Here is a 55,753-nt window from a genome sequence, read left to right on the forward strand (position 1 = left end):
AACGACACGCCTTATGGCCTGGCCGCTGCGGTGTGGACTCAGGACATCTCCAAGGCACACCTGACCGCCAAGGCGCTGCGCGCCGGTAGCGTGTGGGTCAACCAGTACGACGGCGGCGACATGACTGCACCGTTCGGTGGCTTCAAGCAGTCGGGCAACGGTCGTGACAAGTCGCTGCACGCGTTCGACAAGTACACCGAACTGAAGGCGACGTGGATCAAACTGTAAACCGTTGAAGGGAGCCTAATTCCGTCGGGCTCCCCAGCCATGCAGAAATCCCTTGTGGGAGCGAGCCTGCTCGCGAAGCGGTTTATCAGTCAGCCCAAGTGCTGAATGTGAAACGGCTTTCGCGAGCAGGCTCGCTCCCACAGTGTTTTGGGTGAATACAAAAAGAATATCCACAGGAGCGTGGAACATGCGGTGGGCGACGTATTTCGCCGTGTTGGCGTCTGTCTTGAGTGTCGGCCTGGCCCTGGGGGTCAGCATGCCGTTGGTGTCGTTGCGTCTGGAGGGCTGGGGCTACGGCGCCTTCGCCATTGGCGTAATGGCAGCGATGCCGGCCATTGGCGTGTTGCTGGGCGCGAAAATCTCCAGTCACCTGGCGGCGCGTTTCGGCACGGCGAACCTGATGCGTCTGTGCCTGTGGGCCGGAGCGCTGTCCATTGGCCTGTTGGCGCTATTGCCGAGCTATCCGGTCTGGCTGGTGCTGCGCCTGATGATCGGCGTGATCCTGACCATAGTGTTCATCCTCGGCGAGAGCTGGATCAATCAGCTGGTGGTCGAGCATTGGCGCGGTCGACTGGTGGCGCTGTATGGCAGCAGTTATGCGCTGAGCCAGCTATCTGGCCCTTTGCTGCTGGGCGCGCTCGGCACCGAAGACGATTACGGATTTTGGGTCGGTGTCGCGCTGCTGATGGTCTCCCCTTTGCTGTTGCTGCGCCGTAGCGGTGCGCCGAGCAGTGAAGCGAGCAGCGTGACCTTCCGCGACCTGTGGGGCTTTGCCCGCGAGCTGCCGGCGATTGCCTGGGCGGTGTCGTTGTTTGCCGCGTTCGAGGCGATGATCCTGACGTTGCTGCCGGTGTATTGCCTGCAACAGGGTTTTACCGCCGAAATCGCCTTGGCGATGGTCAGTACCGTGGTGGTGGGCGATGCGCTGCTGCAATTGCCGATTGGCGCGTTAGCCGATTACCTGTCGCGGCGCACCCTGTTCACCGGGTGCGCGGTGGTGTTGATGCTGTCGAGCCTGGCGATTCCGATGCTGATCGACACGTTGCTGATCTGGCCGCTGTGGGTGTTGTTTGGCGCCAGTGCCGGTGGTTTGTTCACGCTGTCGCTGATCCTCATCGGTGAGCGTTACCGTGATGACGCGCTGGTGCGAGCCAATGCGCATATCGCGCAACTGTGGGGCGTTGGCTGTCTGATCGGGCCGTTGGCGGCCGGGGCGGGCAGTCAGTGGATCAGCGGGCATGCGTTGCCCTGGTTGATGGCAGCGGGGGCGTTCGGGTTGGTGATTCTGCTGTCGCGCCAAGGCGCTTTCGGCTCGGCACAGACTGCTTAGATCAAAAGACCGGACGATCTTTTGATCTTTAAAGCATTCGCTCCAGGCCAACGCTGGTACTGAACCACGCATTGAACCGGCGCCACCAACTCCCCGGTTCCTTGCTCAGCGTGTGCATCTGACCGTTATCCTCGGTCACCCAGACGATATTCCCATCCTGCAATTTCGCTTCGTAGCTGAGTGCCGGCGCCATGCCTTGCAGCGCCAGTTCGCGCACATGCTCGGCAAGCTGCGGACTGTCCACCAGCACGCCGACTTCGGTGTTCCACAGCACCGAGCGAGGGTCGAAATTGAACGAGCCAATAAACGATTTACGCCGGTCGAAGATTATCGCCTTACTGTGCAGGCTGGAGTCCGAGCCGCGAAAGGACTTGCTGTAAAACACATGCGGGCCACTGCCGCCACCGTCCCCCGGTTGGCGGCGCAGTTCGAACAGTTTTACGCCATGCTCCAGCAGCGCCTTGCGATAAGGCGCATACCCGCCATGCACCGCCGGTACATCCGTGGCCTCCAGCGAGTTGGTCAGCAGGCTTACCGAAACCCCGGCATCAGCACGCCCGGTCAGGTACACGAGCCCCGGCTGGCCCGGTACGAAATAGGCCGAGATCATGATCAGTTCTTTGCTGACCCCCGTAAGCTCTGGTGCCAGTTGCGTGGTCAGGAGCAATTGCGGGTCTGGCTCGCCTTTGGACAGCACCTTGCTCGGCGCATCCCACAGCGCCTGGTTCCACGCCCAGATCAGCTCTTTGCGCCAGATGTCCATGCGCGGGTCTGTCTTGAACGTCATCAACTGCTGATACAGCGCGTGGTTCTGCTTTCGGGTTTCCTCCAGCGACCCTTCGAGGCGCATGCGGGTGTTTTGCAAATCCCTGGCCGTCGGTTTGCTGCTGAGGAACTCGTCGATGGGTTTGCTCAACGCGCTGTTCCAGTACTGATCGAAACTGTGCCCGAGCTGCTCGGCCACCGGCCCCACGCTGAGCATGTCGATGTCAGTGAAATTCAGATTCGGCTCGGCATCGAAGTACTCGTCGCCCAGATTGCGTCCTCCGACGATGGCCACGCTGTTGTCCGCCAGCCACAACTTATTGTGCATCCGCCGGTGTTGCAGCGACAGGTTGAACAGTCGTCCGGCAGCCCGGGTCACGCCGGTGCTGCGCCCCAGGTGCAGCGGATTGAACAGACGGATATGGATTTGCGGGTGCGCCGCCAGTGTCGCGATGATCTGGTCGAGACCGTCGCTGGTGGTGTCGTCGAGCAGAATCCGCACGCGTACGCCACGGTCGGCGGCTTTCAACAATTCTTCCACCAGCATCCGTGTGCTGACGCCGTCATGCACGATGTAGTACTGCAAATCGAGGCTGCGTTGCGCGTGGCGAATCAGTTCGGCACGGGCGGTGAACGCCTCGGTGCTGTTGGATAGCAAACGAAAACCGGATTGCCCTCCGTACGGCGCCGCCTGAGCTTGAACCGACCGGCCGAAAGCCGAGTCGGACGCTGGCAATGCCTGGCTCGGTTCGCGTGGGACGTTCAGGCTCGCGCAACTGCTGAGCAGGAGCATGAGAAGTACAGGGAAAAGTAGGACCGTTCTGGATCTCAAGGAGGATCATCTCATGGCGGGTCGAAGGTCGAAGTATGGCACGGGCGTAGGACATTCTTTGTTCAGATTAAATTCACTCTGGACTTTGAGTCGGCTCTGTCGATGCCCGCTGAAAAGGACTACGCAGTACGTCGAAAACGCTATGCCTGCCAGGTGACTGGAACCTACAGAAAAGCCTCTCTGAACCGGGAATGATGTGCGGGCATAACGGCCGCTCAGGACTGCGCAACGTCCTGAAACGACCTGTGTATGTACCCAACCATCAACCGGTAAATAACAATGAAAAAACTCTATGCAGCCAGTGCCTTGCTATTGGCACTGTCACCCTTTGCAGCTCAGGCCACCACCCTCGACCTGACGATCTCCGGCACAGTGATTCCAACGTCCTGCGTTCCGGCATTCGCCGGTGGCGGCAACGTTAATCTGGGGCGTATTTTTTCCGCCAGTCTGAGCGCGACTCAGCAGAACGATCTGCCCCCAAGGGACATCACCCTAAAGGTTGCGTGCGATGCACCGGCGGCGGTTGAAATCTCGGCGACTGACAACCGTGCCGCCACCAAAGTGTCCGGCCTGACGTTCAATGGCCGGACTTCTGACACGCTTTATTACGGTCTAGGCAGCACAAAGGGTATAGGCATTGGCGGTTTCGGTCTGTTGACCGGCCAGCCACTGGCCGATGGCACGCCACAAACCTTCCTGGTACGCAGCCCACAAAACCGCGTTTGGCGTGTACCGGCCGCCGGCCTGGTATCCAACGCACCTATCACTTATTCGTGGGGGCCAAGTGCTGCGGCGGGTCCTGCCGCTGCTCGGCTGCACACGTTCCCGATGCAGGTCGCGGCAGCGATTCGCCCGACCGCCGATCTGCCGCCGACCACCGATGAGTTCCAGCTCGATGGTTCGGTGACTTTCGACGTGGTCTACCTCTGAGTCGAAAAACTGACGAACCCATGCGGATCGCGTGATGGGCCTCGCAGGGCCTGAACAGCGTTAGCGCGTATTTTTTCGCATCAAGGTATCGGCCGAAATCGCCTGGCGCATTCGGCCGATGCCCGCTGGAGAATTTCATGTATCCCCTTTTTTCTTTCCAGGTGCCTGTCGCCTTCGTAGCCGTGTGCCTGTCATTCATGAGCACCAGTAGCCATGCCGCTGGCATGGTTCCGGAAACGCCGGTTGTGGTGGTCGATCAAGCGTCGGGGGAGGCGACCCTGAATGTCCGCAACTCCGACGACCAGCCGGCACTGCTCTACAGCACCATCGAGCACATTCCTGAGGATGCCGAGCCGCTGCTATTGCTCAATCCGCCGGTGGCTCGTGTCGAGCCGGGCAAAAGTCAGCAGGTGCGGTTCATTTTGCGGGAGGTCGGACCGTTGAAAACCGAGCGCCTGCAACGCGTGGTATTCGAAGGGATCAGCCCGCGGCAAGGGGGGAGCGGCGCGCAGGTGCATCTGACCGTGCGCCAGAACATCCCGGTGATTGTCCGGCCGGCCAACCTGGCTATCGACCGTATGCCCTGGAAGCGCCTGGTCTGGAGCGTTGCCGGCCAGCAAGTTCGCGTGAGTAACCCGAGTCCGTATGTGGTCAGGCTGTCCAAAGCGGTGAATCTGATTCCCGGTGGCGTCACGCTCGATCTGCAACGCACTTACATTCTGCCGGGCGAAGTGCTGATGCTCGACACATCGTCGACATTGGGCAGCCACGTACGGTTGTTTCCGGCGACAACGTACGGTTTTGCCGTCGACAGCTACGACGCGCCGTTGATCGTTCAAAAATGAAACGCAGCGCGCTGCTCCTGCGGGTATTTTGCGCCGTCCCCGGCTGGCTGGCACCGGTCCTCCTGATGCCTTCAGTAGCAGCTGCTCAGACATATACCGAATTCGACCCGGCGGTACTGGAAGCTCGCGGTATCGACCCTGCCACCGCCCGGTTTTTCGGCGTGGAACCCCGTTTCACGGCCGGACGTAGTCGAGTGGCGCTTGAGGTCAACGGCAGGGCTATGGGTTCGGTTGTGGCGAGATTTGATGGCGACGGGCAGCTATGTCTCGATAACCGGTTGCTGGATCAGGCGTCCATTGCCGTACCTTCCGGCTTGCCCGACAACGCCAATAATGGCAGCTGTGTTCACGTGGACCAGCATCTGCCTGGCGTGCAGGTACGGCTTGATCCCGGTTCGCAAAGAGTGATGCTGTTGGTACCGACAGGTTTGCTGCTTGAACCAAAGTCTGGCACGCGCGCCTGGCAATCGGGCGGCAGTGCCGGGTTATTCAACTACGACGCGCTAGTGGTGAGCGACTCCAGCCTTGGCCAGTCGACCCAATATCTAAACCTTGCTACCGAGTTGGGATTCAATGCCGCCGACTGGGTGGTGCGCAGTCGGCAGAACTACAACTCATCTGCGGGTGTCGAGCGTTTCGATCTTCTCTATACCCATGCTTCGCGCACATGGGAGGCGTATGCGGCGGAGGTGCAGGTCGGGCAGCTCAACATGCGTTCATCGTTGTTCGCGGGGGAGCCGTTCACGGGTGTGCAAATCTTGCCCGACTCGGCCTTGGCCGGGGCCGTGGCAGACGATCCCGGTAGCGGCTCGGTCGTGGAAGGTCATGCACCTTCGCCCGCGCGCGTCGAAGTTCGGCAGAGCGGCGTGGTGGTCTATTCCACTGTCGTACCCGGCGGGCCGTTTGCGCTGCGTAATTTGCCGCTGTTGAGCCGTCATCTGGATCTGGAAGTCACCGTTGTGGCCGAAAGTGGTGAGCGCCACGTATTTCTCGTTTCGGCCGCCTCTTTGAGAGCCCCGTCCCTGCCGGCAAAACCTGGATATGGGCTCGCGGCAGGAAAGGTCCGGCGAATGCGCAATGATGACCGCGAAGCGCCAGCCTTCGTGGCGGCCAGCAAAGACTGGTTGTTGGGCTCGACGACTGGCTTCAGCGCCGGGATCATGGGTGCTGGCGACTATCGTTCCGTAGGCTGGGAGTTAAAGCAGGCTTTGGGCATGGGGGCGGTGGTCAGCGTGCAGCAGCTGAATTCCATGACCGTGAATTCGGGCCAGGGCCGGAGGACGCAAGCGGCGCTCGGGATGCCTTTGGGCTACGGCCTGTCAGCCAGTATCAACATGAGCCGACGCAGTGCGGGTTTTCGTACCCTGGCGCAGACGGGGCAGGGTGCTGGAGAAGAGCTGGACCAGCAGGGCGAGCGACAATGGGGTGCCGGGGTCAACTACTCGAGTCGTGACTGGGGCGCCTTTTCGGGCTTTTGGTCAACGTATGCGGGGCAGGGCAGCACGCAACATTCGCGGATGGGGGCGACATGGTCGCAGACTTTTTCCAAGGCCAATCTATCGCTCAGTGTTCAGCGCGAAAGCAGTGGTTCCGCCATGGGAGGGCGAGGTGGCGGTGCCTATCTGACCGTTGGTTTCCCGCTGGGAAGCAAAGGCAGAGTGAACACATTCGCCCGGCACGACGAGCAGCGGGGATTGCGCACGGGTACCCGTTATGCCGAACAATTGAGCGACACGCTGAATTACAGCGTGGAAATGACGCGGGTGCAGAACGGGCAAACCGACTTCAATGCCCGGCTCAGTGCATTGCCGCGTTACACCAGTGTCGACCTTGGTTACTCGCGTAACAGCGTCGGCTCGACCCGTTATGACGCTGGGCTGCGCGGTGGTCTGGTGCTACACGAAGCTGGCGTGACGCTTTCGCCTTATCCGGTGCGCGAGACTTTTGCGCTGGTCAAGGCGGGTGAGAATGCCGGTATCCAGCTGAGCACACCGCAAGGTCCGGTCTGGACCGATGGCGCGGGGCGGGCAGTGGCTTCCAGTTTGTCGGCGTGGCGCACCAATCGAGTCGAAATCGACACCCGCAGCCTGCCGCGCAATGTTGATGTACTCAATGGTTATCAGGAAGTCGAAGCCGGACGTGGCGCCGTGCCGCGCCTGGACTTTCCCGTAGACACCGTGCGCCGTCTGATGCTGCAGGTGCGTACGCCTGACGGTTTGCCCGTCCCCAAAGGCGCATCGGTGCAGGATGGGCAAGGTAACTATCTCACCAGTGTGGTGGATGCCGGGCTGGTTTACCTGGCCGATGCACCAGTCCTGGTGCGGTTGCGGATCGACGCCGGCATCGGTCAAGCCTGTCAGGTCGAGGTCGACGCGCCGGCAAGCAGCGACACCGATAAGCTCTATGCAACGGTCGACGCGGTCTGCCAATCAGTCGAGGGCCAGTAGCCGGATCGCCGCTGCGCCAACTTTACGCACCGCCTCTTCAATTTGCGGCGTTGGTTTGGCGGCGTAGTTCATCCGCAGGCAATTGCGGTACTTGCCGGAGGCGGAAAAGATGCTGCCAACAGCAATCTGTACGCCTTCTTCAAGCAGCGCACGATTCAGTTTCAGGGCGTCGAAGCCTTCCGGCAGTTCGACCCACAACATGAAGCTGCCTTGCGGGCGGCTGGCGCGCGTGCCGGCGGGGAAGTAGCGGGTCACCCAGTCGATCATCATGTCGCGATTGCGCTGGTATTGCATGCGCATCCGTCGCAAATGCGGTTCGAAATGACCGGACTTGAGAAATTCGGCAATGGCGATCTGCGGCTGTGGCGCGGTCGATCCGGTGCTGATGTATTTCATGTGCAGCACCCGCTCCAGATATCGACCCGGCGCAACCCAGCCGATGCGCAGCCCCGGCGCCAACGTCTTGGAAAACGAACTGCACAACAACACGCGGCCGTCTTCGTCGAAGGATTTGATCGTGCGTGGACGCGGGTAGGTGTAGGCCAGTTCGCCATACACATCGTCCTCGATGATCGCTACGTCGAAGCGCTGTGCGAGGTTGAGCAGGGCGCGTTTGCGCGACTCCGGCATGATGTAGCCAAGCGGGTTGTTGCAGTTGGGCGTGAGCTGGATGACCTTGATCGGCCATTGTTCCAGCGCTAGTTCCAACGCTTCGAGACTGATGCCGGTGAGTGGGTCGGTGGGGATTTCCAGGGCCTTCATGCCCAGCCCCTTGAGTGTCTGCATGGCACCGTGGAAGCTTGGCGAATCCACCGCGACGATGTCGCCGGGTTCGCAGATCGCCCGGATGCTGGTGGACAGCGCTTCGTGGCAACCGGTGGTGACGACGAGATCGCTGGCGCTCAACTGGCAGCCGGAATCGAGCATCAGCCGGGCAATCTGCTCACGCAATTCGAGGGTGCCGTGGATGTTGTCGTAATACAGGCCGGGCATGTCCTGGCGGCGACTGATCCGCGCCAGTCCGCGCAGCAACGGCTTCATGGTCGGTGAGCTGATGTCGGGCATGCCGCGACCGAGTTGCACCACATCCTTGCGCGGCACCGCGCGAATCAACTCCAGCACCTGATCCCACTGCGAGATATCCACCGGTCGCTGTGCCGGCCGGCCGACGGCGGGCAGATCCGGCAGCTCGCGTCCGACCGGCACGAAGTAACCGGATTTGGGTTTCGGCGTGGCCAGGCCACCGTCTTCAAGCATGCGATAAGCCTGCTGCACCGTGCTGAGGCTGACGCCATGTTCTACGCTCAGTGCGCGCACCGACGGCAGTCGATCACCTGGTCGATAGAAGCCTTGTTCGATGCGTGTGCCGAGCAGCTCGGCGAGATTCACATAAAGCGTCATGGCACTGCCTCGATGCAGGTGATTCGAAAAACCAGTACAGATGCGGCATAAATCGACAATTCAGTAGCAGGTATAGCAAATCTGTATGGAAGTAATACAGATGTGCTGAATCTGTAATGCTTTTGCCGACCCGCGCATCATGGAATCTCTGGCTACCCAAGTAAACAGGAGCGACAAAAATGAACGGCTTGAGCGATGTGCGGCTGACGTTACACAGTCAGGAACTGGAGGCAGGGCAGGAGGACAGTGCGTGGAACAGCGCCATGCGCAACGCACCGTCCGGCCTAAGTCGCTGGGGCCTGTACTGGCATCGTCTGCACACGCGCAAGGCATTGCTGAACATGACAAACGATCAGCTCAAGGATGTCGGGTTGTCGCGCGAGCAGGCGCTGGAGGAGGGGTTGAAGCCATTCTGGCGGATCTGAATGGTGTGGTGCCCTTTCGGGCCCCATCGCTGGCAAGCCAGCTCCCACAGGTTCTTGGGTGAACACAAATATCGTGAACACCCATGGTCATTGTGGGAGCTGGCTTGCCAGCGATGACGGCTTCAGGGTCGCAGCAATGCCCTCAGACCAGCTCTTTGAGGCGATGCCACAGCATCCCCAGCGCCAACAACGGCGAGCGCAAATGCTTGCCGCCGGGGAAGGTGATATGCGGCACCTTGGCGAACAGATCAAACCCGCCGCTGTGCTGCCCGCTGATCGCTTCGGCCAGCAACTTGCCCGCGAGGTGCGTGGCATTCACGCCGTGCCCCGAGTACGCCTGGGCGTAATACACATTCGGCTGATCCGCGAGCCGACCGATCTGCGGCAAACGGTTGGCGCCGATGCCGATCATCCCGCCCCACTGATAATCGATTTTCACCCCGGCCAACTGCGGAAACACTTCAAGCATCTTCGGCTGCATGTACGCGCCGATGTCCTTCGGGTCGCGCCCCGAGTAATGGCAGGCACCGCCGAACAGCAAGCGGCGATCCGCCGAGAGCCGGTAGTAATCCAGCGCCACACGTTGGTCGCACACCGCCATGTTTTGCGGCAGTAACTGGTGAGCCAGTTGTTCGCTCAACGGCTCGGTGGCGATGATGTAGCTGCCGGCGGGCAACACTTTGCCGCTGAGCTGCGCATTGAGGTTGTTCAGATAGGCGTTGCAGCCCAGCACCAGGGTCTTGGCGCGAACTGAACCCTGGGCGGTATGCACGCGGACTTGCGGGCCGTAATCGATGCGTGTGACGGCCGACTGTTCGAACAGTCTGACGCCCAGTTGCTGCGCTGCTGCGGCTTCGCCCAACGCCAGATTCAGCGGATGCAGATGACCGGAACCCATGTCGATCAAACCACCGATGTAGCGTTTGGAACCGACCACGGTGTGCATTTCATCGGCTTGCAGCAGCCGGGTTTCGTGGCGGTAACCGAGGCTGCGCAGCTCCTCGGCATCTTCGGCAAAGCCTTCGAGGTCCGACGGCTTGTTGGCGAGGTCGCAATAGCCCCAGGTCAGATCGCAGGCAATTTGAAAACGCTCGACGCGCTGACGGACAATTTCCACGGCTTCCAGGCCCATGAGTTTCATCTGCCGCACGCCATCGGCGCCGATCACGTTTGTGAACTGATCAAGACCATGGCCAACCCCGCGAATCAGTTGCCCGCCGTTGCGACCGCTGGCGCCCCAGCCGATCTTGTGCGCTTCCAGCAACACCACGCTGAGGCCACGTTCGGCCAGTTCCAGCGCGGTGTTCAGCCCGGAAAAGCCACCGCCGACCACGCACACGTCCGCAATCACCTCGCCTTGCAGCAACGGATGGTCCGGTTGCGGCAGGCTGCTGGCGGCGTAATAAGAGGCTGCGTGAGGTTGGCTCGCGGTGGTGTGGGCGCGGGCAGTCATGGGCGTCATCCTGAGCGGGGTGTCGAGAAAATTTGACGGAGCATAAGCCGCACGCGCGAAGTCGGGCAACACTGGTCGGCCCGCGGTGTCTGGATCACGGCTTTTGCGGCACAATTGCCGCCTACTCCACGTCGGTCAATGTTTCGATGAGCTGCAACAGCGAGAAAATCCGCACCCTGCGTCAGCAGATCCCCACGTTCGAGTGCGTGCCGGGCTGCCACGACTGCTGTGGGCCCGTGACCACCTCGCCCGAAGAAATGGCGCGCCTGCCGCGCAAGACCCGCGCCGAGCAGGATGCGGCTATGGACGAGCTGAACTGCGTGCACCTGGGGCCGAATGGCTGCACGGTGTACGGCGAACGGCCGCTGATTTGCCGGTTGTTTGGTACCACCAAAACGCTGCCGTGCCCGAATGGGCGGGGGCCTGTGGAACTCATTCATCCACGCGCTGAAAAGCAAATCTTCGAATACATGGCGGCGAATCGGCAGGTGCTGGTCTAACAGGTTCGCTTCGAACCGAGTTGCTGCCATCGCTGGCAAGCCAGCTCCCACAGGTTTCTTGGTGAACACCCATGATCACTGTGGGAGCTGGCTTGCCAGCGATGGGGCCAGGTCAGACGCCACAAATATCAATCGGGAATCGGCAAGTTCAAGCTTTCCTTAACCTCTTCCATCACGATATAGCTCTTCGATTCACGCACATGCGGCAGCTTCAACAGGATGTCGCCGAGCAGCTTGCGATAAGAGGCCATCTCGGAAATCCGCGCCTTCACCAAATAGTCGAAATCCCCTGAAACCAAGTGGCACTCCAGCACGTGGGGCAACTTCAGCACCGCGCGTCTGAACTCTTCGAAGGTGTCGCCGGATTTGTAGTCGAGGCTGATCTCGACGAACACCAGCAAGCTACCCTTCAAGTGCTGCGGATTCAGCCGGGCGTTGTAGCCCATGATGATTCCCTCGCGCTCCAGGCGCCGCACCCGCTCGGTGCACGGCGTGGTGGAGAGGCCGACCTTTTCTCCGAGTTCGGTAAAGGAAATCCGACCGTCCGCCTGCAGGATCCGCAAAATGTTGCGGTCGATCTTGTCCAGCTCACGTTTGGTCTGAGTGTTGGTACGCATAGGGGATGCGCCTCCGTGAAAAGGGTTTTTGCCGAGAATTGTCGCCAAATATAGGCGCTTATACAGTGAAAAGCACTGGCAAATCTTTCTTACACTGCGCGCATCATTGCTCTAACAACAGACGTACGCGGCACGCCGCGATGAGGGATACAAAAATGCGCGTTATGGTCTTGGGTAGCGGCGTCATCGGTACCGCCAGTGCTTACTATCTGGCCCGTGCCGGGTTTGAAGTGGTGGTGGTCGACCGGCAGCCAGCCGCCGCCATGGAGACCAGTTTCGCCAACGCCGGCCAGGTTTCGCCGGGTTATGCCTCGCCGTGGGCAGCGCCGGGCGTGCCGCTCAAGGCCATCAAGTGGCTGTTGCAACGCCACGCGCCACTGGCGATCAAGGCCACCGCTGACATCGACCAGTACTTGTGGATGGCGCAGATGCTGCGCAACTGCACCGCCAATCGTTACGCGGTGAACAAGGAGCGCATGGTGCGTCTGTCCGAGTACAGTCGTGACTGCCTCGACGAATTGCGCGCCGAAACAGGTATTGCCTACGAGGGTCGCAGCCTCGGTACGACGCAACTGTTCCGAACCCAGGCGCAACTCGATAACGCCGCCAAAGACATCGCCGTGCTGAAAGAATCCGGTGTGCCGTTTGAAGTCCTTGACCGCGCCGGTATTGCCCGGGTCGAGCCGGCCCTGGCGGGCGTTACCGATATTCTCGCCGGTGCCCTGCGCCTGCCGAACGACCAGACCGGCGACTGCCAGATCTTCACCACGCGTCTCGCCGAAATGGCGGTGCAACTGGGTGTGGAATTCCGCTTCGGCCAAGACATCCAGAAACTCGACTTCGCCGGTGATCGCATCAACGGTGTGTGGATCGACGGCAAGCTGGAAACCGCCGACCGCTACGTGCTGGCCCTCGGCAGCTACTCGCCGCAACTTCTCAAGCCGTTGGGTATCAAGGCGCCGGTTTACCCGCTCAAGGGTTACTCGCTGACCGTGCCGATCACCAACCCGGCAATGGCCCCGACTTCGACCATTCTTGACGAGACCTACAAGGTCGCGATCACCCGTTTCGACAACCGCATCCGCGTTGGCGGCATGGCCGAGATCGCCGGTTTTGACCTGTCTTTGAACCCGCGTCGACGCGAAACCCTGGAGATGATCGTCAACGACCTTTATCCTCAGGGCGGCAATCTGGCCGAGGCGAGCTTCTGGACCGGCCTGCGTCCGACCACTCCGGACGGCACGCCTATCGTGGGCGCGACGCCGTTCAAGAACCTGTTCCTCAACACGGGCCACGGCACGCTCGGCTGGACCATGGCGTGCGGGTCCGGTCGTTTGCTGGCCGACCTGATGGCGAAGAAAAAGCCGCAAATCAGCGCCGAAGGCCTCGATATTTCCCGTTACGGCAACAAAATTCAGGAGTCCGCAAAACATGGCAATCCAGCGCCAGCTCACCAATGAGCGCATGAGTCAGATCGTCAGCCACAACGGCACTGTGTATCTGGCCGGGCAGGTCGGCGATGACTTTGACGCCGGAATTGAACAGCAGACCCGTGAGGTGCTCGCCAACATCGAGCGCTTGCTGGATCTGGCGGGCACTGACAAGCAGCATCTGCTGTCGGCGACCATTTACCTCAACGACATCGAGGCACACTTTGCCGGGATGAACTCGGTGTGGGATCAGTGGCTGCCCAAAGGCGCTGCCCCGGCCCGCGCCACCGTCGAGGCGAAGATGGCCAAACCGAGCATTCTGGTTGAGATTTCCATCGTCGCCGCACTGCCGTAATACGTTGTAGAGATCCCTCTCCCGGCGCTGTTGGCGGTTCACGCCGTCAGCCAGCGCCGGTTTTTATTCCCATGACCGCCTAGAAGTCTGCCGCCATGCGTCCAGCCCGTGCCCTGATCGACCTCCAAGCCCTGCGTCACAACTACCGAATCGCCCGTGAAGTCACCAGCGCCAAGGCGCTCGCGGTGATCAAGGCGGATGCCTACGGCCATGGCGCGGTGCGTTGCGCCCAGGCGCTGGAAGGAGAGGCCGACGGTTTTGCCGTCGCCTGCATCGAAGAGGCCCTGGAACTGCGCGCCGCCGGCATTCGTGCGCCGGTGCTGTTGCTTGAAGGCTTTTTTGAAGCCGATGAGCTGGCGTTGATCGTCGAGCATGATTTCTGGTGCGTGGTGCATTCGCTGTGGCAGCTCGAAGCAATTGAACAGGCCGCGCTGAACAAGCCGATCACCGTGTGGCTGAAGCTTGATTCGGGCATGCATCGCGTTGGCCTGCATCCCAAGGACTACCCGGCCGCCTATCAACGCCTGCTGGCCAGCGGCAAAGTGGCGAAGATCGTCTTGATGAGCCACTTCGCCCGCGCCGACGAACTGCACGAGCAGAGCAGCGCCGATCAGGTCGCCGTGTTCGAAGCCGCGCGGCAGGGGCTCGCCGCCGAAGTCAGTCTGCGCAACTCGCCTGCGGTGCTCGGCTGGCCACAGATTCACAGCGACTGGGTGCGCCCAGGGATCATGCTCTACGGCGCCACGCCGTTCGAAGAATCCCACACCGTGGCCGGGCGTCTGCTGCCGGTGATGACCCTCGAGTCGAAAGTCATCAGCGTGCGTGAATTGCCGGCCGGCGAACCTGTTGGTTACGGCGCCAAGTTCATCACCGACAAACCGATGCGCATTGGCGTGGTTGCCATGGGTTACGCCGATGGGTACCCACGTCAGGCGCCAACCGGCACGCCGGTTTTGGTCGCGGGCAAACGCAGCCGCATCATCGGCCGAGTATCGATGGACATGCTCTGCATCGACCTCACCGATGTGCCAGAAGCCGGATTGGGTTCGACCGTCGAGCTGTGGGGCAAAAACATCCTCGCCAGTGAAGTGGCGCAGTGGGCCGGCACCATTCCGTACCAGATCTTCTGCAACCTGCGTCGAGTGCCAAGGCTCTATTCCGAGGGTTGAGGCCGCTGCAGAGTCCACGTGTTGTAAATACTGAACGCTGTCGCCATGATAACGCTCAATATTTCTACAACATCAGGAGGCTTAAGCCTTGGACGTCGGTGAACGACTGCAATCGATCCGCAAGCTCAAAGGGCTTTCCCAGCGTGAACTCGCCAAGCGCGCGGGCGTCACCAACAGCACCATTTCGATGATCGAAAAGAACAGCGTCAGCCCTTCGATCAGTTCGCTGAGGAAGGTTCTGGGCGGGATTCCCATGTCCATGGTCGAATTCTTTTCCGAAGAGATCCTGCAGGAAATACCGACCCAGATCGTTTACAAGGCCAACGAGCTGATCGACATTTCCGACGGCGCCGTGACCATGAAGCTGGTCGGCCGCGCGCACCCTAGCCGGGCCATCGCGTTTCTCAACGAAATCTACCCGCCGGGCGCCGACACCGGCGAAGAAATGCTCACCCACGAGGGCGAGGAAACCGGGATTTTGGTGGAGGGTCGTCTGGAATTGGTGGTGGGTCTTGAAACTTTTATTCTCGAAGCCGGCGACAGCTACTACTTTGAAAGTACCAAGCCGCATCGTTTTCGTAATCCGTTCGACTTGCCTGCGCGACTAATCAGCGCAGCCACGCCGGCGAATTTTTAAACAAAGAGGCGCCAAGCCATAACGGCAAAGGCATCCGAACAGTTTTTCCACAGCGCGGTATAACCCCTTCGACTATGGGGTTGTTTCAGTGTGGCGGGCTAACCGCTATACTTGCGCCCGCCTGCGAACCGTGGCCGCAGGCGTGAATAGCCACCATTGAGGGTGAACGCGTGAACCTAATTATGAAAATGCTGGCTGCACCAGCAACCGTACTGGCCCTCTGGGCTGTCAGCGCTCAAGCTGCGACGAACGACGACATTGCCAAACGCCTCGAGCCCGTCGGCCAGGTGTGTGTGCAAGGTCAGGAATGCAAAGGGATGGAAGTGGCGGCGACTGCCGGCGGCGGTGATGCCAAGACTCCAGACTCGATCATTGCCAAACATTGCAACGCTTGCCACGGCACCGGCCTGTTAGGCGCGCCGAAAATTGGTGACACCGCAGCGTGGAAAGAGCGCGCCGATAAGCAAGGCGGCCTCGACGGCATCCTGGCCAAGGCGATCACTGGCATCAACGCCATGCCGCCTAAAGGCACTTGCGCGGATTGCTCGGATGCCGACCTGAAAGGTGCAATCGAGAAGATGTCCGGCCTGAAGTAGGGCGTACTGCTGATGAAAAAAACCGTCTTCGGACGGTTTTTTTGTGTCTGCGATTCAAGAGCCCTCCAGCCCAGCCCTCTCCCAGAGGGAGAGGGGGCCGACCGAGGTGTCTGGCGTCCGACATCGACCTGAAAGACTTCATCGATTATGGATTCGGCACAACCTCTTTCACGTCGATTACGGATTCGGTAGAGCACTTTCAGGTCGATGTAACTTCAAAGCATCCCCCAATCAGTCCCCTCTACCCCCGGGAGACGGCAAGCGATCTCCAGCCATAAAAACTTCCGTGGCCGACAATCGTCCAGGACTTTGGGCTGTCCTTTGCAGCAAACTCAAGGCAATCTCGGTCTACCCCTATCAACGGAACGGGCGGGAGGCTTCAGATGGTGCAGTTGTGTTCGATCGAACAGGCAGTGGATGACGTGCTGGCGCGGTTGCCGGCGCATATCCACATGGGCCTGCCGCTGGGGTTGGGCAAACCCAATCACTTCGTCAACGCGTTGTACCGGCGCATCAAAGGGCTGCCCGATCGGCAACTGACGATTTACACGGCGCTGTGTCTGGGCCGTCCGAGTCTGGGCGACGGTTTGCAGAAGCGCTTTATCGAGCCCTTCGTCGAGCGAGTCTTCGGTGACTACCCGGAATTCGATTTCCTCGCCGACCTGCACCGCGACAGCCTGCCCGCCAACATCCGCATCGAACAGTTCTTCATGCAGCCCGGCAGCCTGCTCAACAGCGCGCCGGCCCAGCAGGATTACGTCAGCAGCAACTACAGCCATGCCGCCCGCGACATTAACGCCGCCGGCCTGAACCTGGTGGCGCAACTGCTGGCCAGCAGCAGCGAACATCCCGACCGTCTGAGCCTGAGCTGCAACCCGGACATCACCCTCGACCTGTTACCGATGATCGCCAAGCGCCGCGACGCTGGGGAGACCATTTTGCTGGTCGGCCAGGTTCATACCGAGCTGCCGTACATGCCCGGCGACGCCGAGGTTGATATCGACACGTTCGACTTGCTGGTCGACGAGAAGGACAGCAGCACGCTGTTTTCCACCCCGAACATGCCCGTCGGTTTTCAGGATCACTTCATTGGTTTGCATGCCAGCGTGTTGGTGCGCGACGGCGGCACGTTGCAGATCGGCATTGGCTCGATGGGCGATGCGCTGACCGCCGCACTGTTGGCGCGCCAGGCCGATAACGCGGGTTATCAAGCTTTGCTCGCGGATGTAAACCTCAGCCAGTGGGCGCAATTGATCGAGCGCGAGGGCGGGACGGGGCCGTTCGCCAAAGGCCTGTACGGTTGCAGCGAAATGTTCGTCAACGGCCTGTTGGTGCTGGCGGATGCCGGAATTATCCGGCGCAAGGTTTACCCGGATGTGCCAACCCAAGAACAAGCCAACGCCGGCACTCTTGATGAAGCGGCGCAGACCGACGGCATCTCGGTGCATGGCGGCTTCTTTCTTGGCCCCCGCAGTTTCTACGAGCGCCTGCGTGAATTGCCGCAGAGCAAGCGCCTCGAATTCAACATGACCCGTATCAGCTACATCAACGAGTTGTACGGGCAGGAAGAGCTCAAGCGGCTGCAACGCCTTGATGCGCGCTTCATCAACACGGTGTTCAACATGACGTTGCTCGGAGCCGGTGTGGCCGATCAACTGGAAGATGGCCGGGTGCTCAGCGGCGTCGGCGGGCAGTACAACTTCGTCGCCCAGGGGCATGCCCTGCAAGGTGCGCGATCGATGCTGATTCTGCGCAGCTGGCGCGAGTCCGGCGGTGAGGTGAATTCGAACATCGTCTGGGAGTACGGTCACTGCACCATCCCACGGCATCTGCGCGACATAGTGGTCACCGAGTACGGCATCGCCGATCTGCGCGGCAAAACCGATGCGGCCGTGATCGAAGCGCTGTTGAATATCAGCGACTCGCGCTTCCAGCCGGGACTGATCGAGCAAGCGCAGAAGGTCGGCAAGCTGCCGAAGGATTTCCTTATTGATCCGCGCTTTGCCGACAACACGCCAGAGCGTTTGCAGGCGATTGCCGCACGCCATCCGAATCTGTTTCCGGAATATCCGTTGGGTTGTGATTTCACAGCGATCGAGCGGGATTTGTTGCGGGCGTTGAACTGGCTGAAGAGCAAGTTCAAGTTGACCGAGATTCTGGAGCTGGGCAAGGCAGCGCTGGATGCGCCGCAGGCTTCGCTTTATCCGGAGCATCTGGAGCGGATGCAGCTTGCGAACCCGGAAGGCTTGAAAGAGGACCTGTTCCAGCGCCTGTTGCTTACCGGCCTGAAGGCCACCGCGCAATAGACACCTACCCAGAAACCATTGTGGGAGCTGGCTTGCCAGCTCCCACAGGTATCAGGGGGTGGGGCTTGCGGCTTTCAGCAGTTACTCGATGAAGGTTACAACGCCATCCTTCAGCGATTGCACGCGGGCCAGCGACTCAACGCGATAGCCCTGCGAATCCAGTTCGGCACGGCCGCCCTGGAACGACTTCTCGATGACGATGCCCAGACCGGCGACGGTGGCGCCAGCCTGTTTGATGATCGAGATCAGCGCCTGGGATGCCTTACCGTTGGCCAGGAAGTCGTCGATGATCAGCACGCGGTCGCTGCTGGTCAGGTGACGCGGGGAGATGGCCACGGTGCTTTCAGTCTTTTTGGTGAACGAGTAAACGGTCGCCGACAGCAGGTTTTCAGTCAGGGTCAGGGACTGTTGTTTGCGGGCGAAGATCACCGGCACGCCAAGGTTCAGACCGGTCATGATCGCCGGGGCAATGCCCGAGGCTTCGATGGTGACAATCTTGGTGATGCCCGAGTCCTTGAACAGCGAGGCGAATTCGTCGCCGATCAGCTTCATCAGGGCCGGGTCGATCTGGTGGTTCAGAAAGGCGTCGACTTTCAGGACCTGATCGGAAAGCACGATGCCTTCTTCGCGAATTTTCTTGTGCAGTGCTTCCATGAAGCTTTTCCTCTATTGGCGCACGCGCGCCCTAAACTTGAAAAGTGGTCAATTCTAGCGCTTTAACATCGCGCGTATATCAGCCAATGCGCTGTTGCCACGCACGGCTTTGACTTCGGTCGGTGTATCGTCGTTGCCTTCCCAGGCCAGATCGTCCGGCGGCAGTTCATCAAGGAAGCGGCTAGGCGCGCAATCGATGATCTCGCCGTACTGTTTGCGCTTGGCGGCGAAGGTGAAGGCCAGGGTCTGGCGGGCGCGGGTGATGCCCACGTAAGCCAGGCGGCGCTCTTCTTCAATGGTGTCGGCTTCGATGCTGGAGCGGTGCGGAAGAATTTCCTCCTCCATGCCCATGATGAACACGTAGGGGAATTCCAGACCCTTGGACGCATGCAGGGTCATCATCTGCACACCTTCGGCGCCGTCCTCTTCTTCCTGCTGACGTTCCAGCATGTCGCGCAGGACCAGTTTGCCGATGGCGTCCTCGACGGTCATTTCGCCTTCCTCGTCCTTCTCAAGGGTGTTTTTCAACGCCTCGATCAGGAACCAGACGTTGCTCATCCGGTAATCCGCAGCCTTGTCGCTGGAGCTGTTGGTGCGCAGCCAGTTCTCGTAGTCGATGTCCATGACCATGCTGCGCAGGGCGGAGATCGGGTCCTCACCGGCGCATTGCTCGCGCACTTTGTCCATGAAGCGCTTGAAGCGCGACAGGCGATCGGTGAAGCGGCTGTCCAGATGTTCGCCCAGGCCGATTTCATCGGTGGCGGCGTACATCGAGATCTTGCGTTCGGTGGCGTAGTTGCCGAGTTTTTCCAGCGTGGTCGAGCCGATCTCGCGGCGCGGCACGTTGATCACTCGCAAGAAGGCGTTGTCGTCGTCCGGGTTCACGATCAGGCGGAAGTAGGCCATCAGGTCCTTCACTTCCTGGCGGCCGAAGAAGCTGTTACCGCCGCTCAGGCGATACGGCACCTGATGGTGCTGCAGTTTCAGCTCGATCAGCTTGGCCTGATAGTTACCGCGATAGAGGATGGCGAAATCGCTGTACGGGCGGTCGGTGCGCAAGTGCAGGCTGAGGATTTCCATGGCCACGCGCTCGGCCTCGGCGTCCTCGTTGCGGCAGCGGATCACGCGGATCTCGTCGCCGTGGCCCATCTCACTCCACAGCTGTTTTTCGAATTCGTGCGGGTTGTTCGAGATCAGCACGTTGGCGCAGCGCAGGATGCGGCTGGTGGAGCGGTAGTTCTGCTCGAGCATCACCACTTTCAGCGACGGGTAGTCATCCTTGAGCAGCATCAGGTTTTCCGGCCGCGCGCCGCGCCAGGCGTAGATCGACTGGTCGTCGTCGCCCACCACAGTGAACTGATTGCGCGTGCCGATCAGCAGTTTTACCAGCAGATACTGGCTGGCGTTGGTGTCCTGATATTCGTCCACCAGCAGGTAGCGGACTTTGTTCTGCCACTTTTCGAGAATGTCGGCGTTGTCCTGGAACAGCTTCACCGGCAGCAGGATCAGGTCGTCGAAGTCCACTGCGTTGAACGCTTTGAGCGTGCGCTGATAGTGGGTGTAGACGATGGCGGCGGTCTGTTCCTTGGGATTGCGCGCGTTTTCCAGCGCTTCGGCCGGCAGGATCAGGTCGTTTTTCCACGAGCCGATCATGTTCTTGATCTCGTCGACGCCGTCGTCGCCCGCGTATTCCTTCTGCATGATGTCAGTCATGAGGGACTTGACGTCGGTCTCGTCGAAGATCGAGAAGCCCGGTTTGTAGCCCAGCCGCACGTGTTCCTTGCGGATGATGTTCAGGCCCAGGTTGTGGAATGTACACACGGTCAGGCCACGGCCCTCGCCACCCTTGAGCAGGCTGCCGACCCGCTCCTTCATCTCGCGCGCAGCCTTGTTGGTAAAGGTCATGGCGACGATGTACTGGGCGCGGATGCCGCAGTTCTGGATCAGGTGCGCGATTTTGCGCGTGATCACACTGGTTTTGCCGGAGCCAGCGCCGGCGAGCACCAAAAGAGGGCCGCCGACGTAGCTCACGGCTTCTTGCTGCCGGGGATTGAGTCGGGACATACGAAAATTCGGGAGTCGTTGACGAAATGGGCCGGCATTTTAACAGGCTCAGCGATTTGTGCTGCTCTGTCCGACTTGTGACGCACCACGCGATTCAAATTTGCCGGTTTTGTTACTTTCACGCAGGATGCATGGTGATTTTGCGGCTAATGTTCTCATTCATGACGCGTATTCGGTTTTTGATAACCGTTGTCATTTGTAGATTGGTCTGCGCACCGGCATAATGCCCGCCGCCCACATCATTGCAGAGTCTAGGGAGTCAGCTTGACTACGCCTGTCGAACCCTTGCGTTTGCTGTTACTGGCCGAAGAGCCAGCGTGGACAGCGCTATTGCGCGAGTGTCTGGCGCCAATGGGGAGCGCGGCAGTGCTGATCAGCGCACCGAACTGGGAGTCGGTCAGCCGTTTGTTCGAAGACAACCGCAACGCGGTACTGTTGACCCTTCCTGCATTACAACCGGCGCCGGGCCGTTGCAGCCTGCCGACGGTGTTGCTGCTGGAGCACGAACCGGTCACCGCGCCCGTTGGCGTCAGCGACTGGCTGGTGTTCGATGCCCTCGACGCTGGCATGCTCCGTCGTTGCCTGCGCCACGTTCGCGAACGCGGCGTACTGGAGAACACTCTGCAGCGCCTCGCCGAACAGGATCCGTTGACCGGTATCGCCAACCGTCAGGGCTTTCAGACCTTGCTCGCCGCGCGCCTGGCGGAAAACGACGGACGAGGCCTGGCCCTCGGGCATCTCGACCTCGACAACTTCCGTCACGCCAACGACGCCCTAGGTCATCAGGCTGGCGACCGCTTGATCCTGCAAGTCGTTGCGCGGCTGAAAGGTCAGCTGGAGGCCGGTGATCAACTGGCGCGCCTGGGGAGTGACGAATTCGCCCTGCTGATCGACACCCGCCGCGCGCCGCAACGCGCCGAGTGGATGGCCGAACGCATCACCGAAGCCCTTGCCGAACCCTACTGGGTCGACGGCGAAAGTCTGTTGATCGGTTCCAGTCTCGGCATCGCCCATGCCCGCGCGCAGGGTGGCGCCGACCCGTTGATGTGGCATGCGCACATTGCCATGCAGCAGGCGAAAAGCACGCAGGGCTGCACCTTTCACATCTTTAACGAACGCATCAACCGCAACGCGCGGAGCATGGCCGACCTCGAAAGCGAACTGCGCCGGGCCTTGCGTCGCGACGAGCTGGAGCTGCATTACCAGCCGCGCCTGAATATCGAAGACGGCCAGATCGTCGGCCTCGAAGCCTTGGTGCGTTGGCGCCATGGTGAACGCGGGCTGCTGCCACCCAGTGAATTCGTGCCGCTGGCCGAGCAGAGTGGCTTGATCGTGCCGCTGGGTTACTGGGTGATTTCCAGGGCCCTGCGCGACATGCAGGCCTTGCGCGAGCGCGGTTTGCCGGCGCTGCACATGGCGATCAACCTGTCGTTCCGTCAGTTTCAGGACAGCCAGTTGCTGCCGACGCTCAGCCGTTTGATCGCCGAACGTGGCGTCGAGGCGCAGTGGCTGGAGTTTGAACTGACCGAAACCGCAGTGATGCGCCGCAGTGACCTGGTCAAACAGACCATGGACGCCCTCGGCCGCCTCGGCGTGCGCTTCTCGCTGGACGACTTCGGCACCGGGTTTTCATCGTTCGTGCACCTCAACAGCCTGCCGATCGCTTTGCTGAAGATCGACAAGAGCTTCGTCGGTGGCATGGAACAACGCGAAGAGAACCGCAAACTGGTGCACGCGATGATCAACCTCGCGCACAACCTGCATCTGGAAGTAGTGGCTGAAGGCGTGGAAACGACGGAGCAACTTGAACTGCTGCGCGGGTTTGGTTGCGATCAGGTGCAGGGGTATCTGATCAGCCGGCCGTTGCCGTTGGCGGAACTGGTTGAATATCTCACCTTCGGCTCAAGCCAACAGCCAGCGCTTGAAATCGTGAGCTGAACACAATCTCCGGGTTAGGCATTAATCCCTGTGGGAGCGAGCCCGCTCGCCAAAGCGGTGTGTCAGGCAAAGATGATTTGACTGACCGATCGCATTCGCGAGCAGGCTCGCTCCCACAAGGTGAAACTCATTCAGGCTGAGGGATGTTGAAGCCCCGAGATTGCGGCTCACGCCGAATCATCCGCTTCATCTTCCACTCGAACGCCAGCGTCAGACTCACTGCCGCACACGCCAGCCCAAGCGCCAACCCCCACCAGACACCCGTCGGCCCCCAGTTCAGGTGAAACGCCATCCACCACGCCGCTGGCGCACCGATCAGCCAATAGCAGCCGAGCCCGACCAAAAACGTGGTCTTCGCGTCCTTGAGCCCACGAATGCAGCCCATGGCAATCGTCTGCGTACCGTCGAACAGCTCGAACCACGCCGCTACCGCCAGCAGGCTCACGGCCAGTTGGATCACCTCGGCAAACGCCGGATCGTTATGGTCGAGAAACAAGCCGATCAACTGATTCGGCAGTAGCCAGAACACCATCGCAAACCCCAGCATCGCCACTGCGCCGAACACGATCCCGACTCGCCCGGACATTCGCGCATCAACCAATTGCCCAGCGCCGTAATGCTGACCGACACGCATGGTGATGGCGTACGACATCCCCGCCGGCACCATGAATGCCACCGACACGATCTGCAAAGCAATCTGATGCGCGCCCAGTTGCGTGCTGCCCATGGTGCCCATGCACAGCGCGGCGAAGGCGAACAGCCCGACTTCCACCGCGTAGGTGCCGCCAATTGGCAGGCCGAGGCGCCACAGCTCCTTGAGGTACTGCCGGTTCGGCCGCGACAACCCTGCGCGCAATGGATAAGCGTCGTACGCCGGATGCCGATGAATGTGCCAGGCCAAGGCCAGCGCCATGCAGTTGGCAACGATCGCCGTGACCAGACCGATGCCCATCAAGCCCAGTTTCGGCAGGCCGAACATGCCGGTGATCAGCGCGTAATTAAGCAGGAAGTTCGCCACTGTGCCGACCAGGCTGATGACCATGACCGGCGTCGCCCGGCCGATGGCACTTGTGAAGCCGCGCAGGGCCATGAAGCTCAGATAGCCGGGGAGGGCGAACGGCAGGGCAATCAGGAATTGCCCGGCGGCGTTGACGTTGGTTTCAGTCTGGCCGAACAGCAGCAACACCGGTTTCAGGTTCCACAACAGCAGCCCGGCACCCAGCGCCATCAGCCACGCCAGCCACAACCCGGCCTGGGTCAGGCGTGCGGCGCCAATAATGTCGCCCGCGCCCTTGCGGATCGCTACCAGCGTGCCGACCGCCGCTATCACGCCAATGCAGAAAATCGACACGAACGAGTAAGTCGCGGCGCCCAAGCCGCCGCCGGCGAGCGCCTCAGGGCTCAGACGCGCCATCATCAAGGTGTCGGTCAGTACCATCAACATATGCGCCAACTGCGAGGCAATCAACGGCCCCGCCAGCCGCAGGATGGCCCAGAGTTCAGTACGCACAGGATGCTGCATGGTCATCACCCGCCATCAATAGAGGGAACAAGAGACCGTCGATTCTCGGCGCTTGGAAGGGATTGCACAAAGGGATAAAAAGGATGGCTGGCATGATTAAAACTCATCATGAAAGAATTCTGCTAAGTTGGCCGTATCCCGCTACAGGAGCTTTGTGCATGTCCCGTCGACTTCCTCCGTTGTATGCCCTGCGCGCATTCGAAGCGGCAGCGCGACATAGCTCGTTCACCCGTGCGGCCGAGGAACTATCCATCACCCAGAGTGCGGTGAGTCGGCACATTCGAACGCTTGAAGATCACTTCGCCTGTCGACTGTTTCATCGCAGCGGACGCAATTTGCAGCTGACCGAAGCGGCGCGCCTGCTGTTGCCGGGCATCCGCGAAGGCTTCACAGCGCTGGAGCGCGCCTGCAACACCTTGCGTGCCGAGGACGACATCCTGCGCATGAAGGCGCCATCGACCCTGACCATGCGCTGGTTGCTGGCGCGCTTGAGTCGCTTCCGGCATTTGCAGCCGGGCAACGAGGTGCAGTTGACCAGTGCGTGGATGGACATCGACTCGGTGGACTTCAACGATGAGCCGTTCGACTGCGCGGTGTTGCTGAGCGACGGCCATTTTCCGCTGGACTGGGAGGCCAGCCTGTTGTTTCCCGAGGAACTGATCCCCGTTGGCGCGCCCAATCTGCTGCACGATCAACCTTGGGACGTGACCCGACTGGCGGCTGCCGAGTTGCTCCATCCGACCCCGGATCGCCGCGATTGGCGCAGCTGGCTGGAACACATGGGGTTGGCCGATCAGGTGTCGCTCAAGGGCGGGCAGGTGTTCGACACGCTGGAGTTGGGGATGATCGCTGCGGCGCGGGGTTACGGCGTGTCGATGGGCGATTTATTGATGGTGGCTGAAGATGTGGCGCAAGGCCGCTTGAGCCTGCCGTGGCCTACGGCTGTCGCCAGTGGCCTGAATTATTACCTGGTGTGGCCCAAAACCCGTCCGGGAGGTGAACGTTTGCGTCGTCTCAGCGACTTCCTGCAAGGCGAGGTCCGCGCCATGGAACTGCCGCCAGTTGCGCGCTTGAGCTGAAACGTTAGAGCCGCCACAATGCCGGCCTTGTGCCATAACCCTGCTATTCGCTCAAGTATTTGGCGCTGCCGCCGAATACGTGCATGTGGAACCGTCGTGCCGGTGTCCACGAGTGACCCCCAACTATTAGAAAATTATCCGAGTCGAGATCAAGGAGGATCCCGTGGCTCGGCCAGGAGCTGACCATGTCTCAACCTCGCGCTCGGATCGCCTCGCAGCTGGGCCTCGCGCTCGCTGTGATACTGGCGATTGTCATCAGCGGCAGTACAGTCTTTGCCTTGCGTTCGCTGGATAACGCCAACCTTGCCACCCGTGAAGAGCACCTGGCCAGTGAGGCTCGGCTGCTGGCCGACCAACTGAGCACCTTCCACGGCACGTTGCGTGAAAGCACTCAGCGCTTGAGCGGTTTGTTCGAGAAGCGCTTCAGCGCCGGTTTGAGCATTCACCCGAGTGAGCCGGTAACGGTTGCCGGCACCCAGACCCCGGGTCTGCACCTGGGCAGCGAAGTGTTGAACAACAACTTCATGGAAGTCGACGAGTTCACACAAATGACGGCGGGCGTTGCCACACTGTTTGTGCGCAGCGGCGAAGACTTCGTGCGGGTCAGCACCTCCCTGACCAAACAGGATGGCAGCCGCGCCATCGGCACCTTGCTCGATCATGCGCATCCGGCCTATGCGAAGTTGATGGCGGGGCAAAGCTACGTCGGCCGAGCGTTGCTCTTTGATCGTTCTTACATGACCCAGTACACCCCGGTGCGCGATGGCAGCGGCAAGGTGATTGCGGTGCTGTTCGTCGGTTTCGATTACACCGACGCGCAGAACGCCCAGTTCGACAACCTCAAGCGCTTCCGCATCGGTCAGACCGGTTCGCTGGCCCTGCTTGATGAACAGAACAAATGGCTGGTTGCGCCAGCAGGTGTGCAAGCGCTTGATCAAGCGATCCCGGTGATCGGCGGCATGTCCAAAACGCCGGGCAAAGGCCATTTCTGGAGCGACAAGTCTGAAGACTTCTACAGCGTTTCGGTGCCCTTCGACGGCGGGCCTTGGGCGGTAGTGGCGAGCATGCCGAAAGCCGAGATTCGTGCAGTGACCTGGAGTGTAGGCACGCAACTGGCCATCGGCAGCCTGCTGGCGATGCTGCTGGCGGTTGGCTCTGTGGTTTGGTTGCTGCGCAGCAAATTGGCGCCGTTGAGTGACCTGGTACGTCAAGCCGAGGCCTTGGGGGCCGGTGATCTGAGCGTGCGTCTGAACGTGTCGAGCAACGATGAAATCGGTCAGCTGTCTCGCGCCTTCAACCAGATGAGCCAGGCACTGTCGACCATGGTCGAGCACATCCGCCTCGCCTCGGAAGAGGTCAACAGCCGTGCCCAGGCGCTGTCCGGTTTGTCCGGCGGCGCGTACGAAGGCATGGAGCAACAGTCCGGCGAAATCACCAGCATGGCCGGTGCGGTTGAAGAGTTCAGCGCGACGTCGCTGGACATTGCCGACAACATGGGCGCAACCCAGCGCCTTGCACAGGAAAACGCTCAGCAAACGCAGATCGGCCGCAGCTCGATGGAAGAAGCTTCGTCTTCTCTGGAGCAGATTGCTGGCGCCCTGAACAGTACCGCAACAGTGATCAACACTCTCGGCCAGCGCTCCCAGGAAATTGGCGGCATCGTTGGCGTGATTACCTCGATTGCCGAACAGACCAACCTGCTGGCGCTCAACGCTGCGATTGAAGCGGCCCGTGCCGGTGAACAAGGCCGCGGCTTTGCGGTGGTGGCTGATGAAGTGCGCAGCCTGGCCTCGCGCACCCGTCAGGCGACGGATGAAATTTCCAGCATGATTCACAGCATCCAGCAGGAAACCGGCAACGCAATCAGCACCATGGAGCAGGGCAACGTGCTGATGCAGGAAGGCTTGTCGCGTAATGCCAACGTTGCTTCGGCACTGGCGCGTATCGATGAGCAGAGCCGCTCGGCGGGGCAGCAGTTTGCGGCGATCACGACGGCGACTCAGGAGCAGAGCAGCACGGCGACCTTGCTCAGCAGCAACCTGCAAAGCATTGCGCTGGCCAACAGTGAGCAGCGTGAAGTTGTGTCGAACCTCGCGGTCACTGCCAAAGAGCTGGAGAAACTGGCGGCGGACTTGCGTTCCGAGGTTGATCGCTTTCGTTGATGCGCCACTGAAATAGCTTCGCGAGCAGGCTTGCTCCCACAGTTTTCTGGGTGGCTCACAAATCTTGTGAACATCCGAAAATCCCGTGGGAGCGAGCCTGCTCGCGAATGCGTCGCCGCCGATATGGCAGATCACCCTGTATCTCCTTCATTCGTACTTGCTGAAACGTTTCCGCAGCGCTATAAAAATGGCACAACTCCAATAAAGGCTGCTGCCATGACCCCGCTCAAACTTGTCGCCGCACTCGGCGCACTGTCCGCTGCCTCCCATGCCATGGCTTGGGATTACGTCCTCCTCGACACTGACAAACCCGCGCAAAACTGGACCGTCACCAGCGAGCAACTCGGCGTGAAAACCGACAAGCCTTTCTCTGTGAGCCTGCGAACCTTGCACGGTGGGCGGCAGGAAGGCGTGAGCATTGTCGACATCGATAACGGCACGATGAAACTCTCGGTGGTGCCAACCCGTGGCATGAATGTCCTGCACGCTTCCGTTGGCAGCGTGCGGATGGGCTGGGATTCGCCGGTCAAGGATGTGGTCAACCCGGCATTCATTGAGCTCAATGGGCGCGGTGGTCTGGGCTGGCTGGAAGGTTTCAACGAGTTGGTGACCCGCTGTGGCTACGAATGGGTCGGCCATCCCGGCATGGACAAGGGTGAGCTGCTGACCCTGCACGGACGCGCCGCCAACATCCCGGCCAGTACCGTCACGTTGCATATCGATGAAAAGCCGCCCTACGCCATCAGTTTGCGCGGCGAACTGAAGGAGCAGGCGTTCAAGAAAGTCGACTTTTCGGTCGTTACTGAACTGGTCACCGAGCCTGGCAGCGTGCGTTTCGCACTCAACGATACGTTGACCAACAACGGCGATTATCCAAAGGAATACCAGGCGCTGTATCACAGCAACTTCAGTACGCCATTCCTCGAACAGGGCGCACGCTTTGCTGCACCGGTAAAACAGGTGTCGCCTTTCAACGACAAGGCCAAGGGCGATTTGGCCGACTGGCAGACCTACCGCGCCCCAACCAAGGACTACGACGAAACCGTCTACAACGTCGTGCCCTATGCGGATGCCAAAGGCGAAACCCTGACCGTTTTGCACAACAAGGTCGGTAGCCTCGGTGTCTCTGTCGGTTTCAATACCCGGCAGTTGCCGGTGTTTTCCCTGTGGAAAAACACTGACACCCAAGGGCAGGGCTATGTCACGGGACTGGAGCCGGGCACCAGTTTTTCCTACAACCGCCGCTATCAGCGTCCGCTGAATCTGGTCCCGACCATTGCACCCAAGGAACACAAACAGTTCCAGATCAGCTACAGCCTGCTCGCGGACAAAGCTGCCGTGGATAACGCCTTGAAGCGAGTAACCGAAATCCAGGCCGGGCGTGAAACCGAAGTGCGGCAAGCGCCGCTGGTCGATCTGACCGAGCATTAAGGCGTCGCCGGCCGGTATTGCAGCGCTTCGGCCAAGTGCTCACGTCTGATTGCATCGACTTGCTCAAGGTCTGCCAGTGTCCGGGCAACCTTGAGCAACCGATGTGCCGAGCGAAGCGATAAAGTCAGCCTTTCGCAGGCTGACTCCAGCCAGGTTTCGTCGGCTGTGGATAACTTGCAGTGCCTTTTCAGTCCAGGCAGATCGAGAAATGCATTGGCGCAGCCTTGACGCTTCAGCTGCCGCTCACGCGCCTCGGCCACCAACGCCGCGGCGCTGGCGCTGTCCTCTCCCGGTTTCACTTGCGGGTTCAACGCCGTCGCTTCCCGCGCCACCGTCAGGTGCAAATCGATCCGGTCCAGTAACGGCCCCGAGAGCTTGTTGCGATAGCGCTGCACCATGTCCGGCGTGCACGAGCATTTGCCACTCGGCTCGCCAAGATATCCACAGGGACACGGGTTCATCGCCGCCACCAACTGAAACCGTGCCGGGAAACGCACACGATCCTTGGCCCGGGCAATCACGATATGCCCGGACTCCAGCGGCTCGCGCAGCACCTCCAGCACCTTGCGATCAAACTCCGGCAACTCGTCTAGAAAAAGCACGCCGTGGTGGGCGAGGGTGATTTCGCCGGGTTGTGGTTTTGAACTACCGCCGACCAGTGCCGGGCCTGACGCCGAGTGATGCGGCTGGCGAAAGGGGCGCTGGGGCCAATGTGTCAGTGGCACGCCGCTGGCGACGGATTGAATCGCCGCCACCTCCAGCGCTTCGCATTCGGGCAAAGGTGGCAGTAGCCCCGGCAGTCGACTGGCCAGCAGCGTCTTGCCTGTCCCCGGCGGCCCGGTGAACAGCAGGTTGTGCTACATTACACCTACGTCAAATTTCGAGACTGCCATGTCGACCCCGCGCACAAAGGCATACAGCTACATCCGCTTTTCAACACCAGAGCAAGCAAAGGGTGATAGCTATCGCCGTCAGCGGGCCGCAGCTGAAACGTACTGCATGCAAAACGACCTTGAGCTAGTCAAAGACGAAGGCTATCTGTTTTTTGATCGGGGCAGGTCAGCATATAAAGGCAAGCATCTGGACGATACGAGCCAACTTGCGCGGTTCCTGAACTATGTCCAAGATGGCGTTATTGAGTCAGGGTCGATCTTGATTATCGAAAGTCTCGACAGGCTGAGTCGCGAGCATGTAAGAGCCGCACTGCCTAGGTTTTTGGATATTCTGGGTAGTGGTGTCCAGATATACTCGGTGTCTGATAATAAGTTGTATAGCAAAGACTGGGATGAACGGGATCTACTCATTGGTATTTTCCAGATGAGTCGTGCTCACAGCGAATCAAGTCTAAAAGGCGAGCGTGTAAGTAAGGCCTGGAAGCAAAAGCAGAAGGATGCACGTGAGACTAAAAAGCCTTTAGGGCAAGCATGTCCTTATTGGTTGAAGCTTGAAGGTGGCAAGTATGTCGAAATTTCGGAGCGGGTTGAGGTAATTAGGGAAATCTTCAAACTTGCGGTGTCCGGTCACGGTCATCGTGCAATCGCAAAGATACTCAACGCTGACAATGTGCCTATATTCGGGTCATCAAGCCGAAATGCATCAGGCGCCTGGGGTAGTAGCTCGACTGGTAAAATACTTTCCAATCGGGCCGTCTTGGGTGAGTACCAACCGACCGGCCTGATTGACGGTAAGCGCGGGGCGCTGGGTGAGCCCGTACTGGGTTTTTTTCCAGCAGTCATTAGCGAGGATTTATTTTTCGAGGCTCAATCTGCTCGTACAACGCGGAATGTCTCAAAGGCCACGAAGTCAGCCGCAAACTTCAATTTGTGGCAAGGACTCGCCAAGTGTTCGCTTTGCGGTGAATCCATGCATCTGGTAAACAAAGGTTCACCGCCTAAAGGGGGTAAATACTTGAGATGTTACGGAAGCGCTAAGGGCCGGTGCACAAACAAGATTGTGCAGCTTGTTGGTGCTGAACGTGCATACATGGAGATCTTAGCCAAGGTTGATAGCTTGAGTCTTGTTCAGGATTCACAAAATAAAATTCGAAAAGAAATTGCAAAGATTGATCTCCAGCTAGATTTGGTTAAAAAACGCCAAGCTGAGATCGAAAGCCAGATACAAGATGTAAGCGGAGAGCTTCCTGGTTTTGTAATTCAAGCGGCCTTGCGCGTTGACCAAGAGTTAAAAGAACTAAAGAATAAAAGAAATGAGCTAAAGCGTGATTCTCAGCGAGAAAAAATTATAAATAAGGCTGATTTTTTCTCGAAACTTGATCTCATAAGTTTTGAAGGGCGAGCTAGAGCAAACTATTTGCTAAAAGCGCTGAGGGTGCAAGTTCGGATCGAGCGCCAGGAAAACACCGTGTATTACGCGGTTGAAGCGGACAGTGTCCTGACTTTCGTGATGAAGCAGGTTTCCGAACTGATTGAATACTACCCGTACACCGGAGAACTGACTGAAATATTGCGCAGTCAAGGTGATGATGGCGCCTTTGCAACGATGCATTCAGGCATGGTTGCAAGGGCATTTGAGCTGTTTGAGCTTGTCCGAGAGCAAAGCCGAATAGAATCCATGCTTGCTAATAAAACAGTGCCGAAGAAGATATAGCTTGCAAATACGCTTCGCCGCTTTACAACTCGACAAGCAATTGCTTTACACCTGCCGCCGTGCAGAATCGCTCTACGGCGGTCAGAGAGCGCCATAGGCGCTTCTCTTCTCTCCTGCTGCGCACTGGTAACCAGATAGTGCCTATTCGCCCTTCTAGGGCCCAGGACGGGCCTTCACGAACGGCCCGTAACTCTTTTAGCGCGTTGTTTTCGACAAGCGTGCTCAAGATTTCTTGATCAATCGTCTTCTTCGTCATCTGGGTTAATCCAATCCTCGTAGGCGATATCGAGCGAGGTTCCGGCTTCTGAGCCAGTGTGTTTGGCGCTGGCTAATTGTAGCGACAGCCAGGTTTCTAAAACGTCGCGTTGGTAAGGGCAGGGAATATACGCTTCCAAATCATCCGCCAGATACTCTAAACGCTCCTGCGTGCTCATTTCCGCGTGACGCTTATTCATAACGATCTCGGTGTGCATCCTGAGGCCTCCGGCCATTGGTGAGGACGTGCATCGTATACCAGAATAGTGGGTTCTGGTAGTCCGGACACCCACATTCTGGATAAAGCTTTATTCTGAAAAAGGCTCTAGTACGAGGGTGGCAAGGAAGGCTGGCACTTTGCTATTCTCATTGCCTTTTTGACGCTCTTCCCTACGCATGGTCTCCCCACATAGCAAGGCAAGGTCGCCTGCCGGCAGCGGGCGCCTACCAGCCAGCGGGCGTTGCCCACTGACCGACAGCCACCTCACGACTACCCAGATACTCTATATGGGTATACATATTAATTATCAGAAAACTAAAATCGGTATACCGTGTCGGCATACCGATTGGTTTGATCTTGATACATGGTCGTATACCCATATATGATCAATCGGTATGTGGTGATACCATGATTGTATGTAGACAACCATGGGAGACTGCCAGCATGCAGATTCGCGAGCTTAAAACGGTGTATCAACTGATACGCACGACCTACGACGAGACGAAGAAACGCGGTGTTGAAAAAATGCTTGGTAGCTTCCCTAGAGATGCGCTCGTCATGCCTGAGCAAGTTAAATCGGCACTCAACGAGAAGGAGTTCAAGCAGCTTGAGGACTGGTTTCAAGCTCGTGAAGACAAGAGGAAGAAAGAGGTAGAGGACATGAAGTGGAGCCGTAAGCTATACCAGCTTCGTTGTGCTGCGCTGGTGCTTTCCGAGTTCCGTGATGCGCTTAAAGATCAGGAAGTAGTGAAGGAGTTTACTGCCAAGCATGCCAACGAGCTCTGGGCTGAACTTGACGCTACACGTAGTGACTTACGCAAAGCCGGGTACGCCAAACCAAAGGCTGAATTGCGGTCAAACCGAGCGTACACGAAGCCTTAGCTATCGAGCTCTAGAGATTTTTCGACCAGGTTGTATGATAAATTCAATATGATTGCATGAGTGTTTTTGATTAGTCGTGCGTGGCGCCGATTATTTATATCTTGGCACATACTCACTTTTAGTTAATCGATGCCTAGGCAATAAAAACCACAGCATGGCCGGGCGGGGCGAGTTCGCTGCTTCGCCGTTTCGGCGGCTAGCTGTCAGCGGCTCAAGCGCATCCGCTGCGCAGGTCACGCGTCACTGCGTCCATCCCTGACCTACCTCCAGCTTCTAGAACCGTGGCAATTCGTGTAACAGTTGCCATAGCAGCTATTGAGATTCGGGTTGTAGATGTTCAATGTTGTTGAGTCTGCACCTTCAAGCGCCGCTGCAAGCGTGCCTACGTCGATTTTCAGCGGTTTATCGTCGAGTTTCATTGCCGCCGCAAGGTCGTTGAGATTTGAATCGACCAGAAGCGAGAGGTCATGTTTTTCGAGCAAAGCCTTGGCAGAGTTTTTGGCCTTAAGTGAAGACTTCGACGAAATGACATTAACACTCGCATTTGCATGTGCCATGGTCGCGGCAGCGGCTATAACAGCTGAAGTGATTGCTGCATGGAATTTCATTGATGGGCTCCAGGTCGAGAGGAATAAGGGTTAGCGGACATAGCCGTCATCCGAGCGCTGCGGGTGCTTCTTGATCGACTTAGGGGTCTGCCCGTCCCCGTCTCCATCATCCCCTGACCCACCTGTTAGGGCGTTTGTCGCGGACTGGATCAGGCTGACAAGAAGTCTTAACAGCGCTTCCAGCACGTTTAAATCAACCTTTCTCGCTTTGTTGTATTCGGGATCTTCATCACCGTTATCGAAGTCTTGAATCTTGCCGACACCTGCTCGACCTAATGCAGTCCATACCTGCGGGTGAACTTCTGTTTTTGAAATCAAAACGTATTGCCCACTGGGTTCCATAGACAAAGAATCATATTCTTTTGAAATTGCAGCGTTAAGCCGTTCACTTTCGTTAAGCTCAAAGCTTTCGTGGTATTTCACATATATGTCGTTAAATTGCTTTTTCTGCGCTTGAGTTAATCTTACAAAGTCCGCCATGTTGAGCATCTCTCTTATTGTTGTTTTAGCTTATTGTCATTAAGTACATGGAGCAATGCACTGTTCAACAGTGCTTCACTTCTAAGATTAGATTTGTATTGATCTAGAGCCAGTGAAATCTCCACGGCCTTCATTTCAGCGCTTTGGCGCTGTGCCTCAGCCGGTGGTACATAACTGTCAGTACAACTATTTGTTATTGCACATATCCACTTTTTGCTACCGGAGTGCTTATCGTCGTACTGTTCATAAAGCTCCACCCGACCAGGTGCGCGCACACCGTTAATCAGCGTGCCATGTTGAGCGACCTGGATTGCATCAAGACTGCCTCTATTCTGTTCGCGTGAATTTTCCCTTCGCAAATCGTGCACAAGGGCTCTAGCATGCTCAGGCGAGCCGGGGACAAGTCCGGTGACTTGAGGTACTGCGATTTTTACATTAGCTGCAAGGTCGTTTTGCAGTTGCAGAGCCCTGTATTCATCAGCAGTTAGCGCTCCTGATAGCCATAGCTTGGAGTCACGGCACTTACCAGCGAGCTGGTCGCACTCATCCATAATTTCCGTTGCGGCTTTGTTGTTAGCATCGTTAACGTCCTGCACGTTCGTTTCGAGGGTAGTGTTCATGATGCCGCCGCCTGTAGCGACTGAATAACGCTTAGCGCGATTCTTGGACAGCTGCTCTATCTGATTGAGTTCAGCGCATGCAGCATCACCTAGGCCATCTGATAGCGTTAATGTGCCGCAAGCATCTCTTGCTGGTTGTGCACGTTCTAGCTGCTCGAGGTTCTGTCTTTCCTCTTTTCCCTTGTCCAGCCGCGCCGTGGTGTTTGCAAATCCATTATTTATTGCGTCAACACCCATCTCTGCTGTATTGCCAATAGCTTCCAACTGGGCAGCATTAAGAACAAAGTTTTTACCAGCTTCCACAGTTCTATTGAAGTTGTCGAAATATTTTTGCTTAAACGATGCTTCATCACTTACCAAAACTTCAGCAAGGGAGAACGGAGAAAGTACCAGTAAAATCAAGGAAACTGTGATTTTTGGTGTTCTCATATTTGCCCGTCCTTTCTTGTTATTTTGGCTAATATATATGAGAGGCAACAAAAAAACACTTGAATATGTGTTGTCGCGGGTGGTGGAATTAAAGCGAACAAGGCTCCTCGGCAGGTTGTCTACGACAACTTCCCGCCTTGTAAAGGGCTTTGCCCTTTAATCCCACTGGGGTTCCCCCAGACCCCTGGTCAACATCAAACACACGAAGAAGGTGTACATATGTCAGAAGCAGCAGAAAGGCCCTGGGTGCAGTTGCACACGCTTATCCCATCGTGGGTTGGGGCCAAGGCCAAGCGCGACGCCAAGGCCGCAGGAATGAGCCTCAGCGGCTATGTGGGTGCCCTGATCGAGCACGGCCAGGTCGTGACGGCAAAAGACGACTTGAGACCGGTGTTGCGCGAGCTTAATGCCTGGCTGGGCAGGTGGAACTCAAATATCAACATGCTTACCAGGCACGCAAACATACATCAGGAAGACACAGATGCGGATTTGTTGTTGATTCGATTAAATGATATTCGCGAAGAGGCGCGGCTTATATCACATAAGGTAAACAGCCTACAGCCGATGCCAGGTAGGAAGCGCGCACATGATTAATGGACTGGCAATGCAAACCACGGGCGCGCAGAAAGCTGTTGATTATCTGACTGGTGATGAGTATTACGACAAGGAGTCTCTAGAGTGGAAACAAAGAGACCCGGCGCCGGTTGTCCTGGAAGGCGACCCTAAATCATTTGTCCAAGCGTGCGACAGCCTGACTTTTAAAAACAAATACACGTCCGGCGTACTTAGTTTTAGCCCGGAAGAAACAGTATTAATAAATGCTAATCCGGGACTTAAAGACAAAATATTGCAAGACTTCAAAAGCTTTGCTTTTGCAGGCATTCCAGAAGATTGCAGGAATATGCTTGCAGTTGAACACACGCATACCGGGCGTTTAGAAATACATTACACAATTCCCAGGGTTCATCTTGGCAGCGGTAAATACTGGAATCCTTTTGAGCCAAATTATGTGGGCAAGCGTGGTAAGGGTAGTGACTACAAGTTTAGAGAGCAGAACGACGTTTATGTAGATTATGCGTGCAATAAGTTTGGCTTGCAAAACCCCAGGGATTTGTCAGTTGCGAGAGATATAAAGATAAATCCTTTTGATAAAAATGCACAAAGCAAAAGAGAGATACATAAGGCTGTCGCCGATTTAGTCAATAGCGGACATATTACCTGTAGGGAAGATATAGAGAAGTTTTTTGTACAGGCTGGCGGGGAAATAACAAGACATTCTGATGAATATATATCTGTAAAGTTTGGCGATCAAAAGTCCATGAGATTTAGAGGTGGGATTTATGACAAGAGTGAATTTAGCGGGGCTGCAATTAGCGAAAGAGAACTACAAGAAGCAAAAAGACCGACAGCGGAATCTATTGGACGAGAATTCAAGAGAGTCATGGAGGAAAGAACGGACAGAGTCGAAAAGCGTCATGGCGAAGCAGAAAAATATGTTGATTCAGACAAAACAGCAGATAACGAGTTTGAATCAGACATTAGCGCAGACGCAGACGCTATTAACGAAATCGACAAAGCGGCTGAAGATATTCCAGATCTTAAGTCTAGTGTTGGTGATTTTATTAGCAGTAATAGCGACGCTATAGAAGACTACAAGCAAGCAACTATCGGTTCGGGCGTTGAAGCGTCAGACGTTGCAATTGCGCAAACTGATGATCCAGTGGTCAGGTTTTTTCAGCAACAATTCAAGGCGCAGGCGCAGCGCCTGGAGCAACAAGCAATTACAGCAGCTAAGCAGCGCTGGGCAAATCATAAGTTACCGGCAGGACACGACAATTTACTAGCTGATAGCGTCGGATCTATCTTTAAAGCAATGCTTGGCACGCGTACTGGTGTTGATATTGATCGCCCTGGTCGTGCTTATACGCGCACGCAGTTGCACCAGGACGCAGCGAAAGTCTCTGAGTCAACGCAGGAACGGGCTGTACTTCTTGAAGTTGAACGTAAAAAGATGATTCAAGACGCCTTGACGAGTGCTCAACAGAGGCACCAGATCGAGCAGGACGATCAGGCGGCTCGACAAAAACAGGATGCCGGATATGTTCCGACATGGAAGCGCAACGGCCATGACCTTGATGATCAAAATAACGGCCCCAGGCCCGGTGGGCGCTAAAAAAACCGATTAACTCAGAAGTGACGAAAATATTTTTCTTTCTAAAACCCCAGTAAATTCAACTAAAAAAACAGGTCTGTTTAATTGACCTCGAAATACCATTTGCGTCACTACTGACTGAGTCGTAATCTGTCAGCAGTGACCAATTATTGGGTGTTTTATGAAAAAAATTGTTGTACACAAAGCGAGATCTGGAGCAACCAGACAAGCTGAATACGCCGTCCGCATGCGCGCGGAAGGATATAAGCAAAGAACACTTTGGCTTACAGCAGAGGAATCTCGCCAGGTTGACGATTTGCTGAATACCATTAGGCATGGTGATAGCCATGAGTGATGATAATTTCGTCCTCGACAGCCTGCAACGGAGCGCGCTTAAAACAACACGTGAAAAAATGTTGAAGAGCGACTTCGCTAAGATGCTTTTCGGCTTTCGTGAAGGGCATACAGCACAACTCGTAAAATGGTCAGAAGGTTATAGGTGCGTTCCAAATTCTATCTTGCGCAGTGCCCTGTTTGGAGCTATCGGTAGGGGGGAGCGTGATATCCACTTAGCCACACCTATAGCAACTCTCAAAGGTGTGAGCGTCATGCATGGCGGGCCGCAACTAGATCAGGCGGATCTCGATGTCTGGGAGCAGTGCTTACATCTTTCACGAAACTCAACACTTGGGCAAAGCTTTGAGGTCTCAGCTCATCCATTTCTTAAAGCAATTGGACGAGATACTGGAAAGTCTCAAAGAGAGTGGCTTAAGGGGTCTTTTAAGCGTCTGCTTGAGTCAACTATTGAGGTGAAGGATGGTAGTCTATTTTACGCCGGCCATCTTATCCATGACTACTTGCGTGATGAAGAGAAGGGTCTATATTACATTACAATGAATCCTAATATTATTAATTTATACGGTGATGGCGGATGGACGCTCTTGGAACTAAAAGATCGACTTGCTCTTAAGGGGCATCCGCTAGCTCAGTGGTTACATGGGTTTTATTCGACTCATGCTAGCCCCTTTCATTATAAGGTTGAAACTATTCATAGACTATGTGGGAGCAAGTCTAAAAATGTTACGGACTTTAGAAAGGACATTCGGAAAGCGTTTTCTTTTATGAATACCGCTATCGGATGGAAGGGTGAAATTAACGATAAAGGCCTTATTACGGTGATCCGGCCACTTACCGGTGCCCAGAAGCGTCATTTGCGTGGGAAAGTGCCCGAGTAACGTAACCGTCTGGCCAACTCACCTCTCAGCACACAGATCAGCTCAGACAAGAACCGGTCGCAGGTATACCCATTGAATAAGCCTGTATCTGACGTAGGTCATGCGGAGCTTGTCAGCGGGTCGCAATCGACGATGGCTTCATTGTATACTTCTGCTTCGCATACCCTTGAGCTACAGGAACATCAGCATGACTGTACTCCAAAAGATCTACTGGCAGCCTACGCCGCCTTAGCGCTACGCCCCCTCGCAACAACCTGCTTCCGCTAGCCTCGCTCGCGGGTGCGCACTGCTGTACGCGTGGTTTTACACCTTAAGCGCACAGCAAAAAAATCCTCAAAATTTGAATTTGTATCGATTCGCTCGCCATTCCCTTGGCGTGCGCGATGCTTTGCCTTGGATATTTCTATGCTGCAAAAACTTAGACAAACGTGGTTTTCCAACGTCCGTGCCGACGTGCTCGCGGGGCTGGTGGTCGCACTCGCGTTGATCCCGGAAGCCATCGCCTTTTCCATCATCGCCGGGGTAGATCCCAAAGTCGGTCTCTACGCCTCCTTCTGTATCTGTGCTGTCATCGCCTTTGTCGGCGGGCGCCCCGGAATGATCTCGGCGGCGACAGGCGCCATGGCACTGCTGATGGTTACGCTGGTAAAAGAGCATGGACTCCAGTACCTGCTGGCCGCGACTCTACTATGTGGCGTACTTCAAATCCTTGCCGGCTACCTGAAGCTTGGCTCGTTGATGCGCTTTGTTTCACGCTCGGTAGTCACCGGGTTCGTAAACGCATTGGCGATTCTGATTTTTATGGCGCAATTGCCTGAGCTGACCAATGTCACCTGGCATGTCTATGCCATGACCGCTGCGGGCCTGGGAATCATCTACCTGTTCCCGTATGTACCGAAAATCGGCAAGCTGATTCCCTCTCCATTGGTGTGCATTCTGACGCTGACTGCCATCGCCATTTACCTCGGTTTGGATATCCGCACCGTCGGTGACATGGGCCAACTGCCTGATACGCTCCCGATCTTCCTCTGGCCTGAAGTTCCGCTGAATTTTGAAACCCTGCGCATCATTTTCCCGTACTCGGCTGCGTTGGCAGTAGTGGGTCTACTCGAATCAATGATGACCGCGACCATCGTCGACGACCTTACCGATACCACCAGCAACAAAAACCGCGAGTGCAAGGGCCAGGGTGTGGCCAACATCGCTGCCGGCATGCTTGGCGGCATGGCAGGTTGCGCCATGATCGGCCAGTCGATCATCAACGTTAAATCTGGTGGCCGCACCCGTCTCTCGACATTGTGTGCCGGCGTTTTCCTGCTGCTGATGGTGGTATTTCTTGGCGAATGGCTCTCCAAAATCCCTATGGCGGCACTCGTGGCTGTGATGATCATGGTGTCCATCGGCACCTTTAGCTGGGATTCTTTGCGTAATCTGAAAGAGCATCCGCTGTCGACCAACCTCGTCATGGTGGCGACCGTCGTGGTCGTCGTGGCCACTCACAACCTAGCCTACGGCGTACTGGTAGGTGTGCTGCTGGCTTCGCTGTTCTTTGCCAATAAGGTTGGGCACTACCTGGATATCAAGAGCACTCTGGAAGAGACGGAATCGCATCGGACTTACCACGTCGTGGGCCAGGTGTTCTTTAGCTCTGCGGACAAGTTCACTGAAGTCTTTGACTTCAAGGAAGCGCTCAACAAAGTCACCATCGATCTCACACAGGCGCATTTCTGGGATATCACCGCCGTCGCAGCGCTGGATAAGGTCGTGATCAAGTTCCGCCGTGAAGGCGCTGAGGTTGAAGTGCTCGGTCTCAATGAGGCCAGCGCAACAATCGTTGATCGCTTCGGCGTGCATGACAAACCCGGTGCCATCGACAAGCTCATGAGCCACTAAGGAGAACGACAATGACCCACGTAATGGCCTGCATTGATAACTCACAATCCTCATTGGCGGTCTGCGATTACGCAGCATGGGCCTCGCAACGACTCAGCGCTCCCCTGACCTTGCTTCATGTGCTGGATAAGGAAAAATATCCTGCATCCGCTGACCTCAGCGGCAATATCGGTCTCGGTAGCAGAGAACATCTACTGGAAGAGTTGGCCACGCTGGATGCGCAGCGTGCAAAACTGGCCTTGGAGCATGGGCAGCACATGCTTGAAAAAGCTCGCGAGCGAACAACCCACTCTGGCGCCATGTCACCTGATATGAAGCAGCGCCATGGCCATCTCGTCGAGAGCCTGAGCGATCTCCAAGACGATATTCGATTACTGGTGATTGGAAGAGTCGGTGAGGACAGCACGCGCAGTGCCCAAAGCCTTGGCAGCCAGATTGAAGCGGTAGTCCGAACTATCCACCGCCCCATCCTGATTACAACTAGCCATTTCAGGAAACCTGAAACGGTCATGGTGGCATTTGACGGCAGCGCTACAGGCCACAAGACCGTACAGATGCTTGCTTCAAGCCCGCTGTGCGAAGGCCTGCCAATTCATATCGTCATGGTTGGTACGGACTCTGAAGAAAACCAGAACGAACTGGAGAAAGCACGAACCACACTTGCCTCTTCTGGCCCGCTAGTGCATGCCGAGATCCGCCCAGGCGAAGTAGAGTCGGTACTGCATGCGTATCAGGCAGAGCACAGCATTGACCTCTTGGTCATGGGGGCGTACGGGCACTCACGCATCAGGCAGTTTCTGGTAGGCAGCACGACCACGACGATGCTGCGAACATCCACTTTACCCGTATTGCTGCTTCGCTGAGCCAATTCCACTGGCCACAGTATTTCCAGAACTGCGGAAATGCCGTGGCCACCCTGGACGATGACTAACTGATCTTGCCGTAACGAGACCCCATGCAACTCATAACTGAAATTGTTCACCCCGAGCTGAAATCCAAGCAGGGCAGAGTATTCCGTCGACATGCAGCACGCGGCATCGTGATGCGGGGTGAGCAGATCCTGTTGCTGTTCACCGAGCGCTATAACGATTTCAGCTTCCCTGGAGGCGGCCTTGATGGTGACGAGGACATTGTCACAGGCCTGAAGCGTGAGCTTGAGGAAGAGACTGGTGCCCGTGAAATACAGGTGCTCCAGCACTACGGTTACATCGAGGAGTACCGGCCCTACTGGAAGCCACAGTACGATCTGATGCACATGACCTCGCATTTTTATCAATGCGAAGTAGCGCCCCAGCTAGAGCTCGTGAGAATGGAAAGCCACGAAATCGCTAATGGTATGCGGCCTGTCTGGATCAACCTGCATGAAGCCATCACGCACAATGAAGCCGTTATGCAGCGTCACGAGTCTTCGATGGGGCAATCAATTCTGCGCGAAACCTACATGCTGAGAAAAGTCGCTTCCGAATTGTTGATGCCAATCAGCCTTTGAGCTGACTATTTGGCGAAGTCCACTTAGCCTGCCTCAGGCAAGCATCCAATGCTGCGGGAATAATTTGCGTGATTTCGCTCGCCCGCTGTGTCGGAAGCCGCATCAGTACATCCTTGAGATAGGCATACGGATCGTGCCCATTCATACGCGCCGACTGGATCAGGCTCATGATTGCCGCCGCCCTTTTTCCACTGCGCAGCGACCCGGCAAATAACCAGTTCGAGCGCCCAAGCGCCGACGGCCCTTTAGCGTCGGGGTCAGGAAGGTGAGTTGGCCGGACGGTTACCGAGTAACAAGCGTTGCTACGGCATCAAATTTTGGACGTAGAATCCCTGTTAATGAGCTCTTTGCCACCTGCGCTTTCCTGGTGATTTATAGCGTGTTGCCTGCGACAAACTGGCTCAAATGAACCGAGCCGCAGGCCAGCTGCGTCTCGGCCCTTGCCGGTGTACATTCCTAATCCCTCCCCCTGCGCGCTTCGCTAGCGGGGACACGGACTAGGAAAGGCTGCCTCTACCAACCTGACCACCCGCAAGCTTACTTATGGAATTTGCTGAAGCGGCTGGAAAGCGTAGCGGGTTCAATTGCCACCCAGGATTCTGGTTTTGACGTCGCACCAATCATCACCCAAGCCCGCCACAAAATTACCGCAGCAACTAAACTAGCTTCTACTGTGGCAAATACGGTCGTGTTGTACATGTAGTTGGGGCTCTCGTTCCCAAAAATATAAAGCACTGGGAAAATTGAAGCAGCCCAGCCCACGACGAAGACCAAACAGAATAGAAGAGCGGCTGTGAGAACCAGCATCAAGGGTACTGAAAGCCTTAGATTAGTAGCGAAAAACTTCTGGCCATCCTGCTTTTCTACGCCGTAGAGTACCCCGTCATTTTTCTCCTTGTCTCGACTTTTTTTGAAGATACCGTACAGCGTGGCGTTTTCGCCGACTTCCAGTTCTTCGTAAAGTTTTTTCGTCATTTGCAATTTGGGGATGACCGCTCCGTCAATACTGACGGTAGCTGTGTATCCTCCACTCTTTGGTGTGACAGACCGGACATAATCGATCTTTCCGGTGACTTTCAGGCAATCAAACTTCATTAAAACCTTTCCTTTTGGACTTTAAGAGCCGGTAGGCCATGTGGTCGATACCCGACCTGAGCCTTGGCCGTTCTAGCTGACCACGGTGATTCCAGGATCATAGGTCGGGTGGAGTGGGGTATCGCTCGTCCTGCCCGCGATATCACCTCGCCATACCCGATCCAAAATATATTGTATGGAACGGGTTCTTGCAATGTGGCTTTATCCTTGGATTTGGGGAGCTATCCCGTGGATTCGAGGGATTCACTCGCTGCGGTTCTGCGCGTAGTCAGGCGTGCCCGGAAACTCAAGGCAGAGCAGTTATCGGAGGGTGTCACTGCGACTCATGTTGCTAATCTGGAGAACGGTAAAGTCAGCGTGACTTTGGAAACGCTTGAGGCGGTGGCGACAATGCTCAACGTCAAGCCGATCACGCTGCTCGCTCTCGCAACAGGGCTTCGTACTGAAACGCCTTATGAGGTCGTTCTTCGTGATATCGAATCCGAGATTGAACAGCTGACCGCCATGGGACTGCTAAAGGAGCTCCCACAAGAATTCGAAGGTGGGCGCCTAAAGTCTCGGCCCTCAGGGGCTCAGGTTTCGCAGAAGAGGTTGGCAGCGGTGCTGGAGTGCAAGGCCGGTGGGCTTACGCAAAAAGAGACCGCCCAAAAACTAGGAATACCCACTTCTACGGTGCAGAGACACTGGCAAAAGAGCTGACAGTGCCCCGTCCTTTTTTTGCTCCTTTTGATTCGATTCAATCACCCCTGCGAATAGGGGGCATAGAGCCCCTGAAAAAAGGGGGCACAGAACCCCTGCTATGGGGCATAGCGCCCCTGAAAGGGGGGCATTGAACCCCTGCGTATGGGGCACAGAGCCCCTGATTGGCCTTCCTTCAAGTTGGCTGAAGCCCGCGTTATACGGGTTTTCCAGCGATTTCACAGAAAGTCGCTAATCATCTTTTAATCGAGCAAATCAAAATCTGAGATAGGTTGCCGCAATATAAGCAGTCCCGTGTTAGAGCCAGTTTTGGGGGCACAGGCCAGAGCCCGGCTACCAAGCCCTTCGGGCTCGGGGCCTTGGCTCTTGCAATGCTGCTATTTTTTGAAGATCGAGAGCTAAGCAACCGCCTGCGGCGAATGCTCGCTCCGCTGCGCACGATCAAGGGACAAGGGCAGAGCAGAACACAGCAGACGCCAGGCTACGATGCCGCGCCCAGGTATTATCTCGACCTGTTTGCCAATCACGGGATCAGCGACTGGAGCACTTGCTGCGCCGTATTATCTGTGTTGCCAGGAAACCTAGTGATGTTTCCAGTAGTGAAACCACCAGCTATCACTGGCTGGAAGGGGTCGCTATTAATATTGATATTGTAGTACGACAGCTGGTTACCAAACTTGCCAAGCGCAACTCCGTGTACAGAGTTGGCACCAGCTTTACGCAGAAATGCAGCTGCTACCCCAAAGGACACCCCGTAGGTAGTGCAGTCATCAATGACGATCACGTTTCGCCCTGCAATCTTCCCTTTGTAAAAGGGGTTTAGGTGAAGCGTGGTTATCTGTCCGCTAGGATCGGTGCGGTCGCCGCCAGGATTAGCTGAGCGCTTCACTGAGGCTGTATGGCGGATAAAAAGGGGAACTCCTGCCTTGGCGAACTGAACCCTTGATGTCACGGTGCGTAGGCGGTGTGTGAATTCGGTCAAAACTTCGTCGGCGCCAGTGGTATTACCGGATGAAGGATAAACACCCCATAAAAGGTTGGCTGCCTGATCTATGTTGTTGATCAGCATCGACCGGGCTGTAACAGCCAGCAGAGCTGCAAGGCGTGCGCCGCCATTTTTCACTGTCAACTTTAGTTTTTGAGCGAACTGTTGCTGCGTTACTCCTTTGTGGAGAGTCGACAGATCTACCAGTGCGTGGATGGTGTAGTTATCGGCTCTTCCATCGAACCACCATTTGCCGTTCCAGCCGTTTGTAAGGACGGTCAGTTGCTCAAGCTCTTGTACGGAATCAATCTTTTGTCCAAACTTTACTATCTGTGGATCGGTTGACCAGCCAGCAGCTACAAGCACAGCCTTTCCATTTTTGGCCATTTGCAGATCGTCGGCGCTTGCGGCAAGAACCAAAATATCATGTGTTTTCACATTGAGATTTTTGGCAATATTTTTAATTATCTCGCCTTTTTGGCGAGCTTCAGCAGGGATAAAAATTACCTGGGAGCCAGCGAACTCCCGGTCAAACCATTCTGGCTTCTGATGGTTGGATATCACGCCGACCCGATTGCCATTTGCGGCAATTCGGATCAGTCCCTGAACGATATCAGGTGCTGGTAGCCCATTTATGGTTATAGCAGCCGGGGAAGTAGTTAGAATCAGCATCCTTTCTGGCTTCCTAGTCAAATGAGCGGGAGTTGGCTTGGTTGGTTTAAGCCATTGGCTTCGATAGTGTCATCTGACTCTTTCTCTGACTCTGGCTCTAAAGTGTCTATCGTTTTTTCTACAGGTAGATCTGCCGTGCTCGTCGGCATGCTTTCCGGAGCTTCCAGCAGCACAGACTTCAAAAATTGAATTAGACTTTCTGTTTTCGTTGGTACTTCGTACCACGATGCCCGGTACTCAGCAGCTGAGAATGGAATTTCCGGTCGGGAGTTTTGAGTGCCTGGAAGAAACACATTTACGATCCGTTTTTCATACCTGCTGGCGTATTTAACCGTATGAGCTGTTCCGCTCTTTATGCTCCACTCGGAGGGAATGAGCACATCACATAGAGCCGCTTGTATCCTATTGCGGCGTACGAAATTTTCGGCGCTGTAAGATTGATTAGGTAGGTATTCAGATACGATGCTACCGCCGGCTTTGAGAATTTCCTCTCTCAGCTCGTTGGAGCCTTTTGGATAGTTCTGAAGAATTCCTGTCCCGAGCACGGCCACTGTTGGAAGGGAATACCGGATAGACGATATGTGTGCTACTTGGTCGATCCCTAACGCTAGGCCACTCACAGTGACGCATCCGATGCGAGCCAAAACCCCGAGCACGTACTTCGTCAGGAACAGGCCATCGTCGGACGGTTTCCTGGTTCCTACAACTGCGACCGACGGCTTGCTCAGATTCTCGGGTATGCCTTGAATGAATATCCATTCTGGCGCATCAGGGATAGCTCTCAACTTTTCGGGAAACTCTGCCTCTGCCTTGAAGATCAGCCGAACCCCCAAGCTCGTAAGAGTTCGCGCAAGCGCGATTCCTTCCGACCATAGCGATTCCTGGCCAGGCTCTCCGTCGTAACCCGCAGCGGCCAGGGGTTTTTCCACTCCTGCTGGCCCTGGCGCCCTGAGCGCCTCCTTGAATCCATAATTCGCTTGAGCGATTTTATGAAGCGACCAAAAGCCAATGCCATTTACCGCTGTGAGCGCAAGGAATGCTATGCGCTCGTTTCTCCAAAAGTCCCTGTCTTCCATAGCTTGCCTTTGGCTGCCCTTGTGACCCGATCTGCCTGAAGGCAAATTTGCCGTGAGTGTGTATGCCATAAGGAAGAACCGATTTCCTTCCGCTGGATATCAGCTCAGGTGAATGCTGTCAGATGCTCATCTTACCCAGTCTGGCAGCTCCTGCCAGAGTCATCCATACCTATCTGATCAACATAACAAGCTGGACGCCAATACAGTTGAGGCGAGCTGTTATCGTCCTTCACGTTCAAGGGTGTATTGTTTTACAACATAAACAGGTTATGCGCACCCGCTGCGGCAATCAGCAACGCGCGTTTGGCGGCCATCTGCCCTTGAACTTCATTGAGATCGGGATAGGGTCTGGCGGCATGGATCAAACCGTCCGATACGTAAGGCTCCACCGGCGTATGCCCATTGAAATGCGCCACCGCTTCCAGCAGATGATCAACCGCATACACCTTCAAACCCGACGCCAGGCACGCCTCCTCGGCGTTCGCTCGCGGCACCACCAACGCCCGCCCGGCCTTGCGCGCCGCCAGTGCCGCTGGCAACACCCCGCGTACCGGCCGCACCGCGCCGGACAACGCCAGCTCACCGAGGCATTCCACCTCATCCAGTGTGAGACACGGCACCTGCACACTCGCCGACAAAATCCCCAAAGCAATCGCCAGATCAAACCGCCCGCCATCCTTGGGCAGATCCGCCGGCGCCAGATTCAAAGTGATCCGCCGCGCCGGAAACTGCAGCCCGGAATTGATGATCGCGCTGCGTACCCGATCCTTGCTCTCCTTCACCGCCGCCTCGGGCAGTCCGACCATGGTCAGGGAGGGCAGACCGTTTGCCAGATGAACTTCGACAGTGACGGCGGGAGCATCCACGCCAATCTGGGCGCGACTGTGGACGATGGAGAGGGACATGGTCGTTCCTTGAGCTGAATCGGGGGCCGCTTCCTGCGGGTTTTTTAAGGGTAGTCGGGAGAAGTCGTTTCAGCAGGGAGGTGTACAGGGCAACGTTTCGCAGAATGTTGCAGGAGCGAGTCGAGAAATTCTGAACCAGAACTGCAAGCAGAATTAGCGATTATTACTGTAGGAAATGGCGATCTTTTAAGTGCGAGCCAAGGCGCGTGAGTAGGCCATTTCCGAAAGCTTTGAGGGAGCACCGAAAGCGCGGGATGCCTTGTTTGATTTTTTCGACATCAGCCCCGAGGATGTTGAAATCATCGATTACCACTGAGGTGAGTATGACTAAAAATGGTATGCGTCCGGTACATCCGGGCGAGATCCTCAAAGATGAGTACCTGGAGCCTCTGAACCTGACGGCTGCTGCGCTGGCGAAGGCCACTCCGACGGTGAACGACATCGTTCTACAACGCAGAGGTGTCAGCGCTGATATGGCGCTCAGACTGTCCTACTGTCTGGACACCACTCCAGAGTTTTGGCTGAACCTGCAATCGACTTACGATTTGCGCAAAGCGGAAATTGAAAGAGGTGCTTCTATCCGTGATCAGGTGGAGCAGCTCGCACATTGCGCGTAATTATTTAGATCAAGCAGTGAAGTCATGCGTGACTGAATGGAACTATGAATTCTGAACAAGTATTGCAAATCCAGGCGCTCATCGAAGCCGACCCAGTGCGCATGAGCATATTGAGTCTGGTGCAATCTCTTGGATTACCTGATTGCTGGGTAGGCGCAGGGTTTCTGCGTAGCGCGGTTTGGGATCACTTGCACCAGCGTGCTTACTCGCAATTGCCTTCGGACATCGATGTCATCTGGTTCGATCCGGGGCGGGCCACTGTTCAGTCAGACACTGAACTGGAAGCCTGTTTGCGAAACATGGATGCTTCATACAATTGGTCAGTAAAGAACCAGGCGCGCATGCATCTGCGAAATTCTGATACGCCATATGCCAGCGCAATTGATGCCATCAGGTTCTGGCCGGAGACAGCCACGGCAATTGCCATAAGGCTCGACTCGCAAGGCGCTCTGGAGGTCGCAGCGCCGCTTGGTTTGGAGGATCTGTTGCAACTTGTTGTTCGACCTACGGCAAGGTTCCAGATCGACAAACGGGAAATCTATCTGGAACGCATGCAGGGGAAAGACTGGCTTCGCACTTGGCCAAATCTGAAGTTTACCGAGTAAACGCCTTTTTTTGATCAAAAGATCGCAGCCTTCGGCAGCTCCTACAGGGGGAGTGCGGGGTTACTCGGCGGGCGGCGTCAGCTTCGCTTCCATCTCGGCAACTTTCGCTTCGAGACTTTCGAGGCGGGCACGGGTGCGGGCCAACACCACCATCTGACTATCGAACTCTTCACGGCTGACCAGATCGAGTTTGCTGAAGGCACTTTGCAGCAGCATCTTGAATTGGCTTTCGATTTCGGCTTTTGGCAGCGGGGTGTCGCCGCTGAACAGGCGGGAAGCGGTGCCGCTCAGGGCGTCGAGGAAGTCTTTGGGCGCGAGCATGGGAAATGTCCTGGAAACAATGGCCGGCAGTGTATCACGCAGTGTCTATAGTCAATCTCGTCGTCAGGGATGCACGCTTTTCGCGCAGGCAGACGGACGGTGACGCACCGTTGTTGTGCGTATCCGCGAAGCGTTTTGCACGCGAGTGCTTGCGGTAGCGGCCAAGGGATTGAAATCAGAGGTTTTTGCCGAGATGGCAAGGTTTCTGCTTAGTCACTCTTGACCCATGCACTGATGCAGTCGCTGTGACGAATGCAGTGCGGCAGACGAAGCGGGGAGTTTCGTCAGCAGCGGTTAGCTGGCGTCAGTCGGGCAGGTAAGGCCGACGATGCGTTACAAAGCCAGGCACTGCGCTTAGACTTGAGTCGGGTTTGTTTTCCTGGGGCAAGTCCACCAATTCGGGAGAGAGTTTTCATGAAGCTAGTCACTGCCATCATTAAGCCGTTCAAGTTGGACGACGTGCGCGAGTCGCTGTCCGAAATCGGCGTGCAGGGCATTACCGTTACTGAAGTCAAAGGCTTCGGCCGGCAGAAGGGTCACACCGAGCTGTATCGCGGCGCGGAATATGTGGTCGATTTTCTGCCCAAGGTGAAAATCGACGTGGCCATCGACGACAAGGATCTGGATCGGGTTATCGAAGCGATAACCAAGGCGGCCAACACCGGCAAGATCGGTGACGGCAAGATCTTCGTGGTCAATCTGGAACAGGCGATTCGCATCCGTACCGGCGAAACCGATACCGACGCGATTTAAGCGCCGCCACAAACCCAACGCCCCAGGAGAAAACAATATGACTCTGCGTAAATTCGCAGGGCTAGGAGCCCTGTTGTCCATCGTAATGCCCGGCCTTGCAATGGCGGCAGACGAAGTGGCGGCCCCAGTCCTCAATTCCGGCGACACAGCCTGGATGCTCACCTCGACGGCCCTCGTGCTGTTCATGACCATTCCCGGCCTGGCGCTGTTCTACGGCGGCATGGTTCGCTCTAAAAACATTCTTTCCGTGTTGATGCAGTGCTTCGCCATTACCGGTCTGATCAGCATCCTGTGGGTCATTTATGGCTACAGCATCGCGTTCGACACCACCGGCATGGAGCAGGGCGTCGTCAACTTCAACTCGTTCTTCGGCGGCATGGGCAAGGCGTTCCTCGCCGGTGTCACGCCTTCGAGCATTACCGGTCCTGCCGCGCTGTTCCCTGAGGCGGTGTTCATCACCTTCCAGATGACCTTCGCGATCATCACTCCGGCGTTGATCGTCGGTGCGTTCGCCGAGCGGATGAAGTTCTCCGCGATGCTGATCTTCATGGGCATCTGGTTCACTCTGGTGTATGCACCAATCGCGCACATGGTCTGGTCCGGTAACGGCGGCCTGATGTGGGACTGGGGCGTACTCGACTTCGCTGGCGGCACCGTGGTGCACATCAACGCCGGTGTTGCCGGTCTGATTGCCTGTCTGGTACTGGGCAAGCGCAAAGGCTTCCCGACCACGCCGATGGCGCCGCACAACCTTGGTTACACCCTGATGGGCGCCGCGATGCTGTGGGTCGGCTGGTTCGGCTTCAACGCCGGTTCCGCTGCTGCGGCCAACGGCACCGCTGGTATGGCTATGCTGGTCACCCAGATCGCGACCGCTGCTGCTGCACTGGGCTGGATGTTTGCCGAATGGGTCACTCACGGTAAGCCAAGCGCACTGGGCATCGCTTCTGGTGTGGTTGCCGGTCTTGTGGCGATCACCCCGGCTGCCGGCACCGTCGGCCCGATGGGCGCACTGGTGATCGGTCTGGCGGCAGGCGTGGTGTGCTTCTTCTGCGCCACTACCCTGAAACGCAAACTCGGTTACGACGACTCCCTGGATGCCTTCGGCGTGCACGGTATCGGCGGTATCCTCGGCGCGATCCTCACCGGTGTTTTCGCCGCTCCTGCTCTGGGTGGCTTCGGCACTGTCACCGACATTGGTGCGCAGGTCTGGATTCAGTGCAAAGGCGTCGGCTTCACGGTCATCTACACCGCGATCGTCACCTACGTCATCCTCAAGGTCCTGGACGCCGTAATGGGTCTGCGTGTGACCGAGGAAGAAGAGTCGGTTGGCCTCGATCTGGCACAACACAACGAACGCGGCTACAACCTGTAAGACGCGAAGTAAAAAATTGCCCGGCTTGCCGGGCATTTTTTTGCCCGGGATTTGTCGTTTAAGGAACAGCTGAAAGGATTTTTCGTACGCCTTTAGTCGTGTTTACGACGAGCGTTTTTCTACGGCCAAAGGCTTACATCATTGCAGGAATATTAGGGCCTTTGTTTTTTCCCAGAGCGCGCTAGAATGCGCCCCGAACGTGCGGAGAACTGTATGTGGCAACAGACTCTGATAACCCTGCGGGCAAGGCCCCGGGGCTTTCATCTGGTAACGGACGAGTTGATTCATGGCTTGCCCGAACTCAGGGAGTGTCGGGTCGGTCTGTTGCATCTGTGGCTGCAGCACACCTCGGCATCGTTGACCATCAACGAGAACGCCGATCCGGCGGTCCGTCGCGACTTCGAACGATTTTTCAATCGTCTGATCCCACAAGGAGCAGACGGCTATGAGCATAACGACGAAGGCCTGGACGACCTCCCGGCGCACTTCAAGGCCAGCGTGCTTGGCTGCCAGATCAGTCTGCCGGTTTCGGCAGGTCGATTGGCACTGGGAACCTGGCAAGGTGTTTATCTGGGCGAGCACCGTGATCACGGCGGTGCCCGTAAAGTCCTCGCCACCTTGCACGGTGAAGGGGCATAGCCGCTGGTCAGCAGCGGCGAACGATTTTTTAACGGCGACTTTCGACAGTTGCCAAAGCTGGTCTATAACTAATCTGCTTTTCGCAAGTCATGAGGTAGAACATGAGCGACGATGATCTGGAAAACGACGACCTCGAAGTAGGCGACGAAGACGAGGCCGAGGAAGGCCTGGAAGCGGCAGCGGAAGACGTTGCTGACGACGATGGCGGCGAAGATACGCCGGCCCCGGCTGCCAAAGGCAAAGCCAAGGCTGCGGTGTCGGTAGACGATTTGCCGAGCATTGAAGCCAAGAACAAGGAGCGCGATGCCCTGGCCAAGGCCATGGAAGAGTTCTTGTCGCGTGGCGGAAAAGTGCAGGAAGTGGAGGCCAATGTGGTCGCCGATCCGCCCAAGAAGCCGGACAACAAGTACGGCAGCCGCCCTATCTGAGGCGTGCCGCTTGCTTGCTGAAAAAGCCCGCCGTCGCTGCGGGCTTTTTCATGTCTGGAATAAAGCTATCGTAGTGAACGCAATTCCCCTGTGGGAGCGAGCCTGCTCGCGAAAGCGGTGGGTCAGTCAACATCAGTATCGAATGACAGAATGCCTTCGCGAGCAGGCTCGCTCCCACAGGGGTAGTAGATCAGTTCGAGGGGGCATTCCAGCGCGCCAGCACCGCCGGTAGGTCGCTCAAGCTACGAATCTCGGCATCCGGCAGACGATCCGCTTCCCAGTCTTTACCCGCCGGGTTGAACCACACCGCGCGCAACCCTGCTTCCTGCGCCCCGGCAATGTCATCGCCCGGATGATCGCCAATATGCACCGCGGCTTCGGCGCTCACGCCGCCGCGCTGCAATGCCTCGTGAAACAGTCGCGCATCCGGTTTGGCGATGCCGATGTCTTCGGCGCAGAGCGCAAACTTGAAGTAATCCGCCAGTCCCAATCGACGCACGTCGGCGTTGCCATTGGTGACCACGCCGAGGGCGTAGTGGTTGGCGAGAATTTCCAGTACCGGCTCGACTTCTGGGAACACCTCGATCTGGTGCCGCGCATGCAAGAACACTTCAAAACTCTTGTCCGCCAGATCCGACGCTTCGCCATGGGCGTAACCCGCCTCTTCGAGGGCGTGGAACAACACCCGCCGGCGCAACGCACTGATGCGGTGTTTGAGGCCCGGTTCATTAGCCAGCACCCGTTCGCGGATCGACCACAAGTGCTCCACCGGCACCGCGCCCAGATTCGGCGCATGTTCGCTCAGCCATTCGCGCAATATCGCTTCGGCACTGACGATTACCGGAGCGGTGTGCCACAGGGTGTCGTCGAGGTCGAAGGTGATCAACTGGATGCTCATGAGTCCTCGCCTTTCATGCGTTTGGCCCGTGGATGGGCACTGTCGTAGACCGCCGCCAGGTGCTGGAAGTCCAGATGGGTGTAGATCTGCGTGGTCTTGATATCGGAGTGGCCGAGCAGTTCCTGCACCGCGCGCAGGTCCTGCGAGGATTCCAGCAAGTGACTGGCGAAGGAATGCCGCAGCATATGCGGATGCAGGTTCTGCCCCAATTCACGCTCGCCGGCCAGTTTGACCCGCACCTGAATGGCTCGCGGGCCGAGGCGCCGACCTTGCTGGCTGACGAAAACGGCGTCATCTGCCGGGTTGGTCATGGCCCGCAGCTGCAGCCATTGTTCGAGGGCTTCGCGGGCGTTTCTGCCGACCGGCAGCAGACGGGTTTTGCTGCCCTTGCCGAGCACCTGAACCATGCCGTCGGCGAGGTCGAGCTGATCGAGATTGAGCCCCGTCAGCTCCGACAAACGCAGACCAGAGGAATAGAACAACTCCAGAATTGCCTGATCACGCAGCGCTAGAAAATCATCCTCGACCGCACCCTCAAGCAACTGCAGCGCACGGTCGGTATCGAGGGTTTTCGGCAGGCGACGTTCACCTTTCGGTGGCGCGAGGCCGGTGGCCGGATCGTGATCGCAGAGCCCTTCGCGGTTCAGATAGTGATAGAGCCCGCGCACTGCCGAGAGCAAGCGGGCGAGGCTGCGCGAGGACTGGCCCTGGGCATGCAGGCGGGCGATCAGGCTGCGCAGGCGCTGGATGTCCAGCGCGGCCCAACTGCCGATGTTCTGTTTGACGCACCAGCCGAGGACTTTATCGAGGTCGCGGCGGTAAGCCGACAGCGTGTGCGGCGACACCTGTCGCTCACTGCGCAGGTGTTCGCAGTAAGCGTCCAGTTGTCGTTCCATGTTCAGCGTACCGAGCGCAGCGAGCTGTTGACCCGTGGCAGCACGCGTCCCATGACTTCGGCGATGTAGCTGAGGAATAGCGTGCCGACCGAGCTCTTGTAGTGCTGCGGATCACGGCTGGCGATGGCCAGAATGCCGTGGATGCCCTGATGACTGATGGCGACCACCGCGGTGGAACCGATCTGTTTGCGTTGTTCTTCGCCGAACAGAAAGTCCAGCTCATGGTCACGCAGGGTGCCGCTGACGCTTTTGCCTTCGGTGAGCAAGCCGCCGATGGCAACTTGTGCGTCGGCGTGGCTGACCCAGCGCCCGACCGGCGCCGGGTTGTCGCCGAGCAGGATCAGGCTGACGAAGGGCACCTGGAAATCCTGACGCAGGCTGTCTTCGACGCTGATGACGACGTCTTCCAGGCTGGTCGCGTCCATCAGGGCAAGAATCAGACGACGGGTCTTGTCGAACAGGCGATCGTTGTCGCGGGCGACGTCCATCAATTGTGAGAGGCGATGACGCATCTCGATGTTGCGTTCGCGCAGGATGGTCATCTGCCGCTCGACCAGTGACACGGTGTCACCACGTCGGTGGGGAATGCGCATGGCTGGCAGCAGTTCTTCGTGCTCGACGAAAAACTCCGGATGAGCCTCCAGGTACGCGGCAACCGCTGCCGCCTCCAGGCTCTCGGACGCTGATTCGTCGGACTGTCGGGCGGGTACCTGAGGCTTATCGGTCATGGTTTCTGCTCACTCAAAGACGCACTTGTCCTTCGTATACACGCACTGCCGGACCGGTCATCAGCACCGGTTGGCCAGGGCCTGCCCATTCAATGGACAAACGCCCGCCAGGCAGGTCGATCAATAGCGGCGAATCCATCCACCCCTGACTGATTGCAGCGACGGCCGCCGCACAAGCGCCGGTGCCGCAGGCCTGGGTTTCCCCGGCGCCACGTTCCCAGACGCGCAGTTGGGCACGGTTGCGGTCGATGATCTGGATAAAACCGACATTGACCCGCGCCGGGAAGCGCGGGTGGTGCTCGATTTTCGGCCCCAATTCATGCACCGGAGCGCTGTTGATGTCCTGCACGCGCAACACGGCATGCGGATTGCCCATCGACACGGCGGCCAGTTCGACCGTTGTGCCGTCGACGTCCAGTTGATAGCTCAAGGCCTGCGCCGGTGCTTCAAACGGAATGTCCGCTGGCACCAGGCGTGGGGCGCCCATGTTCACGCCGATCTGGCCATCGTTACGCACGTCCAGTTCGATGATGCCGCCCTTGGTCTCGACGCGGATCTGCCGTTTGGCAGTCAGACGCTTGTCGAGCACAAAACGCGCAAAGCAGCGTGCTCCGTTGCCGCACTGCTCAACTTCCGAACCATCGGAGTTGAAGATCCGATAGCGGAAATCGACGTCCGGGTTGCTCGGCGCTTCGACGATCAGCAACTGGTCAAAACCAATGCCGGTGTGTCGATCGCCCCATTGCTTGGCGTGCTTGGGCTGAATATGCGCGTGCTGGCTGACCAGGTCGAGAACCATGAAGTCATTGCCCAGACCGTGCATTTTAGTAAAACGCAGCAGCATGGGTTACTCCGGCAGCAGGCTTTCGCCGGCAAACAGCTCGGCCACGGTTTCGCGGCGACGCACTTCAAATACTTGATCACCGTCCACCAGCACTTCGGCCGCACGGCCGCGAGTGTTGTAGTTGGAGCTCATGACGAAACCGTACGCGCCGGCCGAATGCACCGCCAGCAGGTCGCCTTCGGCCAGGGCCAGCTCGCGATCCTTGGCGAGGAAGTCGCCGGTTTCGCAGAT

Annotated in this window: 52 protein-coding genes and 3 pseudogenes (2 of these 55 running past the window's edge); 32 read left to right on the forward strand and 23 right to left on the reverse strand. The window is 57.2% G+C overall.

Translation table 11 applies throughout. The annotated features are described in order from the left end of the window. Together AB4P92_RS16595 and AB4P92_RS16600 are read left to right on the forward strand one after the other, a co-directional pair. On the forward strand, window positions 1-228 hold the 3' portion of the coding sequence (locus AB4P92_RS16595; RefSeq protein WP_042561747.1) for an aldehyde dehydrogenase. It extends 1,266 nt beyond the left edge of the window; 228 of the gene's 1,494 nt are visible here — the last part of the coding sequence; its start codon lies beyond the left edge, outside the window; the stop codon is at window positions 226-228. A 187-nt stretch (window positions 229-415) separates the two neighbouring features. After that, the gene (locus AB4P92_RS16600) at window positions 416-1,558 is read left to right on the forward strand and encodes an MFS transporter (protein ID WP_042561746.1); all 1,143 of its coding nucleotides are present in this window, start codon (window positions 416-418) and stop codon (window positions 1,556-1,558) included. 28 nt (window positions 1,559-1,586) lie between these two features. Here the strand turns inward: AB4P92_RS16600 and AB4P92_RS16605 are convergent, their stop codons facing one another. Then, window positions 1,587-3,116, reverse strand: a complete 1,530-nt coding sequence (locus AB4P92_RS16605) for a phospholipase D family protein (RefSeq protein ID WP_395597896.1) — start codon at window positions 3,114-3,116, stop codon at window positions 1,587-1,589. A 318-nt stretch (window positions 3,117-3,434) separates the two neighbouring features. Here AB4P92_RS16605 and AB4P92_RS16610 point away from each other — a divergent pair, with 318 nt between their 5' ends. The 3 genes from AB4P92_RS16610 to AB4P92_RS16620 all read left to right on the forward strand — a co-directional run bounded on the left by AB4P92_RS16610 (window position 3,435) and on the right by AB4P92_RS16620 (window position 7,377). Next, window positions 3,435-4,085 carry a DUF1120 domain-containing protein gene (locus AB4P92_RS16610; protein WP_261735532.1) on the forward strand — a complete coding sequence of 217 codons (651 nt, stop codon included), beginning with the start codon at window positions 3,435-3,437 and terminating at the stop codon, window positions 4,083-4,085. Window positions 4,086-4,222: 137 nt separating this feature from the next. Next, window positions 4,223-4,930 (forward strand): fimbria/pilus chaperone family protein, encoded by a 708-nt coding sequence (locus AB4P92_RS16615; RefSeq protein WP_395597897.1) that lies wholly within the window; start codon window positions 4,223-4,225, stop codon window positions 4,928-4,930. Window positions 4,931-4,995: 65 nt separating this feature from the next. Then, window positions 4,996-7,377 (forward strand): fimbria/pilus outer membrane usher protein, encoded by a 2,382-nt coding sequence (locus AB4P92_RS16620; protein ID WP_395597898.1) that lies wholly within the window; start codon window positions 4,996-4,998, stop codon window positions 7,375-7,377. On the opposite strand, the gene AB4P92_RS16625 is transcribed toward AB4P92_RS16620, so the two are convergent. After that, window positions 7,360-8,778 (reverse strand): PLP-dependent aminotransferase family protein, encoded by a 1,419-nt coding sequence (locus AB4P92_RS16625; RefSeq protein ID WP_115146630.1) that lies wholly within the window; start codon window positions 8,776-8,778, stop codon window positions 7,360-7,362. The genes AB4P92_RS16620 and AB4P92_RS16625 overlap by 18 nt on opposite strands. Window positions 8,779-8,957: 179 nt before the next feature. Here AB4P92_RS16625 and AB4P92_RS16630 point away from each other — a divergent pair, with 179 nt between their 5' ends. Further along, window positions 8,958-9,203, forward strand: coding sequence for a DUF1127 domain-containing protein (locus tag AB4P92_RS16630; protein ID WP_395597899.1), 246 nt, complete (start codon window positions 8,958-8,960; stop codon window positions 9,201-9,203). Between the two features lie 142 nt (window positions 9,204-9,345). Here AB4P92_RS16630 and AB4P92_RS16635 read toward each other — a convergent pair whose 3' ends face one another. After that, window positions 9,346-10,656 carry an FAD-binding oxidoreductase gene (locus AB4P92_RS16635; RefSeq protein ID WP_261735535.1) on the reverse strand — a complete coding sequence of 437 codons (1,311 nt, stop codon included), beginning with the start codon at window positions 10,654-10,656 and terminating at the stop codon, window positions 9,346-9,348. Between the two features lie 146 nt (window positions 10,657-10,802). Here AB4P92_RS16635 and AB4P92_RS16640 point away from each other — a divergent pair, with 146 nt between their 5' ends. Next, complete coding sequence (locus AB4P92_RS16640) at window positions 10,803-11,156, forward strand: YkgJ family cysteine cluster protein (protein ID WP_042561739.1); 354 nt, start codon at window positions 10,803-10,805, stop codon at window positions 11,154-11,156. A gap of 128 nt (window positions 11,157-11,284) precedes the next feature. Here AB4P92_RS16640 and AB4P92_RS16645 read toward each other — a convergent pair whose 3' ends face one another. Then, window positions 11,285-11,773: an Lrp/AsnC ligand binding domain-containing protein gene (locus tag AB4P92_RS16645; RefSeq protein ID WP_003206849.1), complete on the reverse strand. Its 489-nt coding sequence runs from the start codon at window positions 11,771-11,773 to the stop codon at window positions 11,285-11,287. Window positions 11,774-11,928: 155 nt separating this feature from the next. Here AB4P92_RS16645 and dadA point away from each other — a divergent pair, with 155 nt between their 5' ends. The 6 genes from dadA to AB4P92_RS16675 all read left to right on the forward strand — a co-directional run bounded on the left by dadA (window position 11,929) and on the right by AB4P92_RS16675 (window position 18,266). Beyond that, complete coding sequence (dadA, locus tag AB4P92_RS16650; protein WP_042561738.1) at window positions 11,929-13,233, forward strand: D-amino acid dehydrogenase; 1,305 nt, start codon at window positions 11,929-11,931, stop codon at window positions 13,231-13,233. Next, window positions 13,205-13,558, forward strand: coding sequence for a RidA family protein (locus AB4P92_RS16655; protein WP_042561737.1), 354 nt, complete (start codon window positions 13,205-13,207; stop codon window positions 13,556-13,558). Before dadA ends, AB4P92_RS16655 begins: the two co-directional genes overlap by 29 nt. A 95-nt stretch (window positions 13,559-13,653) precedes the next feature. Continuing rightward, window positions 13,654-14,727, forward strand: coding sequence for an alanine racemase (gene alr / locus AB4P92_RS16660; protein WP_200612617.1), 1,074 nt, complete (start codon window positions 13,654-13,656; stop codon window positions 14,725-14,727). 88 nt (window positions 14,728-14,815) lie between these two features. Next, window positions 14,816-15,364: a cupin domain-containing protein gene (locus AB4P92_RS16665; RefSeq protein WP_025112726.1), complete on the forward strand. Its 549-nt coding sequence runs from the start codon at window positions 14,816-14,818 to the stop codon at window positions 15,362-15,364. Between the two features lie 170 nt (window positions 15,365-15,534). Continuing rightward, a complete protein-coding gene (locus AB4P92_RS16670; protein ID WP_181818469.1) occupies window positions 15,535-15,960 on the forward strand; it encodes a cytochrome c5 family protein in 426 nt (141 codons plus the stop codon). Between the two features lie 383 nt (window positions 15,961-16,343). Further along, window positions 16,344-18,266 (forward strand): acetyl-CoA hydrolase/transferase C-terminal domain-containing protein, encoded by a 1,923-nt coding sequence (locus tag AB4P92_RS16675; protein ID WP_273877344.1) that lies wholly within the window; start codon window positions 16,344-16,346, stop codon window positions 18,264-18,266. 81 nt (window positions 18,267-18,347) lie between these two features. Here the strand turns inward: AB4P92_RS16675 and AB4P92_RS16680 are convergent, their stop codons facing one another. Further along, window positions 18,348-18,920 carry a xanthine phosphoribosyltransferase gene (locus tag AB4P92_RS16680; protein ID WP_042561733.1) on the reverse strand — a complete coding sequence of 191 codons (573 nt, stop codon included), beginning with the start codon at window positions 18,918-18,920 and terminating at the stop codon, window positions 18,348-18,350. A 54-nt stretch (window positions 18,921-18,974) separates the two neighbouring features. Continuing rightward, the gene (rep, locus tag AB4P92_RS16685) at window positions 18,975-20,984 is read right to left on the reverse strand and encodes a DNA helicase Rep (protein WP_042561732.1); all 2,010 of its coding nucleotides are present in this window, start codon (window positions 20,982-20,984) and stop codon (window positions 18,975-18,977) included. 264 nt (window positions 20,985-21,248) lie between these two features. Here rep and AB4P92_RS16690 point away from each other — a divergent pair, with 264 nt between their 5' ends. Further along, the gene (locus AB4P92_RS16690; RefSeq protein ID WP_395597900.1) at window positions 21,249-22,922 is read left to right on the forward strand and encodes a putative bifunctional diguanylate cyclase/phosphodiesterase; all 1,674 of its coding nucleotides are present in this window, start codon (window positions 21,249-21,251) and stop codon (window positions 22,920-22,922) included. A gap of 127 nt (window positions 22,923-23,049) precedes the next feature. Here AB4P92_RS16690 and AB4P92_RS16695 read toward each other — a convergent pair whose 3' ends face one another. Further along, on the reverse strand, window positions 23,050-24,444 hold the full coding sequence (locus AB4P92_RS16695) for a NorM family multidrug efflux MATE transporter (RefSeq protein ID WP_042562248.1): 1,395 nt from the start codon (window positions 24,442-24,444) through the stop codon (window positions 23,050-23,052). 158 nt (window positions 24,445-24,602) lie between these two features. Here AB4P92_RS16695 and AB4P92_RS16700 point away from each other — a divergent pair, with 158 nt between their 5' ends. The 3 genes from AB4P92_RS16700 (at window position 24,603) to AB4P92_RS16710 (ending at window position 29,116) form a co-directional block, all read left to right on the forward strand. Next, window positions 24,603-25,523 carry a LysR substrate-binding domain-containing protein gene (locus AB4P92_RS16700; protein ID WP_042561730.1) on the forward strand — a complete coding sequence of 307 codons (921 nt, stop codon included), beginning with the start codon at window positions 24,603-24,605 and terminating at the stop codon, window positions 25,521-25,523. A gap of 185 nt (window positions 25,524-25,708) precedes the next feature. Then, entirely contained in the window at window positions 25,709-27,685 is a 1,977-nt protein-coding gene (locus AB4P92_RS16705) for a methyl-accepting chemotaxis protein (RefSeq protein ID WP_042561729.1), read from the forward strand. Between the two features lie 216 nt (window positions 27,686-27,901). Next, a complete protein-coding gene (locus AB4P92_RS16710) occupies window positions 27,902-29,116 on the forward strand; it encodes an aldose 1-epimerase family protein (RefSeq protein ID WP_395597901.1) in 1,215 nt (404 codons plus the stop codon). On the opposite strand, the pseudogene AB4P92_RS16715 reads toward AB4P92_RS16710, so the two are convergent. Then, window positions 29,113-29,973: pseudogene (locus tag AB4P92_RS16715) on the reverse strand (YifB family Mg chelatase-like AAA ATPase); the annotation flags it as partial. The gene AB4P92_RS16710 and the pseudogene AB4P92_RS16715 overlap by 4 nt on opposite strands. Before the next feature lie 34 nt (window positions 29,974-30,007). Between AB4P92_RS16715 and AB4P92_RS16720 the strand changes: the two are divergent. Further along, window positions 30,008-31,723 (forward strand): recombinase family protein, encoded by a 1,716-nt coding sequence (locus AB4P92_RS16720; protein ID WP_042955639.1) that lies wholly within the window; start codon window positions 30,008-30,010, stop codon window positions 31,721-31,723. A gap of 236 nt (window positions 31,724-31,959) precedes the next feature. Here AB4P92_RS16720 and AB4P92_RS16725 read toward each other — a convergent pair whose 3' ends face one another. Further along, a complete protein-coding gene (locus AB4P92_RS16725) occupies window positions 31,960-32,196 on the reverse strand; it encodes a hypothetical protein (protein ID WP_020799368.1) in 237 nt (78 codons plus the stop codon). Window positions 32,197-32,642: 446 nt separating this feature from the next. Here AB4P92_RS16725 and AB4P92_RS16730 point away from each other — a divergent pair, with 446 nt between their 5' ends. Further along, a complete protein-coding gene (locus AB4P92_RS16730; RefSeq protein ID WP_020799367.1) occupies window positions 32,643-33,080 on the forward strand; it encodes a hypothetical protein in 438 nt (145 codons plus the stop codon). 260 nt (window positions 33,081-33,340) lie between these two features. Here the strand turns inward: AB4P92_RS16730 and AB4P92_RS16735 are convergent, their stop codons facing one another. From AB4P92_RS16735 to AB4P92_RS16745, 3 genes are read right to left on the reverse strand one after another with little or no spacing between them, the layout of a single operon-like run. After that, on the reverse strand, window positions 33,341-33,688 hold the full coding sequence (locus tag AB4P92_RS16735) for a hypothetical protein (protein WP_020799366.1): 348 nt from the start codon (window positions 33,686-33,688) through the stop codon (window positions 33,341-33,343). A 30-nt stretch (window positions 33,689-33,718) separates the two neighbouring features. Continuing rightward, window positions 33,719-34,168: a hypothetical protein gene (locus AB4P92_RS16740; protein WP_155943739.1), complete on the reverse strand. Its 450-nt coding sequence runs from the start codon at window positions 34,166-34,168 to the stop codon at window positions 33,719-33,721. 14 nt (window positions 34,169-34,182) lie between these two features. Beyond that, window positions 34,183-35,217, reverse strand: coding sequence for a hypothetical protein (locus AB4P92_RS16745; RefSeq protein ID WP_020799364.1), 1,035 nt, complete (start codon window positions 35,215-35,217; stop codon window positions 34,183-34,185). A gap of 219 nt (window positions 35,218-35,436) precedes the next feature. Between AB4P92_RS16745 and AB4P92_RS16750 the strand changes: the two genes are divergently transcribed. The 6 genes from AB4P92_RS16750 to AB4P92_RS16775 all read left to right on the forward strand — a co-directional run bounded on the left by AB4P92_RS16750 (window position 35,437) and on the right by AB4P92_RS16775 (window position 41,986). Then, window positions 35,437-35,811 (forward strand): hypothetical protein, encoded by a 375-nt coding sequence (locus tag AB4P92_RS16750; protein WP_042955638.1) that lies wholly within the window; start codon window positions 35,437-35,439, stop codon window positions 35,809-35,811. Next, a complete protein-coding gene (locus AB4P92_RS16755; RefSeq protein ID WP_020799363.1) occupies window positions 35,804-37,390 on the forward strand; it encodes a relaxase/mobilization nuclease domain-containing protein in 1,587 nt (528 codons plus the stop codon). Before AB4P92_RS16750 ends, AB4P92_RS16755 begins: the two co-directional genes overlap by 8 nt. 326 nt (window positions 37,391-37,716) lie before the next feature. Then, entirely contained in the window at window positions 37,717-38,604 is an 888-nt protein-coding gene (gene repC / locus AB4P92_RS16760; RefSeq protein WP_052024721.1) for a replication protein C, IncQ-type, read from the forward strand. A gap of 405 nt (window positions 38,605-39,009) precedes the next feature. After that, on the forward strand, window positions 39,010-40,497 hold the full coding sequence (locus tag AB4P92_RS16765) for a SulP family inorganic anion transporter (protein ID WP_020799361.1): 1,488 nt from the start codon (window positions 39,010-39,012) through the stop codon (window positions 40,495-40,497). Window positions 40,498-40,508: 11 nt separating this feature from the next. Then, window positions 40,509-41,360, forward strand: a complete 852-nt coding sequence (locus tag AB4P92_RS16770; RefSeq protein WP_020799360.1) for a universal stress protein — start codon at window positions 40,509-40,511, stop codon at window positions 41,358-41,360. A 92-nt stretch (window positions 41,361-41,452) separates the two neighbouring features. Continuing rightward, entirely contained in the window at window positions 41,453-41,986 is a 534-nt protein-coding gene (locus tag AB4P92_RS16775; protein ID WP_020799359.1) for an NUDIX hydrolase, read from the forward strand. On the opposite strand, the pseudogene AB4P92_RS16780 reads toward AB4P92_RS16775, so the two are convergent. Together AB4P92_RS16780 and AB4P92_RS16785 are read right to left on the reverse strand one after the other, a co-directional pair. Next, window positions 41,976-42,227 (reverse strand): annotated as a pseudogene (locus AB4P92_RS16780) (transposase domain-containing protein); the annotation flags it as partial. The gene AB4P92_RS16775 and the pseudogene AB4P92_RS16780 sit on opposite strands and share 11 nt — an antisense overlap. Window positions 42,228-42,523: 296 nt before the next feature. Beyond that, window positions 42,524-43,081 carry a hypothetical protein gene (locus AB4P92_RS16785; protein WP_042955636.1) on the reverse strand — a complete coding sequence of 186 codons (558 nt, stop codon included), beginning with the start codon at window positions 43,079-43,081 and terminating at the stop codon, window positions 42,524-42,526. Window positions 43,082-43,309: 228 nt separating this feature from the next. Here AB4P92_RS16785 and AB4P92_RS16790 point away from each other — a divergent pair, with 228 nt between their 5' ends. Continuing rightward, entirely contained in the window at window positions 43,310-43,780 is a 471-nt protein-coding gene (locus tag AB4P92_RS16790; RefSeq protein ID WP_177326148.1) for a helix-turn-helix domain-containing protein, read from the forward strand. Window positions 43,781-44,303: 523 nt separating this feature from the next. On the opposite strand, the gene AB4P92_RS16795 is transcribed toward AB4P92_RS16790, so the two are convergent. The 3 genes and pseudogenes from AB4P92_RS16795 to AB4P92_RS16805 form a co-directional block, all read right to left on the reverse strand. Further along, complete coding sequence (locus tag AB4P92_RS16795; RefSeq protein WP_020799355.1) at window positions 44,304-45,437, reverse strand: phosphoribosyltransferase; 1,134 nt, start codon at window positions 45,435-45,437, stop codon at window positions 44,304-44,306. A gap of 17 nt (window positions 45,438-45,454) precedes the next feature. After that, window positions 45,455-46,513, reverse strand: a complete 1,059-nt coding sequence (locus tag AB4P92_RS16800; protein ID WP_256228617.1) for a DNA-processing protein DprA — start codon at window positions 46,511-46,513, stop codon at window positions 45,455-45,457. Between the two features lie 257 nt (window positions 46,514-46,770). Then, window positions 46,771-47,418, reverse strand: a pseudogene (locus AB4P92_RS16805) (magnesium chelatase domain-containing protein); the annotation flags it as partial. A 323-nt stretch (window positions 47,419-47,741) separates the two neighbouring features. Here AB4P92_RS16805 and AB4P92_RS16810 point away from each other — a divergent pair. Together AB4P92_RS16810 and AB4P92_RS16815 are read left to right on the forward strand one after the other, a co-directional pair. Next, complete coding sequence (locus AB4P92_RS16810; RefSeq protein ID WP_115146622.1) at window positions 47,742-48,035, forward strand: HigA family addiction module antitoxin; 294 nt, start codon at window positions 47,742-47,744, stop codon at window positions 48,033-48,035. A gap of 44 nt (window positions 48,036-48,079) precedes the next feature. Next, window positions 48,080-48,640: a nucleotidyltransferase family protein gene (locus AB4P92_RS16815; protein WP_115146621.1), complete on the forward strand. Its 561-nt coding sequence runs from the start codon at window positions 48,080-48,082 to the stop codon at window positions 48,638-48,640. Between the two features lie 60 nt (window positions 48,641-48,700). Here the strand turns inward: AB4P92_RS16815 and AB4P92_RS16820 are convergent, their stop codons facing one another. Then, complete coding sequence (locus AB4P92_RS16820; protein WP_007920416.1) at window positions 48,701-48,961, reverse strand: accessory factor UbiK family protein; 261 nt, start codon at window positions 48,959-48,961, stop codon at window positions 48,701-48,703. 414 nt (window positions 48,962-49,375) lie between these two features. Between AB4P92_RS16820 and glnK the strand changes: the two genes are divergently transcribed. The 4 genes from glnK (at window position 49,376) to sutA (ending at window position 52,156) form a co-directional block, all read left to right on the forward strand. Then, on the forward strand, window positions 49,376-49,714 hold the full coding sequence (glnK, locus tag AB4P92_RS16825) for a P-II family nitrogen regulator (RefSeq protein ID WP_002555808.1): 339 nt from the start codon (window positions 49,376-49,378) through the stop codon (window positions 49,712-49,714). A gap of 37 nt (window positions 49,715-49,751) precedes the next feature. Then, window positions 49,752-51,089 carry an ammonium transporter gene (locus tag AB4P92_RS16830; protein WP_042561723.1) on the forward strand — a complete coding sequence of 446 codons (1,338 nt, stop codon included), beginning with the start codon at window positions 49,752-49,754 and terminating at the stop codon, window positions 51,087-51,089. Window positions 51,090-51,302: 213 nt separating this feature from the next. Next, window positions 51,303-51,728 carry a secondary thiamine-phosphate synthase enzyme YjbQ gene (locus tag AB4P92_RS16835; RefSeq protein WP_042561722.1) on the forward strand — a complete coding sequence of 142 codons (426 nt, stop codon included), beginning with the start codon at window positions 51,303-51,305 and terminating at the stop codon, window positions 51,726-51,728. Between the two features lie 101 nt (window positions 51,729-51,829). After that, a complete protein-coding gene (sutA, locus tag AB4P92_RS16840; protein ID WP_042561721.1) occupies window positions 51,830-52,156 on the forward strand; it encodes a transcriptional regulator SutA in 327 nt (108 codons plus the stop codon). A gap of 190 nt (window positions 52,157-52,346) precedes the next feature. On the opposite strand, the gene AB4P92_RS16845 is transcribed toward sutA, so the two are convergent. The 5 genes in view from AB4P92_RS16845 to lysA are tightly spaced (at most 13 nt apart) and all read right to left on the reverse strand, a layout consistent with a single transcriptional unit that may run on beyond the window. Beyond that, window positions 52,347-53,054, reverse strand: a complete 708-nt coding sequence (locus tag AB4P92_RS16845) for an HAD family hydrolase (RefSeq protein WP_395597902.1) — start codon at window positions 53,052-53,054, stop codon at window positions 52,347-52,349. Then, entirely contained in the window at window positions 53,051-53,950 is a 900-nt protein-coding gene (gene xerC, locus AB4P92_RS16850; RefSeq protein ID WP_395597903.1) for a tyrosine recombinase XerC, read from the reverse strand. The genes AB4P92_RS16845 and xerC overlap by 4 nt, the downstream gene beginning before the upstream one ends. A gap of 2 nt (window positions 53,951-53,952) precedes the next feature. Beyond that, window positions 53,953-54,678, reverse strand: coding sequence for a DUF484 family protein (locus AB4P92_RS16855; RefSeq protein WP_042561718.1), 726 nt, complete (start codon window positions 54,676-54,678; stop codon window positions 53,953-53,955). A 13-nt stretch (window positions 54,679-54,691) separates the two neighbouring features. Then, window positions 54,692-55,522 (reverse strand): diaminopimelate epimerase, encoded by an 831-nt coding sequence (dapF, locus tag AB4P92_RS16860; RefSeq protein ID WP_042561717.1) that lies wholly within the window; start codon window positions 55,520-55,522, stop codon window positions 54,692-54,694. A gap of 3 nt (window positions 55,523-55,525) precedes the next feature. Beyond that, window positions 55,526-55,753: the 3' end of a diaminopimelate decarboxylase gene (lysA, locus tag AB4P92_RS16865; RefSeq protein ID WP_042561716.1), read on the reverse strand. The gene runs 1,020 nt beyond the window's last position; the window shows 228 of its 1,248 coding nt (coding positions 1,021-1,248); its start codon lies beyond the right edge, outside the window; it ends in the stop codon at window positions 55,526-55,528.

This window comes from Pseudomonas sp. A0308 (genome assembly GCF_044218815.1).
Lineage (GTDB): Bacteria > Pseudomonadota > Gammaproteobacteria > Pseudomonadales > Pseudomonadaceae > Aquipseudomonas > Aquipseudomonas iridis.

Excerpts from the sequence above, each read along its gene's own strand:
- AB4P92_RS16600 (WP_042561746.1), top strand. The coding sequence starts at position 416 with ATGCGGTGGGCGACGTATTTCGCCGTGTTGGCGTCTGTCTTGAGTGTC.
- AB4P92_RS16605 (WP_395597896.1), bottom strand. The coding sequence starts at position 3,116 with ATGCTCCTGCTCAGCAGTTGCGCGAGCCTGAACGTCCCACGCGAACCG.
- AB4P92_RS16610 (WP_261735532.1), top strand. The coding sequence starts at position 3,435 with ATGAAAAAACTCTATGCAGCCAGTGCCTTGCTATTGGCACTGTCACCC.
- AB4P92_RS16615 (WP_395597897.1), top strand. The coding sequence starts at position 4,223 with ATGTATCCCCTTTTTTCTTTCCAGGTGCCTGTCGCCTTCGTAGCCGTG.
- AB4P92_RS16620 (WP_395597898.1), top strand. The coding sequence starts at position 4,996 with ATGCCTTCAGTAGCAGCTGCTCAGACATATACCGAATTCGACCCGGCG.
- AB4P92_RS16625 (WP_115146630.1), bottom strand. The coding sequence starts at position 8,778 with ATGACGCTTTATGTGAATCTCGCCGAGCTGCTCGGCACACGCATCGAA.
- AB4P92_RS16630 (WP_395597899.1), top strand. The coding sequence starts at position 8,958 with ATGAACGGCTTGAGCGATGTGCGGCTGACGTTACACAGTCAGGAACTG.
- AB4P92_RS16635 (WP_261735535.1), bottom strand. The coding sequence starts at position 10,656 with ATGACTGCCCGCGCCCACACCACCGCGAGCCAACCTCACGCAGCCTCT.
- AB4P92_RS16640 (WP_042561739.1), top strand. The coding sequence starts at position 10,803 with ATGAGCTGCAACAGCGAGAAAATCCGCACCCTGCGTCAGCAGATCCCC.
- AB4P92_RS16645 (WP_003206849.1), bottom strand. The coding sequence starts at position 11,773 with ATGCGTACCAACACTCAGACCAAACGTGAGCTGGACAAGATCGACCGC.
- dadA (WP_042561738.1), top strand. The coding sequence starts at position 11,929 with ATGCGCGTTATGGTCTTGGGTAGCGGCGTCATCGGTACCGCCAGTGCT.
- AB4P92_RS16655 (WP_042561737.1), top strand. The coding sequence starts at position 13,205 with ATGGCAATCCAGCGCCAGCTCACCAATGAGCGCATGAGTCAGATCGTC.
- alr (WP_200612617.1), top strand. The coding sequence starts at position 13,654 with ATGCGTCCAGCCCGTGCCCTGATCGACCTCCAAGCCCTGCGTCACAAC.
- AB4P92_RS16675 (WP_273877344.1), top strand. The coding sequence starts at position 16,344 with ATGGTGCAGTTGTGTTCGATCGAACAGGCAGTGGATGACGTGCTGGCG.
- AB4P92_RS16680 (WP_042561733.1), bottom strand. The coding sequence starts at position 18,920 with ATGGAAGCACTGCACAAGAAAATTCGCGAAGAAGGCATCGTGCTTTCC.
- rep (WP_042561732.1), bottom strand. The coding sequence starts at position 20,984 with ATGTCCCGACTCAATCCCCGGCAGCAAGAAGCCGTGAGCTACGTCGGC.
- AB4P92_RS16695 (WP_042562248.1), bottom strand. The coding sequence starts at position 24,444 with ATGCAGCATCCTGTGCGTACTGAACTCTGGGCCATCCTGCGGCTGGCG.
- AB4P92_RS16700 (WP_042561730.1), top strand. The coding sequence starts at position 24,603 with ATGTCCCGTCGACTTCCTCCGTTGTATGCCCTGCGCGCATTCGAAGCG.
- AB4P92_RS16705 (WP_042561729.1), top strand. The coding sequence starts at position 25,709 with ATGTCTCAACCTCGCGCTCGGATCGCCTCGCAGCTGGGCCTCGCGCTC.
- AB4P92_RS16710 (WP_395597901.1), top strand. The coding sequence starts at position 27,902 with ATGACCCCGCTCAAACTTGTCGCCGCACTCGGCGCACTGTCCGCTGCC.
- AB4P92_RS16720 (WP_042955639.1), top strand. The coding sequence starts at position 30,008 with ATGTCGACCCCGCGCACAAAGGCATACAGCTACATCCGCTTTTCAACA.
- AB4P92_RS16725 (WP_020799368.1), bottom strand. The coding sequence starts at position 32,196 with ATGCACACCGAGATCGTTATGAATAAGCGTCACGCGGAAATGAGCACG.
- AB4P92_RS16730 (WP_020799367.1), top strand. The coding sequence starts at position 32,643 with ATGCAGATTCGCGAGCTTAAAACGGTGTATCAACTGATACGCACGACC.
- AB4P92_RS16735 (WP_020799366.1), bottom strand. The coding sequence starts at position 33,688 with ATGAAATTCCATGCAGCAATCACTTCAGCTGTTATAGCCGCTGCCGCG.
- AB4P92_RS16740 (WP_155943739.1), bottom strand. The coding sequence starts at position 34,168 with ATGGCGGACTTTGTAAGATTAACTCAAGCGCAGAAAAAGCAATTTAAC.
- AB4P92_RS16745 (WP_020799364.1), bottom strand. The coding sequence starts at position 35,217 with ATGAGAACACCAAAAATCACAGTTTCCTTGATTTTACTGGTACTTTCT.
- AB4P92_RS16750 (WP_042955638.1), top strand. The coding sequence starts at position 35,437 with ATGTCAGAAGCAGCAGAAAGGCCCTGGGTGCAGTTGCACACGCTTATC.
- AB4P92_RS16755 (WP_020799363.1), top strand. The coding sequence starts at position 35,804 with ATGATTAATGGACTGGCAATGCAAACCACGGGCGCGCAGAAAGCTGTT.
- repC (WP_052024721.1), top strand. The coding sequence starts at position 37,717 with ATGAGTGATGATAATTTCGTCCTCGACAGCCTGCAACGGAGCGCGCTT.
- AB4P92_RS16765 (WP_020799361.1), top strand. The coding sequence starts at position 39,010 with ATGCTGCAAAAACTTAGACAAACGTGGTTTTCCAACGTCCGTGCCGAC.
- AB4P92_RS16770 (WP_020799360.1), top strand. The coding sequence starts at position 40,509 with ATGACCCACGTAATGGCCTGCATTGATAACTCACAATCCTCATTGGCG.
- AB4P92_RS16775 (WP_020799359.1), top strand. The coding sequence starts at position 41,453 with ATGCAACTCATAACTGAAATTGTTCACCCCGAGCTGAAATCCAAGCAG.
- AB4P92_RS16785 (WP_042955636.1), bottom strand. The coding sequence starts at position 43,081 with ATGAAGTTTGATTGCCTGAAAGTCACCGGAAAGATCGATTATGTCCGG.
- AB4P92_RS16795 (WP_020799355.1), bottom strand. The coding sequence starts at position 45,437 with ATGCTGATTCTAACTACTTCCCCGGCTGCTATAACCATAAATGGGCTA.
- AB4P92_RS16800 (WP_256228617.1), bottom strand. The coding sequence starts at position 46,513 with ATGGAAGACAGGGACTTTTGGAGAAACGAGCGCATAGCATTCCTTGCG.
- AB4P92_RS16810 (WP_115146622.1), top strand. The coding sequence starts at position 47,742 with ATGACTAAAAATGGTATGCGTCCGGTACATCCGGGCGAGATCCTCAAA.
- AB4P92_RS16815 (WP_115146621.1), top strand. The coding sequence starts at position 48,080 with ATGAATTCTGAACAAGTATTGCAAATCCAGGCGCTCATCGAAGCCGAC.
- AB4P92_RS16820 (WP_007920416.1), bottom strand. The coding sequence starts at position 48,961 with ATGCTCGCGCCCAAAGACTTCCTCGACGCCCTGAGCGGCACCGCTTCC.
- glnK (WP_002555808.1), top strand. The coding sequence starts at position 49,376 with ATGAAGCTAGTCACTGCCATCATTAAGCCGTTCAAGTTGGACGACGTG.
- AB4P92_RS16830 (WP_042561723.1), top strand. The coding sequence starts at position 49,752 with ATGACTCTGCGTAAATTCGCAGGGCTAGGAGCCCTGTTGTCCATCGTA.
- AB4P92_RS16835 (WP_042561722.1), top strand. The coding sequence starts at position 51,303 with ATGTGGCAACAGACTCTGATAACCCTGCGGGCAAGGCCCCGGGGCTTT.
- sutA (WP_042561721.1), top strand. The coding sequence starts at position 51,830 with ATGAGCGACGATGATCTGGAAAACGACGACCTCGAAGTAGGCGACGAA.
- AB4P92_RS16845 (WP_395597902.1), bottom strand. The coding sequence starts at position 53,054 with ATGAGCATCCAGTTGATCACCTTCGACCTCGACGACACCCTGTGGCAC.
- xerC (WP_395597903.1), bottom strand. The coding sequence starts at position 53,950 with ATGGAACGACAACTGGACGCTTACTGCGAACACCTGCGCAGTGAGCGA.
- AB4P92_RS16855 (WP_042561718.1), bottom strand. The coding sequence starts at position 54,678 with ATGACCGATAAGCCTCAGGTACCCGCCCGACAGTCCGACGAATCAGCG.
- dapF (WP_042561717.1), bottom strand. The coding sequence starts at position 55,522 with ATGCTGCTGCGTTTTACTAAAATGCACGGTCTGGGCAATGACTTCATG.